46 protein-coding genes and 3 pseudogenes (1 of these 49 running past the window's edge) are annotated in these 57,671 nt (G+C 34.6%); 7 read left to right on the top strand and 42 right to left on the bottom strand.

All coding sequences use genetic code 11. The features are described from left to right. Positions 1-881, top strand: partial view of a molybdopterin oxidoreductase family protein gene (locus C1726_RS22100; protein WP_102275123.1) — the 3' end only. 1,159 nt of this gene lie to the left of the window's left edge; only the last 881 of its 2,040 coding nucleotides appear in the window; the start codon falls outside the window, past its left edge; its stop codon occupies positions 879-881. Between the two features lie 89 nt (positions 882-970). On the opposite strand, the gene C1726_RS22095 is transcribed toward C1726_RS22100, so the two are convergent. The 8 genes from C1726_RS22095 to C1726_RS22060 all read right to left on the bottom strand — a co-directional run bounded on the left by C1726_RS22095 (position 971) and on the right by C1726_RS22060 (position 11,542). Then, positions 971-3,139, bottom strand: a complete 2,169-nt coding sequence (locus tag C1726_RS22095) for a sensor domain-containing protein (protein WP_102275122.1) — start codon at positions 3,137-3,139, stop codon at positions 971-973. Positions 3,140-3,457: 318 nt separating this feature from the next. After that, positions 3,458-4,630 carry a phenylacetate--CoA ligase family protein gene (locus tag C1726_RS22090; RefSeq protein ID WP_102275121.1) on the bottom strand — a complete coding sequence of 391 codons (1,173 nt, stop codon included), beginning with the start codon at positions 4,628-4,630 and terminating at the stop codon, positions 3,458-3,460. Beyond that, the gene (locus C1726_RS22085) at positions 4,630-5,418 is read right to left on the bottom strand and encodes an ABC transporter ATP-binding protein (protein WP_102275120.1); all 789 of its coding nucleotides are present in this window, start codon (positions 5,416-5,418) and stop codon (positions 4,630-4,632) included. The genes C1726_RS22090 and C1726_RS22085 overlap by 1 nt, the downstream gene beginning before the upstream one ends. Before the next feature lie 171 nt (positions 5,419-5,589). Beyond that, positions 5,590-6,765, bottom strand: a complete 1,176-nt coding sequence (locus tag C1726_RS22080; RefSeq protein WP_102275119.1) for an ABC transporter substrate-binding protein — start codon at positions 6,763-6,765, stop codon at positions 5,590-5,592. A gap of 74 nt (positions 6,766-6,839) precedes the next feature. Continuing rightward, entirely contained in the window at positions 6,840-7,901 is a 1,062-nt protein-coding gene (locus tag C1726_RS22075) for a branched-chain amino acid ABC transporter permease (RefSeq protein ID WP_102275118.1), read from the bottom strand. A 4-nt stretch (positions 7,902-7,905) separates the two neighbouring features. Beyond that, positions 7,906-8,790, bottom strand: coding sequence for a branched-chain amino acid ABC transporter permease (locus tag C1726_RS22070; RefSeq protein ID WP_102275117.1), 885 nt, complete (start codon positions 8,788-8,790; stop codon positions 7,906-7,908). Beyond that, positions 8,790-10,706: an AMP-binding protein gene (locus C1726_RS22065; RefSeq protein ID WP_180968268.1), complete on the bottom strand. Its 1,917-nt coding sequence runs from the start codon at positions 10,704-10,706 to the stop codon at positions 8,790-8,792. The genes C1726_RS22070 and C1726_RS22065 overlap by 1 nt, the downstream gene beginning before the upstream one ends. Positions 10,707-10,771: 65 nt before the next feature. Further along, positions 10,772-11,542 (bottom strand): ABC transporter ATP-binding protein, encoded by a 771-nt coding sequence (locus tag C1726_RS22060; RefSeq protein WP_102275116.1) that lies wholly within the window; start codon positions 11,540-11,542, stop codon positions 10,772-10,774. 283 nt (positions 11,543-11,825) lie between these two features. On the opposite strand from C1726_RS22060, the gene C1726_RS22055 reads away from it, so the two are divergent. Continuing rightward, positions 11,826-12,203 (top strand): nucleotide excision repair endonuclease, encoded by a 378-nt coding sequence (locus C1726_RS22055; RefSeq protein WP_102275115.1) that lies wholly within the window; start codon positions 11,826-11,828, stop codon positions 12,201-12,203. Between the two features lie 24 nt (positions 12,204-12,227). Here the strand turns inward: C1726_RS22055 and pssA are convergent, their stop codons facing one another. The 15 genes and pseudogenes from pssA to C1726_RS21985 form a co-directional block, all read right to left on the bottom strand. Continuing rightward, positions 12,228-12,914 carry a CDP-diacylglycerol--serine O-phosphatidyltransferase gene (gene pssA, locus C1726_RS22050; RefSeq protein WP_102275114.1) on the bottom strand — a complete coding sequence of 229 codons (687 nt, stop codon included), beginning with the start codon at positions 12,912-12,914 and terminating at the stop codon, positions 12,228-12,230. A gap of 140 nt (positions 12,915-13,054) precedes the next feature. Beyond that, on the bottom strand, positions 13,055-14,158 hold the full coding sequence (locus tag C1726_RS22045) for a CaiB/BaiF CoA transferase family protein (protein WP_102275113.1): 1,104 nt from the start codon (positions 14,156-14,158) through the stop codon (positions 13,055-13,057). An 18-nt stretch (positions 14,159-14,176) separates the two neighbouring features. Further along, on the bottom strand, positions 14,177-15,745 hold the full coding sequence (locus C1726_RS22040; protein WP_102275112.1) for a fatty acid--CoA ligase: 1,569 nt from the start codon (positions 15,743-15,745) through the stop codon (positions 14,177-14,179). A 291-nt stretch (positions 15,746-16,036) separates the two neighbouring features. Beyond that, complete coding sequence (locus C1726_RS22035) at positions 16,037-17,188, bottom strand: thiolase family protein (protein ID WP_102275111.1); 1,152 nt, start codon at positions 17,186-17,188, stop codon at positions 16,037-16,039. Between the two features lie 14 nt (positions 17,189-17,202). After that, positions 17,203-18,348, bottom strand: a complete 1,146-nt coding sequence (locus C1726_RS22030; protein ID WP_102275110.1) for an acyl-CoA dehydrogenase family protein — start codon at positions 18,346-18,348, stop codon at positions 17,203-17,205. Positions 18,349-18,674: 326 nt separating this feature from the next. Beyond that, a complete protein-coding gene (istA, locus tag C1726_RS22025) occupies positions 18,675-19,406 on the bottom strand; it encodes an IS21 family transposase (protein ID WP_235822822.1) in 732 nt (243 codons plus the stop codon). Continuing rightward, entirely contained in the window at positions 19,354-19,728 is a 375-nt protein-coding gene (locus C1726_RS26675) for a transposase (RefSeq protein ID WP_235822821.1), read from the bottom strand. Before C1726_RS26675 ends, istA begins: the two co-directional genes overlap by 53 nt. A 164-nt stretch (positions 19,729-19,892) precedes the next feature. Beyond that, positions 19,893-20,195, bottom strand: a pseudogene (locus C1726_RS22020) (IS110 family transposase); the annotation flags it as partial. Continuing rightward, positions 20,143-20,352 carry a helix-turn-helix domain-containing protein gene (locus C1726_RS25955; RefSeq protein WP_142385105.1) on the bottom strand — a complete coding sequence of 70 codons (210 nt, stop codon included), beginning with the start codon at positions 20,350-20,352 and terminating at the stop codon, positions 20,143-20,145. The pseudogene C1726_RS22020 and the gene C1726_RS25955, both read right to left, overlap by 53 nt. Before the next feature lie 282 nt (positions 20,353-20,634). Further along, the gene (locus C1726_RS26995) at positions 20,635-21,261 is read right to left on the bottom strand and encodes an ABC-2 transporter permease (RefSeq protein WP_102275108.1); all 627 of its coding nucleotides are present in this window, start codon (positions 21,259-21,261) and stop codon (positions 20,635-20,637) included. Continuing rightward, positions 21,254-22,123 carry an ABC transporter ATP-binding protein gene (locus tag C1726_RS22005; RefSeq protein WP_102275107.1) on the bottom strand — a complete coding sequence of 290 codons (870 nt, stop codon included), beginning with the start codon at positions 22,121-22,123 and terminating at the stop codon, positions 21,254-21,256. The genes C1726_RS26995 and C1726_RS22005 overlap by 8 nt, the downstream gene beginning before the upstream one ends. A 5-nt stretch (positions 22,124-22,128) precedes the next feature. Further along, on the bottom strand, positions 22,129-22,503 hold the full coding sequence (locus C1726_RS22000; protein ID WP_102275106.1) for a GntR family transcriptional regulator: 375 nt from the start codon (positions 22,501-22,503) through the stop codon (positions 22,129-22,131). Positions 22,504-22,712: 209 nt separating this feature from the next. After that, positions 22,713-24,878: a peptidase domain-containing ABC transporter gene (locus C1726_RS21995; protein WP_102275105.1), complete on the bottom strand. Its 2,166-nt coding sequence runs from the start codon at positions 24,876-24,878 to the stop codon at positions 22,713-22,715. 284 nt (positions 24,879-25,162) lie between these two features. Then, positions 25,163-28,282 (bottom strand): type 2 lanthipeptide synthetase LanM family protein, encoded by a 3,120-nt coding sequence (locus C1726_RS21990; RefSeq protein WP_180968267.1) that lies wholly within the window; start codon positions 28,280-28,282, stop codon positions 25,163-25,165. A 134-nt stretch (positions 28,283-28,416) separates the two neighbouring features. Beyond that, positions 28,417-28,635 (bottom strand): mersacidin family lantibiotic, encoded by a 219-nt coding sequence (locus C1726_RS21985; RefSeq protein WP_102275103.1) that lies wholly within the window; start codon positions 28,633-28,635, stop codon positions 28,417-28,419. A gap of 134 nt (positions 28,636-28,769) precedes the next feature. On the opposite strand from C1726_RS21985, the gene C1726_RS21980 reads away from it, so the two are divergent. Beyond that, positions 28,770-30,017, top strand: coding sequence for a helix-turn-helix transcriptional regulator (locus tag C1726_RS21980; protein WP_102275102.1), 1,248 nt, complete (start codon positions 28,770-28,772; stop codon positions 30,015-30,017). A gap of 790 nt (positions 30,018-30,807) precedes the next feature. On the opposite strand, the gene rseP is transcribed toward C1726_RS21980, so the two are convergent. The 13 genes and pseudogenes from rseP to C1726_RS21920 all read right to left on the bottom strand — a co-directional run. Continuing rightward, complete coding sequence (rseP, locus tag C1726_RS21975; RefSeq protein WP_102275101.1) at positions 30,808-32,064, bottom strand: RIP metalloprotease RseP; 1,257 nt, start codon at positions 32,062-32,064, stop codon at positions 30,808-30,810. A 523-nt stretch (positions 32,065-32,587) separates the two neighbouring features. Next, positions 32,588-33,727: a carboxynorspermidine decarboxylase gene (gene nspC / locus C1726_RS21970; protein ID WP_102275100.1), complete on the bottom strand. Its 1,140-nt coding sequence runs from the start codon at positions 33,725-33,727 to the stop codon at positions 32,588-32,590. Between the two features lie 50 nt (positions 33,728-33,777). After that, the gene (locus C1726_RS21965; protein ID WP_102275099.1) at positions 33,778-34,518 is read right to left on the bottom strand and encodes a hypothetical protein; all 741 of its coding nucleotides are present in this window, start codon (positions 34,516-34,518) and stop codon (positions 33,778-33,780) included. Beyond that, positions 34,500-36,821, bottom strand: coding sequence for a radical SAM protein (locus tag C1726_RS21960; protein ID WP_102275098.1), 2,322 nt, complete (start codon positions 36,819-36,821; stop codon positions 34,500-34,502). The genes C1726_RS21965 and C1726_RS21960 overlap by 19 nt, the downstream gene beginning before the upstream one ends. Positions 36,822-37,056: 235 nt before the next feature. Beyond that, the gene (locus C1726_RS21955; protein WP_102275097.1) at positions 37,057-38,376 is read right to left on the bottom strand and encodes a hypothetical protein; all 1,320 of its coding nucleotides are present in this window, start codon (positions 38,374-38,376) and stop codon (positions 37,057-37,059) included. A gap of 12 nt (positions 38,377-38,388) precedes the next feature. Continuing rightward, complete coding sequence (locus tag C1726_RS21950) at positions 38,389-39,621, bottom strand: aminotransferase class I/II-fold pyridoxal phosphate-dependent enzyme (protein ID WP_102275096.1); 1,233 nt, start codon at positions 39,619-39,621, stop codon at positions 38,389-38,391. 125 nt (positions 39,622-39,746) lie between these two features. Continuing rightward, positions 39,747-41,555 (bottom strand): MutS family DNA mismatch repair protein, encoded by a 1,809-nt coding sequence (locus C1726_RS21945; RefSeq protein ID WP_235822881.1) that lies wholly within the window; start codon positions 41,553-41,555, stop codon positions 39,747-39,749. Between the two features lie 926 nt (positions 41,556-42,481). Next, on the bottom strand, positions 42,482-42,616 hold the full coding sequence (locus tag C1726_RS26825) for a hypothetical protein (RefSeq protein WP_268877041.1): 135 nt from the start codon (positions 42,614-42,616) through the stop codon (positions 42,482-42,484). A 1,666-nt stretch (positions 42,617-44,282) separates the two neighbouring features. After that, on the bottom strand, positions 44,283-44,417 hold the full coding sequence (locus C1726_RS26820; protein WP_268877041.1) for a hypothetical protein: 135 nt from the start codon (positions 44,415-44,417) through the stop codon (positions 44,283-44,285). A gap of 306 nt (positions 44,418-44,723) precedes the next feature. Further along, positions 44,724-45,844 (bottom strand): IS3 family transposase gene (locus tag C1726_RS21935; protein ID WP_142385044.1). Its coding sequence is split into 2 segments (ribosomal slippage): positions 44,724-45,595 and positions 45,595-45,844, totalling 1,122 coding nucleotides; the frame shifts between segments, so codons are not numbered across the junction. Between the two features lie 377 nt (positions 45,845-46,221). After that, positions 46,222-46,695, bottom strand: coding sequence for an HAD domain-containing protein (locus C1726_RS21930; RefSeq protein ID WP_102275093.1), 474 nt, complete (start codon positions 46,693-46,695; stop codon positions 46,222-46,224). Positions 46,696-47,026: 331 nt separating this feature from the next. Beyond that, positions 47,027-47,278: a hypothetical protein gene (locus C1726_RS21925; RefSeq protein ID WP_102275092.1), complete on the bottom strand. Its 252-nt coding sequence runs from the start codon at positions 47,276-47,278 to the stop codon at positions 47,027-47,029. Positions 47,279-47,566: 288 nt separating this feature from the next. Continuing rightward, positions 47,567-48,616: pseudogene (locus tag C1726_RS21920) on the bottom strand (IS110 family RNA-guided transposase); the annotation flags it as partial. Positions 48,617-48,869: 253 nt separating this feature from the next. On the opposite strand from C1726_RS21920, the gene C1726_RS21915 reads away from it, so the two are divergent. Together C1726_RS21915 and C1726_RS21910 are read left to right on the top strand one after the other, a co-directional pair. Next, complete coding sequence (locus C1726_RS21915) at positions 48,870-49,760, top strand: aminoglycoside phosphotransferase family protein (RefSeq protein ID WP_102275090.1); 891 nt, start codon at positions 48,870-48,872, stop codon at positions 49,758-49,760. Positions 49,761-49,849: 89 nt separating this feature from the next. After that, a complete protein-coding gene (locus C1726_RS21910) occupies positions 49,850-50,725 on the top strand; it encodes an AraC family transcriptional regulator (protein ID WP_102275089.1) in 876 nt (291 codons plus the stop codon). A gap of 89 nt (positions 50,726-50,814) precedes the next feature. Here C1726_RS21910 and C1726_RS21905 read toward each other — a convergent pair whose 3' ends face one another. Both C1726_RS21905 and C1726_RS21900 read right to left on the bottom strand, forming a co-directional pair. After that, complete coding sequence (locus C1726_RS21905) at positions 50,815-51,792, bottom strand: DUF2268 domain-containing putative Zn-dependent protease (protein WP_102275088.1); 978 nt, start codon at positions 51,790-51,792, stop codon at positions 50,815-50,817. A 56-nt stretch (positions 51,793-51,848) separates the two neighbouring features. Continuing rightward, the gene (locus C1726_RS21900) at positions 51,849-52,469 is read right to left on the bottom strand and encodes an HAD-IA family hydrolase (protein ID WP_180968266.1); all 621 of its coding nucleotides are present in this window, start codon (positions 52,467-52,469) and stop codon (positions 51,849-51,851) included. 262 nt (positions 52,470-52,731) lie between these two features. On the opposite strand from C1726_RS21900, the gene C1726_RS21895 reads away from it, so the two are divergent. Continuing rightward, complete coding sequence (locus tag C1726_RS21895; protein ID WP_102275087.1) at positions 52,732-53,289, top strand: isochorismatase family protein; 558 nt, start codon at positions 52,732-52,734, stop codon at positions 53,287-53,289. Between the two features lie 20 nt (positions 53,290-53,309). Continuing rightward, positions 53,310-53,539, top strand: a pseudogene (locus tag C1726_RS21890) (hypothetical protein). A 154-nt stretch (positions 53,540-53,693) separates the two neighbouring features. On the opposite strand, the gene C1726_RS21885 reads toward C1726_RS21890, so the two are convergent. From C1726_RS21885 to C1726_RS21870, 4 genes are all read right to left on the bottom strand, one after another. Continuing rightward, positions 53,694-54,347 carry an HAD family hydrolase gene (locus C1726_RS21885; RefSeq protein ID WP_102275086.1) on the bottom strand — a complete coding sequence of 218 codons (654 nt, stop codon included), beginning with the start codon at positions 54,345-54,347 and terminating at the stop codon, positions 53,694-53,696. 57 nt (positions 54,348-54,404) lie between these two features. Then, the gene (locus C1726_RS21880; RefSeq protein ID WP_102275085.1) at positions 54,405-55,172 is read right to left on the bottom strand and encodes a 3-hydroxyacyl-CoA dehydrogenase; all 768 of its coding nucleotides are present in this window, start codon (positions 55,170-55,172) and stop codon (positions 54,405-54,407) included. A gap of 677 nt (positions 55,173-55,849) precedes the next feature. Continuing rightward, a complete protein-coding gene (locus C1726_RS21875; RefSeq protein ID WP_102275084.1) occupies positions 55,850-56,992 on the bottom strand; it encodes a DUF4179 domain-containing protein in 1,143 nt (380 codons plus the stop codon). Continuing rightward, complete coding sequence (locus C1726_RS21870; protein ID WP_102275083.1) at positions 56,989-57,555, bottom strand: sigma-70 family RNA polymerase sigma factor; 567 nt, start codon at positions 57,553-57,555, stop codon at positions 56,989-56,991. The genes C1726_RS21875 and C1726_RS21870 overlap by 4 nt, the downstream gene beginning before the upstream one ends. Positions 57,556-57,671: the final 116 nt, after the last annotated feature.

The following is a 57,671-nucleotide window of genomic DNA, read 5'->3' as shown; positions in this document are numbered from 1 at the left end:
CTAACCCTGCTGTTGTAGCACCTGATGGGAATAAGGTTCGAGAAGGCTTAGGACGAGAGGATTTATTTCTTGTTGTTCATGATTTATTCATGACTGAAACAGCCAAATATGCTGATATTTTGCTGCCTTCAACATCTTCTTTTGAGAATACCGACTTTTATGCTTCTTACTGGCATCATTATATGCAAATTCAACAGCCAGTCATTGAGACTTATGGTGAATCCAAATCAAATGTAGAGGTCTTCCGTTTATTAGCAAAAAGTATGGGATTTATAGAGGATGCTTTCAATGAAACGGAAGCTGAAATGATTTCTCATGCGCTTGACAACCCGGCAAATCCTTCCATTGCCGACATCAATTATGAAGCATTATTAGAAAAGCAATACGTGAAGGCAAATGTGAAGCCGTTATTGCCTGGAAGATTTCCGACACCAAGTGGAAAAATTGAGTTATTTTCTGAGAAAATGAAACATGATGGTTATTCACCGTTACCAACATATACACCAATTGTTGAAGATAACAAGTTTCCATTTTTGTTCGTTCCAGCACCTAATCATAACTTTTTAAACTCAACTTTCTCGAATATAGAAAAGCATCAATCGCTCGAAAAAGATCCGCGGATTCATATGAATGTAAAAGATGCAGAGGCAGCTGGAATTGAGGATGGAGAAACTGTACGTGTTTGGAATCAGCGTGGAGAATGTGAATTAAAGGTTTCAATTGGTGACAATGTTCTCCCAGGTGTGATCGTTTCACAAGGACTATGGGCAAATATTCCGGGAACTAAACAGCTTGTCAATTCACTTACACCAGATCGATTGTCAGATATGGGCGGTGGTGCTACTTTCTTTTCCGGACGAGTAGCGGTAAATAAGCTTTAATTTTTAATATTGATATACTATTTTAATAGAATTAAAAAGTGCTTAGTATTCATCCGTAAAAGATTGAAAAACTAAGCACTTTTATTATTTTAATGAATCAACATACGATAGATGGCTTCAAATTCTTCCTTTGGAAGCGGTCTGCTTATATAATACCCTTGAATTTCATCACAGCCAATTTCCTCGAGAATCTCTATTACATCCTTCGTTTCAATCCCTTCTGCAACAACTTTTAAATTCAGTTCATGGGCAAGGAAAGTAATCGCCTTCACTATGGCAACATCCTCCCTATTTTTTGATACCTCGTGGATAAAACTGCGATCAATTTTGAGTGAGTGAATAGGAAATTTTCTTAAGTAGTTTAGAGAAGAGTATCCTTTTCCAAAATCATCAATCGCCACAACAATCCCCATTTTTCTAAGCTTCTCTAAGCATTCAATACATTCATCAATATTATCGATAAAGCTGCTCTCAGTAATCTCTAACTCAAGCAAATGCGGGTCTAAACCTGTTTTTTCTAATACATCCTCGACAACTTGCTGGAAGTTTGGCAAGCGGAAATGTAATGGCGATATATTCACAGCTACTCTTAAAGGAGCAGCAAAGCAAGAATGATTCCACTCCTTGTTTTGCATACAAGCCCTTTCTAATACCCAATTATCAATTTTAATAATCAAACCTGTATCTTCGGCTATTGGGATAAATTTATCTGGGGGGATATTCCCAAACATGGGGCTTTTCCAGCGCAATAATGCCTCCATCCCATTTATTTTTCTTGTATGTAAGTCTAATTTGGGCTGGAAGTATAATTCTAGCTCATTATTATCAATGGCTTTACGAAGATGATTTTCGATTAAGAGTACTTCTTCATTCGCTTGATTCATTTCCTGTTCATAAATACAAAAATGATTACGCCCTTTCAGCTTTGCAGCGTACATAGCTATATCCGCTTTTTTCAATAAAGAATCACAATCTATCCCATGATCTGGATAAAAGCTAATTCCCATGCTGCAAGTAGTAATAATTTCATTTCTATCTAATTGAATGGACTGGTCAAAAATTGTAAGAATCTCTTCTGCAAAAGTTCTTGCTAAATCAGTATTAGTTAGGTTGGGGTAAATAATGATAAATTCATCTCCAGCAAGACGGTAAATTTCTGCATTTGGTCTTAGTCCCTTTTTCAATTTTTTAGCTATTGCCTTGATTAATTGATCCCCTACTGAATGACCTAAAGAATCATTAATTTGTTTAAATCGATCTAAATCAAGAAAGAAAACAGCAATTTTTTCTTTTTTATCATTCGATTCTCTCATTAAGTGATTTATATCATCACAAAACTTTCTTCGATTTGGTAAGCTTGTTAATATGTCATGAAATGCCATAAATTCCACTTCTTCTTGAACTTGATGAAGCTCAGTGATGTCATTTATACAGCCAATAATTTCTACTACCTTACCATCACGATAAAGAGGAGATAAGTAGGTTAATAGCTGCCGATTCTTGTAAGCATAATTATAAGTCATCGGCTGTCCAAGGAAAGCTTGTTCATATTTACTTACTAGCATACTGGCTATTTCCGGCGGATAGACTTCGTCTATTCTTTTGTTGCGCATTTTCTCATTATCTAAGCCTAGCTGATAGGCTAGTTTTCCTTCATTCAGAATGAATACAAAATTCCCATCTGGATCTTTAGCTACTTTGAAAATTAAGTTATTCATCGAGTTAACAACATGAGTAAAATCATTTTGCAATGCTTCAACTAGTTTTTCTTGAGCAAGTTTTCCTTCAGATATATCTGTTCTTATTGCAATATGCATACTAGGCTTGCCATACTGATCCATTAAAGGAACAATCGTCGTTTTTACCCAATAGTATGTTCCGTCCTTTGCCTTATTTTTCACTTCGCCTTCCCATATTTCTCCTTTATTAATCGTTTGCCACATTCTTCTGAAAAATACCTTCTCATGATAGCCAGAATTAAGGATTCGGTGATTTTGACCAATTAGCTCTTCCATGGAGTACTTTGATAGTTCGCAAAACTTTTTGTTTGCATAGATTATTTTTCCGCTCGTATCTGTAACAGCGACGATTGCAGAAGCATCTAATGCATACCGCAAATTTGCATAATCCTCCAAGAAGGAACTGACTTGCTGAATATCCTTTTCCATCTGAAGCAAATTTTTATAATTCGAACGGCTATTTTTAAAAATCTCCTGTAAAGAATCAATCCATGGCTGTACTTGATTCTGATCGAACATATACTCACTCCCTTACCAAAACACAAAACTAACCAACTCATTTTTATACATCATTATGGATACTATTATTATACTAGTTCTTTTTTATCATATATTGTCAATTTGTACAATATTATGTCGAATTTACACTGTACGCATTGTGAGAATAAAAAAAGCGGGATTTTAAACGATTTCGATGTAGATCAGCTGAAATTATGAATAATTTGTAATATTTCCCCCTCAAATTTTCTATCCCAAAATATCTATTAAGCATTACCTGGAACTGAATATTTATTCATCTTTACAATAAAAAAGAGAGCATAGCTGCTCTCCTTTTTTCTATGTGTTTTTCAATTCATAAGACCGCTGATCAATTAATCGTTTTTCATTTCTATTAATGCAGCCTTTATTCACTTTTGCAAGAATAGGCGACACTCTTATAACATCTCGAAGTTTTTCACCTAGGTCAGATTGCAACTCTTCATCGGACTCAATGAATAACTCGAATACATCTTGATTATTTTCTCTTCTAATAATTCCCTGGAAGATGCTATAACCAGCATGATCTAGCACAGAAGCAAGCTGTTTTTCCCTTACGAACATGCCTTTTACTTTCACTCCATCACTAATTCTGCCGAGTACACCTGCTATTCTCTTTCCCTCAAAGCCATCAACCCATCTCGAAAGGTCTCCCGTTCCGAAACGAATAAGCGGATAGCTTTTATCAAAGAGTGTGACAACCACTTCTCCCTCACCGGCTAAAAGTTCCTCACCTGATAAAGGATCACAAATTTGGACTATAGCTGAACTTGTTACCCTTAATCCCGGACCTTGTTTATCTTCAAAAGCTATACAGCCGCAATCTGCTGTTCCATAGCCTTCAAATACGGATATATCTATTCCTTCACATCTTTTCCTCATCTCTGCTGTCAGCATCTCGGCTATGAAAAATGCTCTTTTTAGGTGAATATCTTTTCCAAATGCCCAGCACTTCTCTTCTATTGCATCGAGTAAAATGGAAAAGAAACTTGGCGTACCAACATATCCAGTAACCTTTAAATCCTTCATAACTTGGATTTGGAGTTCCCGATTACCGGTTCCAGCAGGAATAACTGTTGCTCCTAATTCTCTTAGTGCGGAATCAAACATAAATCCAGCAGGTGATAGATGGTAGGAGAATGTGTTTTGGACAATATCGTTTTCATTAAAGCCTGCTTCTTTCAGCGCTTCAGCAAAATGCCAAAAATCTTTTTCGTGTGTTTGTGGATCATAGATAGGTCCTGGGGACATAAAAACTCTTGCCATATCTGATGTACGTATAGTTGTTAAGTGACCAAATGGGGCATTTTCATTTTGTATGTTAGGCAAATGATCCTTTTTTAAGACAGGAATCTTTGACAAGTCCTTTTTTGATTGAATATCTATTGGAGTCAAGCCTGCATTATTCATCCATTTCTTAAAGCCCTCCGCATGATCGTATGCATATTGGATAATAGCTTTAAGCGATTCCATCACAGCCACCTCTTTCTTCTTTTATACGATTTAATATTTTTATAGTTTTTTCTTCCTTTGTCACTCATGCCTAAATAAAACTCTCTCACATCCTGGTTTGCTAATAATCGGTCAACAGATCCGTCCATAACGATTCTGCCATTTTCCATAATATAGCCGTAATCTGCAATGGATAGCGCAACATTTGCGTTTTGTTCCACTACAAGTATCGTTGTTCCTTCCTCCTCATTTATTTTTTTAATGATTGCAAAGATTTCTTTTACAAGTAATGGGGCTAATCCTAGAGATGGCTCATCTAATAGCAATACTTTCGGCTTTGCCATGATACCTCTGCCGATAGCAAGCATTTGCTGCTCCCCACCAGAAAGATATCCTGCCTGTCTGTTTTTCAGCATTTCAAGTTTTGGAAAATAATGATAGACTTTTTGGATATCATCTTTAATATTTTTTCGATCTTTACGTGTGTGCGCACCTGCAATTAAATTTTCCTCTACGGTTAAATGTTCAAATACACGGCGCCCCTCCATACATTGGAAAATTCCTTTTTTGACGATTGTTTCGGCATCACTCACATCTATACGTTCTCCATACAGTTCAATAAAGCCGTCCGTTACTTCACCATTTTCACTTTTTAGTAGGCCAGATATAGCTTTAAGTGTTGTAGTTTTTCCGGCGCCATTGCTACCTAATAGCGCGACTATTTTCCCCTTTGGAACGACCATCGACATTCCTTTTAAAACTAAAATGACTCGGTCGTACATCACTTCTACATTATTGATTGTCAGCATGTATTTCCTCCTTCTATTATTTATTTTTATCTTTTCTCCTGATTACGGGTCACTTTTCGTGTTTTATCGGCCACTTCTTGTCTTTTACGGGCCACTTTTCATGTTTTATCGGTCACTACTTAAATATCCCTAACTTTTAAAAAGGAGCGTCATGTAAACGCCCCTTTATCTTTAGTAACTAATATAGTCAGTAATAATTTCGAATTTTCCGCCCTTCACTTCTGCTAGGCGGATTTTGTTTGTACCTGCATGATTGTCAGCTGTAAATGTAACCGGTGCAGCTAATCCTCCAAGATCTAACTCTTTTAGCTTCTCAATGCCTTTACGGATTCCTTCTCCTGTCGTTGGGTCGTCTGCTATTTTAATTGCCTCAACCATAATTTTTGCTGACACCCAGCCTTGGATGAATTTTTGGTTTTTATCCTCTAATTTCTCTCCTTTGCCTTCCAGATACTTTTTGATTTCTTCCATTCCTGGAAGATCTTCATAAGGAAATGCATGGGTAACAACACCAATAAATCCTTCTGCAGCATCCCCTGCAAGCGGAATTAAGCCTTCTCCTGTCGCCCAGTTTAAACCAATGAATTGCGTATCAATCCCAAGCTTTTTCGCATCTTTTAAAATGGTTGCTGTTGCCCCCCATGTTTGCTGGATGATTGCATAATCAGGGTTTTTCTTTTCCATATTTAAAAGCTGAGAAGTTGCATCTAATGCCTGCACATCAATAATTTGCTCATCAACAACTTCCATTTCTAATTCCTTTGCAAAGCTTTTCGCATCTTCAATAGGAGACTTTCCAAAGGCTGTATCATTATATAAGAAAGCAATTTTAGGTGTACCTCCGCTATGGTTTTCCTTTATCCAAGTCAACGCGGATCTAGCCTGATCTGAATAGGATGCTGCCGTTAAAAAGTTATATGGACTCTCTTTAATATCTTTAAGGTTTTCAGAATATGAGCCCGAGAAATATGGAAGTTTGTCAGCAGCGACTTGCTGCCTTAGTGCCTCAGTATCGCCTGTTCCCCACCCTAGAATGCCTGAAACCTTATCTTTTGATTTTAATTTTTGATACATTTTTTGAGCTTCTGGAATTTTGTATGCATAGTCGTCACCAATTAACTCAAGCTTGTAGCCATTGATCTCTTCATCTTTGATAAAATCAAAATAGGCTTCAGCTCCTTCAGCATAAGGTGTCCCTACATCCCCCGTTCCACCAGTAAGGTCGAAGATTCCACCGATTTTGATAGTTCCTTTGCCGCTGCCTGAACTTTTTTCTTCACCTGAACATGCAGCAAGTACTCCTGCTACTAAAACGAATACAAGAAAACTCGACCAAATCTTTTTCATTCTTCTCCCCCTCATAATGTAAAAAATTCTTTCATAAGTGAAAGTTCTATAGAATTACTTTCATTATTACTAAATTAATAGGAAAACGGCCATAACTTAAAATAGTCTTTTATATTCTTCCATATTTTCGCTAGCCCCTCTGGTTCGTAAATTAGAAATAGAATAATAACTAACCCAAATACAACTTCTTTCATCCCATTTAGCACATTTGATAAATCAGGGAATACGCCGCTTAGTAATTCTACTCCTGTACGAAGGAAAACAGGCAGCAATGTAATAAAAACAGCTCCATAGATTGAGCCAAAAACACTGCCAAGTCCACCAACCAGAATGATAGCCAGATATTCAATAGAGACGGTTATACTATACAATTCTGGGCTTACTACCATCGTATAATGTCCAAGCAAGGCACCCGCCACCCCTACAAAGAAAGAACTGACAATAAAGGCGAGAACTTTATATTTAAATAAATCGATCCCCATAACCTCTGCGGCAATATCTCTATCTCTTACTGCAATGAACGCTCTTCCGACTCGAGACCGGAAAAGATTCAAGGTAAAAATCGTGGTAATGACAAGAACCACAAACATTAAATAGTAATAGCTTGTTTCACTATTAAAAACGAAGCTTCCAATTTCCGGTCTAGAAAGTACCATTCCCGCAGTACCTCCAGTCAATGAGTCCCATCTGGAAATGACAAACAGAATGATTACTTGGGCTGCGAGCGTCGCAATTGCTAAATACAGCCCTTTCAGCCTTAAAGATGGCAAGCCAAAAAGGCCGCCAACAATTGCGGTAATAATACCAGCTGTTGGCATCGCAATCCAAAAGCTTAAACCTAGTTTTGCCGTTAAAATGGCCGATGTATAACCGCCTACCCCTAAAAAGGCGCCTACTCCAATCGATATTTGTCCTGTAAAACCAGTTAAAATATTCAGTCCTATAGCACCAATCGCGGCGATTCCACATAAGGTGGCAAGACCCACAATGTAATCGGAAGCAATTAATGGAAAGATGGCTAGTAATGCGACCATAATCATGACGCGCACCCTTACACGGGAGATTTTCCATATAGCCATATCTTGTTTATAGTTCACATGGAATTCTCCACACCCCATTACAAAAGGATTCTTCATCCGATTACACCCTCTCGATTTCTTTTTTTCCAAATAGCCCATACGGCTTGAACATGAGAATAAATACTAGAATAATAAATGGCATGACTTCTTTTAATCCGCCGCCAACTAATGGATCTAAGTAACCGCCAGTCATCGTTTCGATTACACCAATAATTAAACCGCCGATAATCGCTCCGGGAATACTATCAAGTCCGCCAAGAATGGCAACTGGCAATACTTTCAGCCCAATAGCTGACAGAGAGGCATTCACTCCATTAATATTGCCTAGGAGGATTCCCCCTACAGCAGATACGATAGCAGCAATCGCCCATGAAACCGCGAAAATAGTTTTCACACTAATCCCCATTGACATTGCAGCCTGCTGATCATCTGCGGTAGCTCTCATGGCAATCCCAAGCTTTGAATATTTGAAAAAGAAGGTGAAAATAACGAGCATGATAACAACGATGACAAGCGACCAAATATATACAGGTGAAATGACTACTTCTCCTAACCGAACGGGTGCCTCTGGGAAAATCTGCGGAAAAACTCTTGTTTCATGTCCCCAGATGATATGAACAAGTCCAGCTAATGCACTTGATAAGCCAATCGTTGCCATGATCATAGAGATAACCGGTTCTCCAATAAATGGACGAAGAACAATTCGCTCTATGACAAATCCAAGAATGGCACTGAACATAAGTGCTATAAATAGTGCAGCAATAAATGGAATATTGTAAGCAGTTATTAAGGTGAGACAAACATAGGTCCCAATTAATAAAAATTCTCCTTGTGCAAAATTGATGGCATCGCTAGATTTATAGATTAATACAAATCCGAGTGCTACTAGGGCATATACGCTGCCAACAACGATCCCCGTAACGAGCATTTGCAAAAAAAAGGCCATTATGCAGCTCCCTCTCCTTCATCCATAAAGATCACCTGAAGTGTTGTATGAATGGTTTGTTCCTTTCCATCACGATACTTAATCTTCCCTTCAACCTTTATCCGTTCTTCTTGCGTGTACATCCCTTCAATAAGCGTCTCATATTTTTTTCCAACAAATTGTCTTCTTACCTTCTTAGTTCTTGTCAGCTCTTCATCATCTGCATCAAGCTCTTTATAAAGAAGAACAAATTTTCTTACCCTAGCTTTCTCTGGCAATGTTTGATTAATATCATTCACTTGTTTCTGTATTAACGCCAGCACTTCTGGCTTCGAGGACAGATCTGTATAGGTTGTATAACTAATTTGATTTTTCTCCGCCCATCTGCCGACATTTTCCATGTCTATATTTATCATGGCTACAACATATGGACGATCCTTGCCAATAGCCACAGCCTCTTGGATATACGAACTAAATTTCAATTTATTTTCGATAAAGTTCGGTGAAAACATTTCACCTGTATTCAAGCGAATGACATCCTTTATCCGGTCGATAACATAGAGATGCCCTTCTTCATCCAATCTGCCAGCATCTCCAGTATGAAGCCACCCAGATTGTATTGTTTCCTTTGTTGATTTTTCATTTTTATAATAGCCTTTGCAAATACTTGAGCTCTTGATCAGAATTTCTCCATCATCTGAAATTTTCACTTCTGTTCCGGGGATTGGTATGCCGACGCTGTCCAATTTAATATCCCCATCCCGATGAACAATCGAAATACCTGATACTTCTGTCTGTCCATAAATACTCTTCACATTGACACCGATGCTATGGAAAAATTCAAAAACATCCGGTCCAAGAGGAGCACCGCCAGTATAAGCACGCTTCATGCCTAGCAAGCCTAAGTGATCCCTTATCGCACTAAACATGAAATAATCGGCTATTTTGTACTGCAGCTTTGTTGTAAATGGAATTTCTTTATTTTCAAAATGGGCTCTTGCCACCTTTTCACCGATTGGCTTGCACCAATTGTAAATCTTTCTTTTTAGCCAGCCGGCATCTTGAATTTTCACTTGAAATCTTGAAACCATATCTTCATAAATTCTAGGTGGGCTGAACATAACTTGAGGTCCTATTTCACGCAGATTCTCTAATACAGTAGAAGGTTCTTCTGGGAAGTTTATCGTCATGCCATTATATAGGCCCATTCCCATTGTCATCATTTGTTCGCCTATCCAAGCAAGGGGCAAAAAGGATACATACTCATCCTTATCTGTTAGCGGGTCAATAGTTGAAAGGTTTTTTGCCATATCAAGCAGGTTCTTATATGTAAGCATGGTTGCTTTCGGATTGCCTGTTGTACCAGATGTATAAGAGAAAATCGCGACATCATGCTCACTTCCTTTTTTTACTTCTGATTGGAAAAAAGCAGGTTCTTCTTCTTCAAATGTTCTTCCAAGTGCTTGGACATCCTCAAAACTCATTAAAGCATCATCCTGGTAATTCCTCATTCCACGGGGATCATAATAAATAATTTTTGTTACGTTCGGAATTTCTTCCTTAATTTCAAAAATCTTATCAACCTGTTCTTGATCTTCAACAACAACAATTGTTGCATCACAGTGATCCAAAATAAAGCTCACTTCATTTGGCAGCGATTCTTGATAAATTCCGACTGAAATTCCTCCTAAGGCTTGTGCTGCCAGTTCACTCATAACCCACTCAGGCCGATTATCGCCGACTATTGCTAGTTTATCGCCCCTTTTTAAGCCAAGCTTAGCAAATCCCAGACTTAGGCTTTTTACTTGATCTAAATATTCTTGATACGTAATCTCATTCCAAATCCCATAATCTTTTTCTCTTAAAGCAACTTTCGAACCAGCTCTTGCCGTCCTCTCAAGTAATAATTGAGGAAATGTCATATTCAAGCTTGACATAGAATGGCTGCCTCCTCTTTAAGTACCTAATATCCGCTGCCTTTTCTCATGTACCGAGAAATTGCTTAGCCAACATTCTCTTCTCCAAGATACGCGTCAATCACCTTTTGGTTATTTTGAATTTCATATGGAGTGCCATAGCCAATTAATTTTCCAAAATCAAGAACTGCAATATGATCAGAAAGATCCATGACAACACCCATATCATGTTCAATTAGAATGATCGTTGTTTCCATTTCCTCATGAATGTCGATAATATAGCGAGCCATATCCTCCTTTTCTTCACTGTTCATTCCAGCCATTGGTTCATCCAATAATAGAATCTCCGGCTCTAATGCTAATGCACGTCCGACCTCGACCCGCTTTTGCAATCCATAGGCCAGTCGCCCAACAGGTGTGTCACGGATATGCTCAATTTCTAAAAAATCAATTACTTCTTCTACTTTTTGGCGATGCAGCACTTCTTCCTTTTGAGCTTTCCCCCAATACAATCCACCAGAGAGAATTCCAGTTGTCATACGGACATGCCTGCCCAGCATCAAATTATCTAATACAGATAAATGAGGAAATAATTCGATATTTTGAAAGGCTCTAGCAATTCCAAGTGCTGCACGTTTATGGGGCTTGAAGTGGGTAATTTCTTCTCCGTTAAAGCACACTGAACCTGAGGAAGGCTTGTACAGCCCGCTAATGCAATTCAGCATACTCGTTTTCCCGGCACCATTAGGACCAATTAAAGAAAAAATCTCCCCTTTCTGTACCTCATAAGAAACCTTGTCAAGCGCCACAACTCCTCCAAACCTTAATGTTACATCATTAATTTCTAAAATTCCCACCTGACTTTCATCCCCCAATCTCTTACAAAAACCGCTTACATTTTTAAAAATTTAGAATATTTAAATATATTCTCTGCTGTCCATATTATTCCTTCAATTAATGAAATTTTTTCATCGGCAAATAGTGACTATTTATGCATGTATACTAATTTATATGAGATAAATATTAGAAAATGCAGTGATGGACTTAATGAATGGTTCATTAGAAATATTTATTCATAGCGTATGTAGATTTTTACTGTTAGAGTATGATACCATCTATTAAGATTAGGAAGTGATAATGATGATAAAAATTGAAATGCCCTCTCCAGAAATAGTAATAACAAAAAAACGGAATCCATCCGGAGAGACAAGTGGTTCAGAGATTAGCAGTGTATATGGTTTTACAGACTATCATCGTATACCAAGGGACAAAGGCGGACTGATTCTGTTCTTTAATAAAGATGAGGAGCTCCTATTTGTTGGGAAAGCAAGGAAATTAAGACCGAGAGTAAAGAAGCATTTTGAGGATACTGTTTCTCCATTGAAAAAGTATAGAGACGATATTTATAAAATAGCTGTATGTTTAGTCGAGGATCCGATGGAAAGAGAAATATACGAAACATATATTATTAATACTCTTAAAGCAAAATATAATATTGATAAAGTATTCTATCGATAAAAAAGGAGGATATGCCTCCTTTTTTTATTTATCTTTTTTTCCTTTTACAAAACGATAGGCGAGGTAAGCGATATATAACGGGGTAGCAATATAGATTAAGTAAGGAAATTGACCGTGGGTTCCTTTGACTATAATAAATAGCACGCAGCCAAGAAAAATGGTCACGATTGTTCCGTATTTTGGGAGAGGCACTTCTTTTAAGCTTGGTATACGGATTTTACTTACCATTAAAAAGCACATACCTGTAAAAACAACTGTAGTAATAATTTGTGGAATAATATGTCCAAATAATGTAAGAATAGCTAATATTCCGCCTGCTGCCGTAATTGGGACTCCTACAAAATAATTCATGGATGTTTTACTTGAGCTAATGTTAAATCTAGCTAGCCTATAAGCACCGAACAATGGAAATAATCCTGCAACGACAAACCCTAACATGCCAAATTGATAAAAATATGTATAATAGACTAAAAATGATGGCGCTACTCCAAATGTAACTATGTCCGCAAGAGAGTCCAGCTCTTTTCCCAATGTGCTGTCTGCATGCAGCATACGCGCAAGTCTTCCGTCCATGCTATCGAGCATCATCCCAATTAAAATTAATATCGCTGCATTTTTAAATTCTCCATTTGCAGCAAAACCAATAGACAAAAAACCACAATATAAATTTCCTAATGTCACCATATTAGGAATTGCTTTAGTTAATCGCACGAGGTTGTATCACTCCTTTTTATTTCCTTTATTTTATGTAGGGAACTATTATTTCACGCAAAGGAATACCGACCATTAGAATTATAACATTTTATTCCTTTTGTTAAATGCTTAAATATAAAATAATTAAAAAGCACCGGTTATTCCGATGCTTTACGAATTAATTCTGCAGCAATTTCCTGCATATTTTCACCTAATGCAGGTGATGACGCCCCATTTTGTTTTTGATCCCCATGCATTTTTACAGAAAGGCTTCCAAAGTTATCCTTGTATACTATTTCTTTTTCCTGAAAAGGCGGAAATGAATATAATTCATTGGGTTCTAAAACTGGAGCTAAACAACAGTCAACCTTCTCTCCGAATTCTAACCATTCTGCTAAATTTTTGCTTTGAAATAATTCCCTTACCTGAGTATAAATGGGGTTATTTGTTTCTGCCTTAGAAAAATGAGCCTTTATCCACTCATCTCTGCCAAGTGCATGACAAAAATTCAACCAAAATTTTGGTTCAAGTGCACCTAATGTAACATAACGATTATCTTTCGTTTCGTAAATTGCATAGGATATAAGGTTCCCATTTAATTCCCCAATTCCAGTTTTATCGCCCGTTTCTTGCTGAATGAGAAGATGATTTCCCATAATAGAAGCAACTGTCTCTGCAATGGATATATTGTGATAGCTCCCCCTCACTGTCAGTGGCTTAGAGACAATCCCCGCTAATATTCGTTCACTCGCAGCCATTCCACCAATATAATCTGCGATTTGAATGGATGGGTGAACTGGTTTCCCGTTTTCATCTTTTAATTGAGAAAGCACACCGCTAACGCCCATATAATTTAAATCATGGCTGCCAAGATGGGAGAAGCTGCCATACTCCCCATAACCAGTCAAGGAGCAGTAAACAATATCTTCTTTATGGTTGATCACTGATTTATAATCAAGTCCAAGCTTTCTCATAACGCCTGGGCGGAAGCTTTCGAGTAAGGCATCTGCTGTTTTGATTAACTGCAGTGCCTGTTCTTTTCCCGCTTCTTCCTTTAAGTTAAGAGTAATACTTTTCTTTTTGCGGTTATTTGCTAAGAAAACAATACCCGTATCATTTTTTTTGATTCCGAGACGTCTTGCTGGATCTCCATCTATTGCTTCTACTTTTATGACTTCTGCGCCTAGCTCAGCTAATCTCATCGTCGCAAAAGGACCTGGAAGATAATTTGAAAAGTCGATAATTCTTACTCCTTCTAACATTTAAACATCCTTCCACTGTTAGAGCTGACCATTTGAAAATAATTCTTCCAGCCGTTTGCGCAGCATAAATTTTTGGATCTTCCCGCTTGCATTTCTCGGTAAGGCATCACAGAAAATATATTGCCGCGGCCGTTTATAATTCGCCAGCTCTTCACTATTTCTACAAACTTCATCAAGCATTTCTTCTGTAAGATCTGGAGCTTTTCTGACGATAAATGCGGTCACTGTTTCACCCCAACGGTCATCTGGCTGCCCAATAACAGCAACATCTAGCACGCCGCTATGCGTATATAACACGTCCTCCACTTCACGAGGATAAATATTCTCCCCGCCACTGATAATCATGTCATCCACACGATCCTTAACAAATAAATACCCTTCATCATCAAGATAGCCAATATCACCAGAATGGTACCAGCCTTTATATAAAGAATTGGCAGAGGCATCTTCATTATTATAATATCCGCTCATCATACATGGTCCTTGAACAATAATTTCTCCTGTTTCACCTGCAGGAACTGTATCATCTGGATCTGAAGGTCCATTCTCGTTCGGACGCACAATTCTTATTTCGTGATTCAGGCATGCCTGCCCAGCTGATCCTGCTTTTCTAATTTGATCATCATCGAATAAAAAGGTAATAGCAGGACCCATCTCAGTCATGCCATATGCCTGAACAAGGGATATCCCTAGTTTTTCTTTACATGCATATACAAGCGTAGGCGCCATGGGAGCTGCTCCATAAAGTCCTAATTTTAAGCTGTCCAGCTTATATTCTTCGAGTTTCTCCTGCAGAAGCATATTCCACATTGTTGGTGCGGCGAAAAACTTGGTGATTTTTTCTTCCGTAATTAATTCAAGTACTTGTTTTGGATCAAAATGTTGGAGAATAGTGTTTTTCGCACCTACATGGACACGAGGCAGGAAGGCACAATGAAGTTCAGCACAGTGGAACATTGGTGCGGTTACGAGACCATTATCATTGCTGTCTAGTTTTGTTGCACTAATGACAATCAAACTTTGTTCGGTAATTTCCCGGTGACGGTGAAGAACACCCTTTGGTCTTCCAGTTGTTCCGCTCGTATACATTATGGCGTATACATCATTTTCATCAATAGCCGCTTTCACTTTTGATCTAGGTGCAGAAGCCACCTTGACTTTATAGCTTGCTGCATAGGAAGGTGCGTCTTCATCAATATACCAGAAGACTGTCTGTGGAAAACGATTAGCAATTGGATCTATACCAGATTCAAGCATTTTTTCAAAAATAACGACCTTCGGATTTGCATCTGATAAGATAAATGCCACTTCTTCAGACATTAACCGAAAATTGATTGGATTGAAGATTGCCCCTATTTTCGCACAGGCGAAAAAGGCAGTAGCCAGTTCTTCTGTATTAAATAAATAGGTAGAAACAATATCCCCTTTTCGAACTCCTTCCTGTAAGAGAGCATTGGCTAGCTTATCTATTTCCAGACTCCATTCTTTATAGGTGATTCGCAAATTTTTTCTGACATCAAAGAGAGCTTCCTTGTTCGGGTATTTGCCAACCGTTAAATCGAATATTTTTCCAATCGTTGTCGTCATTTTAGCTTTCCTCCTTTTTAATAATGCCTATTCGTTATTGCAGATTTGGTTTTGATTGATGAAGGGCACGATTAATTCCTATTCGTTACCGTCTATTTGCTTTTAGTTTGATAACCGGCACGATTATCTCTTATTCGTTACCACAAATTCACTTTTGCCCTGCTGGTGGGTACCAATTCTCTTATACTTCACTTATAAAAGAATATCTTCGGAAAGACAAAAAAGTTTACGTAATATTATGATTGTGAGGGCTGCCACTTCTTTTAGATGCAGTACCTCTCCCCATTAAAATTAATCTAATCGCTCAATGATTGTCGCATTGGCCATCCCATGGCCTTCGCACATTGTTTGCAGTCCGTATCTTCCGCCTGTTCTTTCAAGTTCATGCATCATAGTCACCATTAATCGGGCTCCACTTCCACCAAGAGGATGACCAAGAGCAATCGCTCCGCCATTCGGATTCAGCTTAGCTGGATCTGCTCCCGTCTCTTTCAGCCAAGCAAGCGGGACAGGCGCAAAGGCTTCATTGACTTCGAAAATATCAATCTCATCTATTGTCATACCTGCTTTCTTTAACACTTTTTCCGTTGCGGGGATGGGTCCAGTAAGCATCAACGTCGGATCTGAGCCGACAACAGAACGGGCGAGGATACGGAATCTTGGCTTCAGTCCTAATTCCTCAGCTTTCTCGCGGGACATAATTAATAATGCAGCTGCACCATCACTAATTTGACTGGCATTCCCTGCATGAATCACCCCATCTTCCTTAAATACTGTCTTTAGCGTACCAAGCTTTTCAACAGTCGTCTCCTTGCGCGGACCGGCATCTTCTATAACATTGAACCTCTCCCCTTCTGTCAGTGTCACTTCAATTGGAATGATTTCACTTTCAAAATGTCCGTTCGCCTGCGCTCTCAAAGCTTTCTGATGACTTTCATATGAAAATTGATCCAATTCTTGCCGAGAAAATCCATATTTTTCAGCAATTCTCTCTGCGGACAATCCTTGATGAATAATCTCATACTGGCTTGTTAATATTTCGCTAAAAGGAACTCCTTGATAGCTTGATCCAATCGGCACTCTTGACATGCTCTCTACTCCGCCTGCAATGACAACATCCATGTCCCCAGCGATAATTGCCTGTGCAGCAAAATGAACTGCCTGCTGGCTTGATCCGCATTGACGGTCAATCGTCGTACCTGGAACTTCAATAGGCAAACCAGCAATAAGGGCAGCCACCCTTGCAATATCCCCGCTCTGTTCACCAATTTGTGATACACAGCCCAAAATGACATCATCAATGATAGCTGGATCAATCCCTGATTTCTCTACTAACGCCTTTATGCAATACCCAGCTAGATCATCTGCCCGAATATCCTTTAAAAAACCATTTCTTCTCCCTACCGGTGTTCTGATTCCTTCTACAATGACAGCTTCACGCATCTTTCTCTTCCTCTCTATAAACCGATATTTTTTGCAATTATTACCTTCATAATTTCATTTGTTCCTGCATAAATACTGGCTACGGGTATATCACGATATCTCCTTGCAATCTCGTATTCTTCCATATAGCCGTATCCGCCATGAAGCTGCATGCATTCTCCAGCTATTTTCCTTGCATTCTCCGTTAACTTCCACTTTGCCATCGATACTTTTGTAACAACATCTTTTCCCAGCATATGTTCTGTGATTAGCTGATCAAGAAATGCTCTTCCCATTTCAGCATCGGTCGCCATTTCTGCAATTTTAAATTGTGTATTTTGAAAACGGCTGATTGATTTTCCAAACGCCTCTCTCGACTTCACATATTCTATCGTCATTCTTAGCATTTCCTCGGCAGCGACCTGTGCAGCGATGGCTACAACTAGGCGTTCCTGCTGTAATTTCTCCATTAAATAAAGAAAACCTTTTCCTTCTTCCCCAATTAAATTCTCCTTTGGTACAATACAGTCCTCAAAAACAAGCTCGGCTGTATCCTGGCAATGGAGACCGACTTTGTTCAGCTTTCTACCCCTCGCAAAGCCAGGTGCATCACGTTCTATCGCTAGCAGACTAATGCCTTTATGAGCTGGCACTGCATCTGGATTTGTTTTACAGGCGACAATAATTAAATCAGAATGGATCCCATTTGTGATGAATGTCTTTTGCCCATTGACAACATAATGATCTCCCTCTAATCGCGCAGTTGTTTTGATTCCAGCTAAATCAGAGCCTGTACCTGGTTCAGTCATCGCAATCGCTGTGATGATTTCTCCTGCTGCACAACGAGGCAGCCATTTTTGCTTTTGTTCTTCAGTTCCGTATGCTGTTATATAGGGAACAACAATATCATTGTGGAGACCTATTCCAACCAAACCTGACCCAACACGCTCTAACTCTTCATTAATAACAACAGCAAAGCCCCAATCAGCCTCGCTGCCGCCATACTGTTCATCAATTGTCGGACAAAGATATCCCTGGTCGCCCATTTTTATCCAGAAATCCCGGGGAATGATACGGTCCTCTTCCCACTGCTCATAATATGGATACGCTTCCTTTTCTAAAAACTTCCGCAGTGATTTACGAAAGATTTCATGTCCTTCCTTTATATATGCAGCTGTCATATAGATCTCCTTTCAATGCTAGCATTACTGTTAGGCACTTTCTTCTATTGTACCTGATTTATGGTTTTTTGAACATTCAGAATTCATTATCTAGAAAGATATTTTCCTGTTAGCGACCAAATTTTCTGGGAAAATTCTAATTCAGTAGCCAATAAGCCTTATTGGCTACCGTTGTCTTTGAAAATTTTGAAATTCGGTAACCTATGATCCCTGTTGCTACCGTCTATTTTGAAATATTGAGTTTACGGGAGTCAATAACCCAAAAAGGGATCCTCAATAATGCAACACCCTTCCTTAGTTCCATTCTGCTAAAAGTTTTCTAATCTTTATTCAAAACAATCTATTAGGATATAACCAGTTACGATTGTTCCAATTTGAAAAAGTGAGCTGGAATTGAAGTCAATACCTAGATTAAAGAGAAGTGTTTGGGGAAGTGGTTGAAGGTGAGATTTCTCTTCTTCCTCAAACACCTTTTTACGCGAGCCAGGACGTTTCTGAAAATCAATCGTATTGATTTCTTCCAGCTTTTCATGGATTCTTTGATTTAAATCCTCTATGTGAAAACATTGATAGTTTCTTAACGAGGCGATGATTTGTCGTGAAATGTACCCAACAGTACCTTCGACACTAGCCTTATCCCTGGGTTTTCGAATCTGGCTCGGCACGATGACTATACGGTAGTAATCTGCCATTTCTCGATAGGCTTCATTAAGGAGTGGTTCGACTCGGAATGGTTTAATAACCCCCGTTTTTAGATTATCTGGAACCAAGGTTTCAGGAACACCACCAAAATATTCAAATGCATGGATATGGGCCATAAGCCAATTTGGTGACTTCATATCTAAAAAAGCCTCCACATAACTTAACTGGCTGTATGGCAAAGCCGCAATGAAAACATATGCCGGAATCTTTTCACCAGTAAAACGATCAATTATATGCAGTATGGATCCAGCCCAATCCACTTCCATGATTTCCCCCGGTTTTCTGCGAATTGGCATCGTTAATTTATATTTTTTCGGCGTACTTCCCATAATTTTCGCAAAAAGTCCTATAGGCATAGGAGACTTTACCACCCTCACGAGCCTCCACCGCATACTCATGATGTAATAAAGCCAAGGTGACATTCTTTTTTTGCAGCTCCTTATGCACCTTCTCCCACTCAACCGGGAAGTACCCCTTTTCGCTAGCCTGTTTCTCTGGAAAAAGAAATTCCTCCAACCATCGATTGGTCATGGTATCATTCAAGCTTTCAATCCCAAGCTTCTTGGCACGCCGAATGACCTCGGCAACTGTATTCCTAGAGTCACCAGCACTAGAACTAATTGTCCTTTGACTGATCTCATCAAAATACAGTTCAAGGATTTTACGACAATTAACCACAAAAAAACCTCCTGTATAATATTGTCATGCATTTTTGCATGCATCTTTTATTATAAAAGAGGTTATTTGATTTATAGTGCCGGCTCTAACACCGCAGATGGTGGCTCACTCTTCCGCACTGACTGGCTCAAAACTCCGCACATGTGGCTCACTTCATATGCAATAATCAATTTACTACGGAATGTTGAACCAGCACGAAGTTCGGCTTCCATTCCTTTGAGGATTCGCGGATAACTAAAGCTTCCATCCTTTACAAGACGAGCGATTACCAGCGCATCTTTACGGTCATGTTTGGTTGGCAGATTGTCATCCAACTCTTTTGACCGTTTGACATGCATGGGATTCGTCATGACTAAGGGAATGCCTCATTCTTCTAGGAAGTAGGCTAAATTTAGCCAGTAATGGCCAGTAGGTTCAATCCCTACAATGACTTCTGTTTTTTCGTTTTCTTTCATGGCTGCCAGAACACGTTATGGAGATATCAGTAAACGTACCCCTTTCTATGCGGGTAAGTGTGCTAGGCTTAATATTAAAAATTTTTCCAATTTCACAGAGAAGTAAATTTCTTTCCTTTCTTATTTTTCTTAGTTTTTTACCTACTTCATTTTTAGGTGTTAGCTTCATTATTTTTTCCTCCTTAAAAACAAAAAAAGCACGCACACATAGAGAATTAACTCTAAGTGCGGTGCTTCCTTCACTTAAATTTGTATTGTATGGATTTACACTTATCTTAGCATATTTTTTATTTTCTTGGTACTCATAATTAGCTAAGTTTAACAATATCTAGATGAAAGTTTAATTTCTCTAGAACGGTATTATAGGAATTTCCCCAAAAGAGATGAAGCCTATCCTCAAGAACCGTTAGATCCCTCTGAAAAAGTCTATTGATTTATAAGGGATTACATGCTAGAATTCTTTATTTTCATAAACTTTGATAGAAATTAGCCAGGAGATAAAATAACAAACGACCACAATAAATGTAAAAAGCGAATATAAATTAATAATTGAAAGAGAAAGTAAAAAGTTATATATTCCATCTAGGTTCTCTGCGAATAAAGCAGATATTTTATTTGCAAATACCATAATAATTACAAATAGGACTGAAAATGCAATTAGGAGGTATTGTTGACTAAACTTATAGAAAAATGGCAAGTAAAATGATGTGAAAGTCATAATCAGAAGGTAGCTAATAAGAATATTTTTTATACTGAGGATTTCCGTAGGTGTTTTAGTCACTACCTGGAGAATAATATTTAAAGTAATCACAAGAATAGTTACAAATGTAGTGAATATAAGAGTTCCAATGTACTTTGAACTTATTATTTGTTTCCTTGAATAAGGCAATGAGTTTAAAAGTATGTTTGTCTTACCTCTTTCATCGTAGTAATGAGAATTTATAACAAACATGCAGCTAACAATAATAATAACAAATGAAATATGTAAGTCTGTAAAGAAATAAAAAAATATTAAACCGAAGTATAACAATAATAAATACTTTTGAATATAAAAATCTTTTATAATCAAATTAAACATGGAAATTACCTGCTTTCTTGGTAAAATACATTATATCTTCTAGTGAAGGTTTTTCAAACAGAACATGACTTCCAAATAGCTCTTTTGCCTTTGAAATATTTTTCGTTAATGCCTCGAACCCTGATTCAGTTTTACGAATAGAAATAAATTCTTTTTCGGTTTGCTTATCCAGTAGATTAGTATTTCCTTTCACAATTGCATATTCTTCAGAAATAGAATGGAACTCTTTACTAAATATAAGTTCTCCATTATGAAGAAATGTAATATAATCAGCAATTCGGTCAAGGTCAGTGGTTATATGTGATGAGAAAAAAATAGTTTTCTTTTCATCCTGCATAATATCATAAAGAATATCAAGAATATCTCTTCTGAAAATTGGATCTAACCCTGAAGTTGGCTCATCCATAATAATTAATTCAGCATGGTGGGATAACGCAAATGCTAGTGATGTTTTCATTTTCATCCCTTTTGAGTAGTTCTTGATTTTTTTATTTTGTGGAAGTTCAAATAGGTCAATATAATGTTTATAAATTTTTTCATCCCATTGTTTATAAGCAGGTGCAATAATTTTTTTTAATTCCTTCAGTGTAAGGGATTCATAAAAAATTCCCTCATCAAAAACAAATCCAATTTTTTCTTTTATTTTTCTATCATCTTTAGAAGAATCCATTCCAAGTACTGATATTGCCCCACTGTTTTTTTTCACCAAGTTTAAAATCATTTTAATCGTTGTAGATTTCCCTGCTCCGTTAGCACCTATAAATCCAGTCACATATCCTTTTTTGACATTCATTGATAGGTTTTTTATTTGAAAATCTTTATATTTTTTATTTACATTATGAAATTCTATTGCATTCTCCATTAATTCTATTCCTCCTCAAATAGCAAGTTAATCATTTCTTTTAATTCTTGGGATGAAACTCCAATCAATTTACAACTTTCTATTGTTTCAATCAATTTTTCTTCAATATCCTTCAACTTTAATTCTTTTATTATTTCTGTATTTTGTTCAGAAACATATGAACCTTTTCCAACAACCGTATAAATAAAACCCTCCTTCTCTAATACCTCATAAGCACGTTTCGTTGTAATAACGCTTACTTGTATATTCTTAGCAAGTTGTCTAATTGAAGGAAGTAAAGTTCCTTCAGATAAATCACCGTTTAAAATTAACGATTTGATCTGATTACTAATTTGTTCATAAATTGGTTCTTTTAGATAATTTGAAATTATTATTTGCATAAAATCTCCTTATAGTGTGTATGTAATATATATACACCGGACACACTATGTACATTGTAAACAGTGTTGGTTTCTAAGTCAAGATATTTACAGAAAATTACTAATACAACACTAATCACTTGCTACATAAAAGAAGAAAGAAAAGTAAAAAGGCGATTATTCAATCGCCCCTATTTCTCTTTACATGGTTTGCAATTTATAATATTAACTTAATTATACTGATGTACTAACAATTCTGATGCAAGAGTGTTGTTATTTTGATTTGCATTAAACAACTTAAAGTAGTGACCTTCCAAATCTATTAATTCTTTATGGGATCCTTCCTCTACAATCCTTCCATTATCTAATACTATAATCCGGTCAGCTTTTTTTATTGTACTCAAACGATGAGCTATAATTATCTTTGTACAATCTAAACTTAAAATACTCTCATATATATTGAATTCCGAGATATTGTCTAATGCACTTGTAGCTTCATCTAAAATTAATATCTTAGGGTTCTTTAGTAAGGCCCTTGCCAGTGATATTCTTTGTCGTTGTCCACCAGAAAAATTCATCCCTGTTTCTGAAACTATTGTATTAAAACCTAAAGGATTAGATAAAATATCATTTAAAATATCAGCTCTTTGACATGCTAAGATTATCTGTTCGTCTGTAACCGTCTCATTTTGTAGATTTATATTTTCTATAATAGATTTATTAAACAATTGTGTTTCTTGCAGCACCCCACCTATTTGTTTTCTAAGATATTTTAAATCAAGATTATTTATATCAACATCATCATACAAAATATGTCCTTGTGATGGCTTATAAAGTCCAAGAAGTAGTTTAGCGATTGTGCTCTTTCCTGAACCAGAGTTACCTACTATCGCTAAAGTTTCACCAGGCTTTACTTTAAGATTAATGTTATTTAATATATTTTCAGAATATGGATCATAACTAAAACAAAGATTCTTTAACTCAATTTCACCTTTTAATAACAATTTAGAATTCTGTTTATCTGTAAACTCTGATTTACTATTAATTACATCATATATACGTTGAAGATATGATTTTAGAGATATAATCTCCGTATAACCTAAACCAATTGAAGAGATAGGAGTTATAAATGATAAAGCAAGCGTATTAAAAGCAATTAGTGTTCCAAGACTAATAGAGTGCCCAATGACTTGGGAACTCCCAATCCATAGAATTAGAATTGGAATTGCAAATTGAATAGCAGATGGAATAATGTTTAAAGTATTATTCCAAATACTTCGTTTTTCAGAACTATTTAATTGATTTTCAAAGTTTTTTTTCCATTCGTTAAAAAATACATTTTCTAGCCCCATAACTTTTATATCAGATATCCCATGAATAGATTCTGTTAATACTTGTTGTACTTTAGATTGGTTAGTAACATCTTTATTAGTAATCGCATGAGTAATTCCAGTGCACATAATTAGTAATAAAAATAAAGATAATCCAATTCCAATCACTAGAATACCAAGAAAAGAAGACATTTTAATCATTAGGTAGGCGTAGATAAACAATAAAATCCCATCAATAATAAAAGAAATTAATTTTGTTGATAGGATTTGTCGGATCATAACGTTAGAATTTGCCCTAAATAAAAGTTCCCCATTGGATCTGTTCTCAAAATAATTGTATGGTAAATTAAGTAGATGACCTAAGAAATGAGTCATCATTTTTTCATCAATGGCTGTTTGCAACTTTGCTATAAAGAGACCTCTTGTAAAGCTAAAAATAATGTAGCAAATAAGCATTATAATAATTGAGATTCCTAACGTATTAAGATACACTTCACCTTTAGGTGAGAGAATATTATCTGTTATCAATTTAGTTAACAGCGGCAATATTATTCCTAATCCTTGTAGCAGCAAGGAAAAGCCTAGAATTAATAGAAGCAATTTTGGCTGCTTGATTACAAATGAGAGTAAAAAGGAAAAATGTCGGGAACCTTTCCTTTTTATAAAATTTTGAGAGGGAAGAAGAGATAATACTACTCCAGAAAATCGTTCTTTCATATCAGCAAGGGTCAATTTAATTCTCCCTATGGCCGGGTCTACAATATAAAAAACATTCTTTTTAACTTTTTCTAAAACTACAAAATGCTTTTTATCAATAAATAATATTAATGGGTTCTTTATTTCTTTAAGAGCTTCAACAGTGGCTTTATAACCTATTACTTCCATGTTTTTCCGTTTAGCAATATCAGCCAAATTTGCGAAGGTGAATCCCCCTTTTGGAACACCGAATTCCTCTCTCAATTCTAATAATGAAACTTGGTGACCGTAATAGGAGAAAATCATCGAAAGACAAGCTAGTCCGCATTCGCTATGTTCCATTTGTTCAATGAAAGGAATTTTTCTCATTTATTACTCCCTCTAGTCTATATGTATTTTTACCTATTCGAAGGTATGTTTATTTGTTCTCTTTAGGGATGTAAATTAATAATAAATTTCATCCTCCATTTTTCAAGAAATATCTACTACGCAACTTTACTATCGAACTAAGTTGGTAGTAGATATTAAATTGTTGAACATTTAATATGGAGAATTTTAGAAAATAAATTGTGTACTGAACTATGACGAAACCTAATACTTACTTTATTAATAAAATTAATACCATATGGCCTTTATATAAAAAATGGAAAATATTAATATAAAACAGATGGAACTAAATCTGGCTCTGCCATTCTCAACATTTCATAACCTACCCCTGCTAAACCGGTAAATAACCCTATCCCAATGAATCCTTCAGTATGCCTAATGTGAAATTGTCCATTGGTTCTTTTTTCTTGTAACATCTGATGTAATATCTTTAATGCATGTTCTTTTGCTTCTTTTCTATCAAATAAAATTGCCAAGGTAAGGAAAAATTCTATATCGCCCATGTTTCCATGGCAAAGGCTGTCTTCTAATTTAAATCCAGACATTAACAGGTTGTTTACCGCTATCTCAATTTCCTCTTTTATATACTTATCAGAATAATAATTTGAAATCAGCGCTCTGCTAATACCAATCCCCGTACTTCCATGGCACCATTGATGTAAGTAACTTCTGCGATTAACTTCTTTCCAGGCTTCTTCTCCGGAATCAAAGTAGCTTCGATCTAATTCCAATAGCAGAATTGCTTTATTATAATATGAAACTTTAGGGATAAGATGATTTAGTTTGAATAGTATTAAACTTAAACCACTTGCACCATGGGCCATACCTCCGATAATACTTTCGGGGCTTATTTTGTCTAGTTTTTCAATTAATTTATCACTAATCTTTTCAATTAACCTTAATAATTTTTTATTATCTTTTTTATAATAATTTTCGTATAAATAAAGTAGGCTATTAATTACACCTGCATCTCCGTTTAAATAATCAAAAAGAACACTATCTTCATATTTTTCTTCTAGAATATTTAAGTATTTATTAATCAGTTGGGTAATTTCTTCATCATTATTATTTGGAATCCTACATAAAGTTTGTAAAATGGAAAGATTTCCATAATGAGAAGATATTACTCCCATATCGGGCATGGAATTAAATGTTTTTAATATCTTTTGATAAGCTTTTTTGTATTTCTCGAGTTTTGTTACATTAAAAAGATTGTTATAAAATAATATCATTCCACCTATACCATCATAAAAGTCTGTTGGTAAAGTATCTATGCTATATATATTACTTCTGTTAATTACAACATCTAACCAAGTAAGAGTTTTTTTATCATTTGAAACAAATGCAATGTCTAATAAGTAATCACCAATTTTACAAGCCTCTGTTATTAATTCATCAGAATTAAGTCCTGTAAAACTTGTTTGATTATATGTGTCGTAGGGCTTAGTGTTTTTAGCGTTTGAATAGTCATAATCCCCTAGTGATACTTTTATCCAAGAGAGTTGTTGTTCTATCTTTTGTATTGTTAATGATTCAATTCTTTCAACAACTAAATTATAAGAGGATTCTTCAAAAAAATTTGGAATTACATTTCCAGAAGAATCAATTAGATTCTTTGAATCTGGTTCAGTAAAAAATATAGGAATATCTCCTTCTAACATATCTTTTACCTCATGGCTAATTACATGTTTATTTGGAAATGTATATGACCATAAGTTTTCTAGTAATTTTTCCCTATCTAATGCATCTCTTAGATAATCCGGGTGTGTTCCCTCGTGTAACATCATCGCATATCTATTTGTTGCCCTTAAAATTACTCTTATCCTATGATTTTTAAAACTAGGAAGTAAGGATTTATTATTTAAAATTTCTTCCTTGTGATCAATAAAAAACTTACATGCATTTTTAAACCCTTTATAAATAACATCTTTAAAATCTTTATATGACACTGCTTCTCCATTTAATAGAGGAAGATTTTCTTTATTTGATAAAAAAAACTCTGCATAATCAAACTTCATATCATCAGTGTAATTATTATGTGGTTGTAATACCTTATACGGCACTTTTTGCTCCTTGCCATTTAAAGCGCTCATATCAATACCAACATTATCGTTTATATCGCTATATATTTTGTTGGGTAGTAATCCTAACCACATAACCGAGTTCAAAAATTCATTTTTTGCTTTTGCAGTAGCTAAATCTTGGAAGTTCATAGGTGGGACATGCTGTAAGATTGTTTCTAAATCTATTACGCAAGGATATTCCCCGCTTGCAATTAAATTTTCAAAATGAAAGTCTCCTCCTCGAAGACAGTACATAATTCCGATTAATTGTCCAAATCTTTCGTAAAAGTCCCTAATCTGAGAAAAATGTGTGCAATTTTGCTTAATAACCGATTGTTCCCATGTATACGTATCTCTACAAAGAGATTTATATATTTTCATGTCTAAGATTTCATTCTTTGTATTAATCCAATTGATTAAATTGTTATATGAAACAGCTATTAGTAAATTTTTGGGTTTATAAAATAACATCTTGTTATTGTCAAGTTTAAAACTAACTACTGTATGTCCTTTTTGATGTGTGTCTCCCATTCCAGGATTTATCTCAAGAACTCTTGCATTATCTAAATCCATTTCACATAAAAGATACGAATAATCTTCAATAAAATGATTAACAGCCTCGGTTATGTTATTTACAAAATAAAGACTTTTTGTAGCTAATAATCTTGTTAAAACTATATATTCTTCGTAAAACTCAACTAAATTTTTCTTATTAACAAATTGGTGATTAATGAAAGAGTTAAATCTATCTTCTGGTGTGTCCCCTTTTAACTTTCCTTCTAATTTTGCAATATGTAACTCTAATACAGCACTTCGACTTAATAGATTTATTAGTTCAGTACCTACAGTCTCAATTAATTTATGGATTATTTCCACCTTGTTAATGAAAAAGTCAGGATGCTTAGAATCAAACAAACTTGTTAATTTTTGATTACACCATAAAATAAAAGGTTTAACAGATGGTCCCCAGTTTTGAACAGCCAAATTATTATCTTGATCACTATCTAATAAATCAAAGGATTCTTCCAATACATTAAACCAATCACTATTTTCAACAAATTTAATGAGAAGATTTTTATCCTTTTCTATAAGATCACCTATTAGATAATCAAACTCTCTTTCTGTATACTTTTCATATCCTAATTTGATTTTAAAAGTTTCATCTGAAACAATATTTTTTCTTTTTCTCCATTTTTCTATATTTATCAACAAGTCATTATTTTTTAATTCTTTATTTCCATTCAATATTATTGATCTTTCATTTATCCATAAAGCTTTAATTGCTCGTGCAGAATCTATTTTTATCTTGTTATCAACTTTCATATCAAGATCTCCTTTAAAAAAACATATTTTTAAAAATACATGCAAAAAAATAGGGAGATAGGTAGCAACAAATCTTTTTAAATAGAACACTCGCCGCTTTAGAGTTAAAGCGACGAGCATAAGTTTGATTGAAATTACTTATTGCAGAACAACATTGATACTAAGATTCCGCCACCAAAGCCGCATGGGATACTAGAAGGAGTAGTGTTAGGTTGAATATCTCCAGCACCCTGAATGTTTACCATTTCTTCAATTGAAAGTTCTTCAAATGCTTTTCCTGAAGGATGTCCAACTCCCATTTTTGAACGAAGTTCAGGATTTTTCCATGCTTGTACTAATTGTTGTCTTGACATAAAATCATCTCCCTTTTTTTTATTTGTCTTGCAATTTTAATATAATGTTTTTTTTAAGAAAATTCTATATAATGGAAATAGAACAATACAACTAGAATATTGGATAAAAATAAATAAATAGGAGGGGGAATCTATTGCATATTGGCAAAAGAATAAAATATTTAAGGCTAAAAAATGATCTCACTCTGGAATATTTAGGAAAAGGAGTAGTTTCGAATACCCATTTAAGCAACTTGGAGGCTGGACGATACACACCTTCAGACGATATACTAAAATTGTTAAGTAAAAAGCTGGATGTAGAGGAAGATTATTTCCTGCTAAGAAATAAATACGACGACTACCTTGGAAAACTAATAACAAAATTTGAGCTTTCACTTCTCTATAATTCAAATGTAAATGACATTATATCTGAGATTGAAGGGAGAGAGTTTATCCTACATATTGTGCAAGAACTTCAATATTTTATACTTAAAACTTGTTATCTCTTAAAAAGTGGGAAGATTGAGGAGATACAAAGATATGAAAAATTAATAGGTATATACCTTGATGGGCTAGAAGAAGATCAACTTCCAGATAAAATTGTAAAAGTATATTTTTATTATTTAGGTTTAAAAGCTTTTAATTTATGTGATTTAAACACTAGTTATTACTATTTCAAAAAATTAGTTAGCATACATTCAGACACTGTATATATTGCCCCTTATAAATATAACTTAGCACTAATCAGTAAAAAAAAATTTAATTACTTTGAGGCTATAAATTTCGCTAAAGAATCTCTTGAAGTTTATATTGATGAACAGTCATGGGAGGAAATGGGCAATACCTATAATTTTATTGGTGTTATATATTGGGAGCAGAAAAACTTAGTTGAAGCTTTAATTTATCTAAAAAAGGCAGAGAAAATTTGTGAAATTAATAACAATAAAAATCTAGAAGCGAGAGTTTTTCATAATTTGGGCCTAGTTTATAAAAGTCAAGGCGAATTTAAGGATGCCGATATATACTTCAATAAATCTATTGAGATAAAAAAAAGTATTAAATTAAATCCACTGATTTCTTATAGAGCATTGATTGATCTTCACTTAAAAGATAATAATATCAATTTGGCAACAGTTGAATTAGATAATGCCAAATTATTTATCAAAGATGACACAGATTATTACCTTATACAAGCCCTCCATTCCGAACTTTTAGAACATAAAGAGAAATTGAATGAATCTATAGTAGTATTACTTGAGTGTATAACATTTTTCGAGAAACAAAAGGATAGTTATCATTTAAAACGTTTATACAGAAGATTAGGAGATAAATATTTCTTATATAAAAAATATAAGCATGCTGCTAGTTATTATAAAAAACATATACTATTAATGGAGAAGTGATAACATGAAAAGAAAATTAATGGTACTTATGATAATAATTTTTTCACTAGCTTCTTTAAACGGTGTAACATATGCTGTAAGTGATGAAGGCGATGTCGCGGGAATTAATTCTGTAAAAGTAATGAGGAAATAGATTCTTAGAAAACCTAAGTAAGTGTTTAGTAACAACAATATTGGTCCATTCATATAGTTTTGAAAACAAGAAACCATAAGAAAGTATAGAATAGAAAATACTTCTTATCATTTCCTCCTTTTTGATAGAGGTAATTATTTTATGCTTGCTTCTTAGTTATGTTAGTAATCAGGAAAAAGCAACAATCATTAATATTCTTATAACTGTTGAATAGTGCATTACATTGTAGTAATTTTGTTGTTTCTCGAAAATTATTAATTTAAATCTTGTTGAGAGGTTTTACTCACGTGGACCAGCCGCATTGAGTGAAAACCTCTTTTCCCTTTAATAATATTAATTGCTTACAGTTGTAATTTAATGTCACGCTCCTAATACTAAATCCTTATGAAATTTTATAGTAATTACTTAGGGTAGTACCAACGAAGCTATCACAACCCACAATAAAGAAATATCAAAACGCAGATACTATACGTTAGGGATTTTTTAAAAGGCAAAAGCCTGATTTTTCTACATTATGCAGAAAAGTCAGGCCTTTATATACTAAGTATACCTAGGAAGTCTATTGAGTTGGTAGCAAGTTTGAATGGAAATTTACCCAAAAAGAAGTAAGTCTTTCTTATTGGGGTACAGCAAAAATTCCGAAATGTTGGGTGTACCCTAAAAGAAGAATGTCTTAATATCATTCCAAGTAACAACTAACATTAGTAGCATTAATAAAGAAAACCCAATAAAATGAATTACACTTTCTTTTTGTTGGTCCATTGGCTTTCCTCTTAATGCTTCAACAGCAAAGAACATTAATCTTCCACCATCTAATGCTGGAAGTGGAAGCAAGTTCATAATACCTAAATTGATACTTAAAATGGCAGTCCAATTCATTAAAGACATTATTCCTGACTTTGCTACTTCATCTGTTATTGTATAAATTCCTACTGGACCCGATAAACTGTCAATGGATAATTTTCCAGTAATCAATTGGCCTACCCCAACTAATATTTGCTTTGAAAATTGATATGTTTGTGTAAAACCAAATGATAATGCACTTATAATAGCCTTTTCAGTAGGTTGATATACACCAATTTTCCCGACATCACCAGCTTCTGTTTTTTGCATATCCGGTGTCACAGTAACTTCTTTGTTCTTACCATCACGCACAATTTCCATGGAAAGCTCTCGATTAGGATTTTTTTGAACGATTCCTACAACTTCTTTCCATGTACTTACAGGTTTGTTATCAATTGAAACAATTTTGTCGCCATGTCTCAAACCTGATTCATATGCAGCACCATTTAATGCAATTTTCCCAACTTCAGCTTTATTAACTGGTATTCCTTGAATCATTCCAATACAAATCAGCAAAACAGCTGCCAGAATGAAGTTCATTAACGGACCTGCGAAAATTGTCATCGTACGTTTTCCAAGTGATTTAGAGACGAACTGACGATTAAAAGGTGCAATTTGAAACTCTTGCCCGTGTTCTACGTACATTGCTTTCTCATACACTGAAAAAGTTTGAATTACTTCACTATTATCTTCGTAACCTTGAATGATTAGTCGATGATCAAGATCGGCATTTTCGATTTCAATAACTTTTAAATCTTGATACTTCTCCAAGTGATTTGTGAAAATTTTTGTAACATCATTATTTGCATTGAGCTCTAAACCAACTCGTACCCCTGGTTTTAACTTAATCATTTCTTCATCTTTTCCAGCCATTCGAACATAACCACCGAGTGGGAGTAATCGAATAGTGTATACCGTTTCATTTTTCATAAATGAAACTACTTTTGGACCAAAGCCAATTGCAAATTCACGACACAATATTCCTGCATGCTTCGCAAAATATAAATGTCCTAGTTCATGGAAAAATACTAATACACCAAAAATAATAATAAACGTAATGACAATATCCATCGAAAATGACCACCCTATAACTACTGGAACTAGACAATATAACGTTTCTACCTCCAATAATTTTATACTTTATTAATTTGATCATGACTGAATGAATTTTATAATTATCAGCACTTCGGACTATGGTTTCTTGAAAATTTAAAAACAGAGTACTAGCCACTTTGAATATATGAGTAAGTAACAATATAAACTCTAAGACTGGCGGAAGACTCCTTGAATGAAAGGAGTTTAATGTCAATATTATTCCATATATCTTTCTCAGTATATCCAAGTTTTAATAAATTATAAAAGGATTTGATATCTCCCTTATTATCAGTTTAACAACCGTATTAAAAAATGATACCGGGTAAGTACTTAAATATAAATTATCTCTTAACCATGTTTTGATTACCAAGTAATCCAGGCAATAAGATTAAATTCAACCTTTTGTATCCAAAAATTTGAAAACCAATCCTGAATCAAATTTAGATGCTGAATATTGTCAATGATTTTTGTAGCTACCCAAAATTCATTATATTTACATTTAAGATAGTCTATTTTTATAATCGTTATATCCGAATTTCCTTACAAGCCTATAGCCCTCCTTGTTGTTCCAAATACCAATGGATGGCTGGGTAACACCATTGAACATATTGTCCCTAACCATAGTATAGTGTGCAATGTTATTAAATATAACCACATCCCCAACCTTCAAAACATCATCAAAAGACCACTCACCCATATAATCACCTGTTAAACAGCTATTGCCTCCAAGGCGGTATGTGGGTTTGCCTTTTTGAGGCTCAGTTGCTCCTATAACAGACGGTTTTATATTCATTAAATGAAAATCAAGCAAATGGGCAGAAAAAGAAATATCAAGAATCGCTGTATTGATATTATCTGTGGTGACAATATCTAGTACACGGGATACCAAATAGCCAGTATTCCAAACAAAGGCAGTGCATGGTTCCATGATTATTTCTAGTCCCGTTTTCTCTTTAAACATGGTTATAACTTCCACTAGGTGGTCAATATCATACTCAGGAGAGGTCAATAAATGACCACCTCCCACATTAATCCATTTTATTTTTTTTATTAAACTGGCAAATTTATTCTGAATCAATTCCAACATGTTCTCTAAATCGTAGGAAGAAGATTCACAAAGAGTATGAAAATGCAAACCATCTATCCCCTCAATTGTAGTTCCGTTTAGATGACCAACTGTAACTCCAAATCTTGACCCTTGTATACAAGAATTGTAAATATTATATTGAAGAGGTGAGCTTTCAGGATTAATTCGAATCGCTACTTGAACGTTAGGAGTATTTTCTTTTATTCTAGGAAGAAATTTGTTCAACTGCGTGAGACTATTGAAAGTAATATGACTACTCAAACTGAGAACTTTGTCGAATTCTTCTGCTGAATATGCAGGTATATAAGTATTAGCGTTTGAACCGAGTTGCTCAACAATCAATTTTGCTTCGTTCAATGAACTTGCAGCTGCTTTAAATCCATATTCGCGTAAGATATGGAAAGCTCCCCACATAGCAAACCCTTTGAGGGAAATAATTATTTCTCCTCCAATTCTTTTTTTTATTGTGTCAATCATTTCCAGATTTCTCCTAAAAGTATCTTCATCAAAAACATAGCTTGGTGTTGGGATAGATTCAAATTTTATTGACATAAACCTCACCCCTCCTCTGTTTGATATAGAATTAACGAGTATTTTTTATTTTAGTTTATTGATGAAGTGACATCATTAACAAATTTTATAGCCTCATCTTTTGTATTCAATATTATTTGATATGTTGACATCATGGAGTTACTTTCCTCCTTGTCCCTAACCTTAACAAACCCTGTTTTTTTTAACAGGTATTCTCCCGAATCAGAATAAGCCATAGAACAGATTTTTATCGGAAAAACCACCTTACTTGATGTAAACCATTTTTTTATCGTTCTTCTGAACAGATCGTATACAATACCACTATGACGATAGGTGTCTATGATTTGAATGGTTGAAAAGTACCATGTTGAACAAAGTCCATTATTCTTGATGTTGGGAATGTCACCCAACCGCACATTCTCTTCAGTAATAGTGCCCTCTGCAAGTTTTTTATATATCCTTCTTTTTACTGGCCATATACTAAAGATACCGATAATTTCATTTTGACAGATTAGTATATTGATGCCGTCAGGATATCTCCTCCATAATGCTAGATACTTCTCAAACTCCATTGTGATGTCCTGATAGGATTCTCTGTCCATTTCTACAATTTTTCTTAATTCCTTTTGATTCTCTACAGCTTTTAAAATAAACTCTGGATGATGGACTGGAATTTGATCAGCTGCTTCTAAAAGCATATTTATTAAGTGTCTACGTTTTCCCCTATGACTCAAGACAAGGTAAATAGATAGTAAAGATAAAATCATTAAAAACAATAGGACTAGAATCCATTTTATAGCACTTTCATCCATCTATTTATTTTCCCCTCCACAGGTTCATGTACATAATTAAATCTTCTGGCCATATAATTCGCACCACTCTGTGTCCCCATTTCAGTAATCACATGGGTAAAGCCCCTATCCTTCAAACGCTCATGTACCAGCTCCATGATTTTGTCACCAACCTTTATCCGGTTAATGTGGGAGATGTCAGGGGAGGTGAAAAACCAACCTAAATCACAAATGAATTCTCCTTGCTTTCTGTTTTTTGGTATACAGAAAAGACCGCCAATTATTTTTCCATCGTCAGATTTTGCTAAAATATGCTCATAGACACGTCCTAATTTTCCAGTAGCACCCAACAATGAGTGTTCTGCCGGACGAGAAACTGTAAAACTATCTATAAACTCACTATTTTCAAAAGCGGTCTGAAATGCCATTTCTATTTCTGACCAATGATTTACAACAGATTCGTTATCCACAAATGTAATATTGAATTGCTCGTAACATTCAGCTACTTTTCCTTTATCCAATTGATAATCAAAAAATGGACTACCTGTTTGAAAATGCTCTTTGAATAAAAGTTCCAGGCAACTATCGGTAATAGATTCCCAAAGATTTAAATATTTCTTATTTGGCGACAAAATATTTGATATTTCCAGTATAGTATTGTTAATACTTTCAAAATATTTTTCCCTTTCCAAAGCGGTTTGATTGGATACGGAAAATTCAATATCATCCATACAACATCTATCCTCAGAAACATCGGTTATCTTAATATTATAGAATTCCGGCTCTTTCCAAACCTTAGAAAATGGTGTTAAAAAAAATACATTGAAGGAAATAAAACATGGAATTCTTTTTAATGGTTTATATTCATCTTTAAAGAAATTCAGTGTAATTTCATGATCATCTATAGTTTCACCTGGGAAACCGAATAATAGGCAAAAATGCAGACCAATGCCAATTTCTGATGCCATTTGAATAATTCTTCTTACCTGATTAACATAGTCTACAGGATCTTTAGTTTTATTCATTAAATTCAATACTGTAGGACTCGGGCTTTCTAAACCCATCCACAATTCTCGGCACCCTGAGTCATACATTAACTGCAGAGTTTCCTTATCCAACCCCTTGTCAATACGCGTTCGAAGAGACCATATAAATTCATAAGGGCTTTCTCCAAAGCTTTCTGCAATTTCTCTAGCCTGATCAGGAGTAGCTGCTTCATCCAACAAGAATATATGATTAACCTCATATTTTTCATAATAAGTATTTATTCTTAGCAAAAATTCATCTTTTGTGAGAGATACATTACGCCCTTTAAACGCATTGATTGAGCAATAATTGCACTTATACCAGTAACATCGGTTGGAATATCTCTCAATGATGACCCGGTGTGGAGAAAAATAACGATTAAATTCTATATCCTCATAATCTGGAAGAACCGATTGTTTTGTATACTGTTCATACAATGGCTTTTCGTTTATAATGTTGTCTGTTGATTGACAATTTACAGCTAGACTTTGAATGGTGTTAATTTCTTTACCATTTAATATGTGATTAACCAATGACAAAAGGGCATGATCATTTCTAACCATAAAAATACTGTCAAAGCCTAAGAATGAAAGATGGTTGTTTTTTAAACTATGCTTGATCCGAGCAAAAACCAATTGGTCAAATCCAAATCCAGAGAAACAAATATGGCTGTTAGGATATAGTCTTTTTAGTACTTTTGTCAGAGTGGCCAAATGTGGGAACTGCACGGCATATAATGCTTCAATCAAAATTACTGGTGGTGCAGAATCTTTCAATTTAGCAGAAAGTATATTTTCGAAAATTCTAATAAAAGGATTACTCTGGTTATCGGACGAAAAATTATCCATTCCGCTGAATGAAAAATGCAGTTCATTATCAAAAGAATAAGTGGTTTTCAGATTGTCCACTAGAATTCCATAAGAATAATAGAAAAGATATTTAAATTCTCTAATACGTTCATTAGCCCATGCCAATGCGTAGGTATCGTAAAAAATCTCCTTGTTCCGATAATAGCTTTTGATTGTATCGATAGAACTCAATAAATAATTTTTTTTGTAATTGAATTCTTCAAAGTTCATATTTGGCACATTTAGCTCATCACAGTATTTCGAATAACCTGAATTATAAGTGAGTTCCTTAATGAAACCAGGACTCAATAAATAATCCCATACTTCTATATTCATATCTAACTGTGTGCTATTAATTCCATTTTTTTTCAGAAATGCTGTAATAAATGGTGTGTTTATTGGTGGTTGCGTGGGAAAATATTCAAACGAGCTTAGTACTAAACACTCCATGTTCTACCTCCTCACATATTAGTAGTAAATGCTCTTTTAGTAGAGTTTCCAACTGAATCGAAGACACTAAAATTCACTCTGCGGGTCTAAGGCTGCCATCAGGGAGGATGGAGGCCCAAAACTGATGAGATTGTCACTCTATTATTTAAAGTTATTTCCATTTCCCTATTTCTTTGTATTAAATAAATTACTATTATGCTAAGATAAGCTTCTAACTTTAAATTAATTTTTAATATCAATATGGCGGATTTATATTTACAAACGCAACACCCATATTTCCATCGGTCAATCTGCCTAAAGTTGGTGATTCTGTATCTTTTTCCACCCTAATTAGAAAATTAATAATATTGGACCCGAAAAAATACGGACTGATGACAAAACGTCTAGGTACTTTATATAAATCATTCAGTACTGGGTTGTAATATCGAAAGTCATAATAATCAGAATTAATAAATTGCTGTGCAACCCACATTTCACTGTTAGAACTTACAATATGTTCTATGTAATTAACCCATTCACGTTTATTTGTATTAAAACCTGTTATAACATCCTTTGCATAAAACGAATTGCTTTTTTTCAAAACAAACTGTTCCTGCTTCAAAGTCAATAAATCGATGAGATCATAAGCTTCATTTTTGAATATAACCTTTTTATTTTTACTTGTAATAAAAGTCCAAGGTATATAATCACAGACTATTTTTCTTTCAGCTTCTGAAAAACTAGAATTAGGCGAATTTGCTGCTTCGTAGAGATATGCTAGGGCAACTTTACAATCAACAACGACATCTTTAATATCAGAAAGAACTATAGTTTTTGAATTTCGTATTCTTACCAAAAGTTCCTCAAGATGTCTGGTTTTACTTGGCATATCTTTCAAAGTGGAATACATATACAATAGGTGAAACTCGTTTTCCCCATCAGTAACAACACCGTTATTGTCCCAAAGGGTTTCATGAATCCTTATAAAACATTGAATGTCAGAATTTTGATTAATCCAGTTTGCTGTTTCTTGCGCAATATCTTTATCGTATCGATTCATATCAGCATATATCATAATTGCCATTTTTGGCGATGTATCACTAACTGGTATATACTTCCTAAAAATCTCTTTTACAAATTTTACAAACCCCTTCTTCCCATCCATTAACATATATTCTGTATTATTTTCTTCCTGCATTTGTAATATTTGATTCTGTAAATAGTCTATTTCATAAAAGCCTTCAATCGCAGAAGAATCATAATTAAGCTCAATGATCTTGGGTTGACCGTTTTCAAAAATCATATCTGGCCTTGCAATAAAAGGTAAATTAAGCGATTCATTATATAACTTAGAAATTTCTCGGTGAGAGTGTGGAAGATCTTTTCGTTTTTCTATATTGGCAATGGAAATTCGTCTAGCCATTTTTAATATCTTTGCAATATCCTCCTGCCATTTTTTTAATTTAGTACCCTGCATTTCAAAAAAATTAAGTGCAATATCATCATCTAGAAAGTATGTTCCTAGACAGTCCAGACTTGTTCTGAATTTCTTATATCGTGTTTTTATATTGTTCATTCGTTATCTCCCTCAATACGCATTGCATATATTTAAAGCTCGAGCAACCTTTTCAAACTTTTCCAACGAGAAATGGATTTGCTCTTCACTTAAAGCTGAAGATGCATTTAATCGTAACCGAGATTTAGAAAGAGGGACTGCCGGGAAAATGATTGGATTTACATAGATACCTTCTTTATGAAGTAATTCCGCAAATTGAAAAGTCAAAGAACGATCGCCTATCAATATTGGTATAATAGGAGAATTGGATTTCATTGTATTTAAACCAATTTTTCTTAAACCATCACGAAGCAAATGCTCATTTCTATGCAAATTTTCCATGATACTAGGTGAATCCTCAAGAATTTCAATCCCCTTCAAAAGGCCTGCCACAATGGGTGCAGGCAGGGATGCTGAAAAAATGTAAGGATTGGATCCATATCGAAATAAATTCATCAGTTCTTTTGAGCCGGCTATATAACCACCTAAACCCGGAAGACCCTTACTTAAACTTCCTGTAATCACATCAGGCAATTTAGACAATTTAAAATGTGATGCTGTCCCTCTGCCACAATTCCCAATCGATGCAATGGAGTGAGCGTCATCTACGATCACAATGGCGTTGTATTTTTCAGCCAATGTCATAATTTGATCCAGATAGCAAATATCTCCATCCATACTGAAAACCCCATCAGTTACAATGAATTTTCTCTTATAAATGGGCTCTTTTTTCAACAGACTTTCCAATTGATCCATATTAGAATGAATAAATTTAATTATTTTTGCTTGTGAAAGTTTAATTCCATCCACTATCGACTGATGATTCAATTCGTCTGAAAAAATGATATCCTCTTCATCGCATAATGTTGTTATGGCTGCTATATTAGCAACTAATCCACTACTAAAAGTTACAGCATCTTCTGTTCCAATAAAGGAGGCAAGTTTTCTTTCAAACTGGCAATGTATGTTGAGTGTCCCATTAAGTAATCGAACCCCGCTAGTAGAAGTTCCATATGTTTTTAATGCTTTTTCTGCTTCTGCAATAATATCCGGATGACCATTTAGACCTGAGTAATTGTAAGAACCCAAATGAATCAGGTGGTCATAATTATCTTCTGTACCAAGTGAAGCTTTCACAGAATCTTTTGGCATTCCAGTTGTTTTTCTCGGTAGTAACTTAACATTTCCAGTGGATGATAACCAGTGATACATCATCCTTAATCTGGCTCTTGTATGAGTGGAACTTTCAATAATAGAATTCTTCATATAAAATCTCCTCTCAAAAACAAAATGTAAATTTATAATTTTATAAAAACTCAATTAAGATTGATAGCACATTTTTAACTTTCTACCTTAGCAACAATAATAGAAATTTATTTAGGTTCTATCACTTAAAACTCATCAATACCAATCATCTTAATCAAGTAAAGAGCATTAGTAGTTTTAGACACTCCTGGGTATAATTTATAATCAAATCTTATTTGATTATTTGAATATCTTTCTGAAAAGTGGCAATTCTCTACATCTATATCTTTATCAATCTCTAACTCACCCAATTCAAGGTCGTGTGTCGAGACAAGTCCCACGGCATTCATTTTACTAAGTTTTCTTATTACCGCGGTTGCTCCAATATGCCTGTCTTTAGAGTTTGTCCCTCTAAAAATTTCATCTAATAAGAAAAGGATGGAGTTGCTCCTACTAGCTGCTTGAATAATGTCTTTTATTCTTAATAGTTCAGCATAAAATGAGGAGATTTTTTTTTCTAAATTATCATTTACTCTCATAGATGTATAAATGTCCATTATGGAACACTTAAAATCAGTTGCACAAACGGGGGCCCCTGTATATGCCAAAACCAAATTCAAACCAACAGTCCTTAATAACGTACTTTTTCCAGACATATTTGACCCTGTGATCAACAAAACATGTCCACTGCCTTTTAGGGTTAGATCATTACAGACACGGTCATTTGAAAATAAAAGTGGGTGTCCCATATTTTTTGCAGAAAGATTTTGTTTTAAAATTGTCAACTGTGGGTTGCACCAATTAGGATTATCGTATTGTATTGTCGATAAACTAGATATTTCCTCTAACTTGCCTATTACAATAAACCAATTACGTACGCTAGAGCCTGATTTCTCCTTCCACTTTTCTAGTGCAATCATGCAGTGGTAATCTAATAAGAAAATTACATTGAATAAAAAATAAATCAATGGACTATATTTGAAACTCATCATATCAACAATAAAAGATAATTCATTAATTTGCTTTGAAGCATAATTACCATTCGAGTCAATTAGACTCGATTTAAGCTCTGATAGATACTTGGATTCGAAATTCTCACTTTCGATTTTATTTAATAATTTTTGGTAAGTAAGAATTGTATCATGATGCAGGTCTATCACCTTATTAGTATTCTTATAGAATCTTATTCCAATAATAAATAAAATTAACTGAGTGAGTAATAATATCCCTGTAATATAGAGAAAACCACTGTCAATTAGAAATAGTAAGATGAGCGATACCACTGTAGCTAACGATAAGAATCGTATACCCCATACCAACCATATATTTCTGAACATCTGAGTTTCATTTTCTGCCCATTTACATAACGGCTCAGGATTGTTCTTTCCATTTTTACTGGAACTACCTTCTGCAAGAAAATGTTGTCTCCAATCAAGCTTATCTGCAAGTTCTTTAATAGCAACTTGTCTCTCCCTAATTTTTAAAATGTCCTTCTCCGGCTCAGTCAAGGAATTTTTCAAGAATTTTCTTCCTAGAAATGTAAAGGTATTATTAATCCACTGAAATACCGATGCCTGTCCAAATATATCTAAATCAACACTATACTGATGCTTTAGATCAATGTATTCCTCTCCAGTATCAGTGAATTCAACCCATTTTCCATTAATCCTGTCAATTGCTTGCCGGTTGATACTTACAAGGGAAAAAGCCAATTCTTTTCTTTTTCTCGCTTTTTCATGTTGAATAATAAAAATGACCAATGCAATTAAAGAGAAAGCTGAAGACAAGCCTCCGAAAATACGATATTCAAAGTAAAAAAATATTCCACCAAAAATAATCCCAAAAAATGCAACTAGCCGCAAATTGCTTAAGATGTTACATTGCCGATTTGCCTTTTTATATTGTACGAAATATTTCTTTTCACGTATTTGATATTCATGTTCCGCATTATACATATTCAAAAGGATATCCCCTCCACTCGAGAATTTGTTGTGAAAAGTTATATTTTCCGTATGCCATTGATAAATGTTTAAGTGTTTCACATAGTTATGCCTGTTTGCCAATGTATTCCCTTACAATAACTGCTCTTATCGATCTAGAAGTTTCAGTGAAGTTAATTGTTTTTGATGGAAATTATTTGCGCAACATTATACAGTAAAAACACAAAATAATTAGACCTCTACTTTTGTAAATATTTACATTTTTAGCATTAATCAGAAAAAATAATACCATAAAATCAATTGTGGTATAACAGGAATAATAGGTATAATATGTCATTTTTGTGAAATGTTGTTTTTTATAATGACTTTTCAACAACTTTACATGAACCTATTGGTAATACAAAATAATGGTTTACTAAGAAAATTTGATACAAGAAATTTCTCTTAGTGCTAATAACTTATGGGGGTCCTGCCGACAGAACGCATATATTATACGCTTAGCAAATTGCAACCTAAAAAAGTCGAATTCCTGTAACTCTAAGGAACCGACTTTTTAAAACTTAACGAAAACTTCTAATCAGGTTGATTTATACTTTCTTAATAATTCTTTCGAATTGTGCCCATTCAGTTAGCAAGTTGTTCACCCTTATTTATTGTTTTTTGTCCTCCTCTAATTAGTCCTGGACCCATAAAAAAGGGTAAAAATGGCTTTATCCTTTTTCAAAAGATTTATTAAAAATTTTATCTATTCACGGTAAGTTGCATAAATTACACTATCTATTTTATCTTTCAATTCGTCTTTCTTATTTTCGTCTAATTGTTCAAATAAATATTTCAATAACTCTCTTTATTCTAAAATTATTTCAATAAGTTCACGATTGTTGAATTTTTAAATCCAACCTTCGTTGTAAGATACTCTTTTTCATATCCTACAAATTCCATTAATAGGTTTCTATAAGCTTTATTTTTTTTATTTCTGCCTTTGCATAACTATTACCTTCTCGGTAGCCCAATTTAAATGTTGCTTTTCTCTCTTCATCTGCTTTAAATCTAGCTCTTTGTTCTTCAAAATTCATTGAATCATCCCCCGGTTGGCATGTATTTTTAGTATGATATTGTCTCTTAGGTGGTAATTTGTTATAGTCTATTGAGTTGAAAATTTGAGGTGTAATTATGACACATAACTATGAGAATCTAGATTTATCAAAGACGTATGACTATAATGAACTACCAGATAAAAAAGCCGGACGCTGCGATAATTGTAATAACAGTCACTTTAAGTCTACTGTGAGTGAAGGTAAATTTCTACGTGAATGTAGCAAATGTGGAATGAAAAAACAAATTTAATTAGATTGAATAACTTTNTCAAGGAATTTTTCAAGAATTTTCTTCCTAGAAATGTAAAGGTATTATTAATCCACTGAAATACCGATGCCTGTCCAAATATATCTAAATCAACACTATACTGATGCTTTAGATCAATGTATTCCTCTCCAGTATCAGTGAATTCAACCCATTTTCCATTAATCCTGTCAATTGCTTGCCGGTTGATACTTACAAGGGAAAAAGCCAATTCTTTTCTTTTTCTCGCTTTTTCATGTTGAATAATAAAAATGACCAATGCAATTAAAGAGAAAGCTGAAGACAAGCCTCCGAAAATACGATATTCAAAGTAAAAAAATATTCCACCAAAAATAATCCCAAAAAATGCAACTAGCCGCAAATTGCTTAAGATGTTACATTGCCGATTTGCCTTTTTATATTGTACGAAATATTTCTTTTCACGTATTTGATATTCATGTTCCGCATTATACATATTCAAAAGGATATCCCCTCCACTCGAGAATTTGTTGTGAAAAGTTATATTTTCCGTATGCCATTGATAAATGTTTAAGTGTTTCACATAGTTATGCCTGTTTGCCAATGTATTCCCTTACAATAACTGCTCTTATCGATCTAGAAGTTTCAGTGAAGTTAATTGTTTTTGATGGAAATTATTTGCGCAACATTATACAGTAAAAACACAAAATAATTAGACCTCTACTTTTGTAAATATTTACATTTTTAGCATTAATCAGAAAAAATAATACCATAAAATCAATTGTGGTATAACAGGAATAATAGGTATAATATGTCATTTTTGTGAAATGTTGTTTTTTATAATGACTTTTCAACAACTTTACATGAACCTATTGGTAATACAAAATAATGGTTTACTAAGAAAATTTGATACAAGAAATTTCTCTTAGTGCTAATAACTTATGGGGGTCCTGCCGACAGAACGCATATATTATACGCTTAGCAAATTGCAACCTAAAAAAGTCGAATTCCTGTAACTCTAAGGAACCGACTTTTTAAAACTTAACGAAAACTTCTAATCAGGTTGATTTATACTTTCTTAATAATTCTTTCGAATTGTGCCCATTCAGTTAGCAAGTTGTTCACCCTTATTTATTGTTTTTTGTCCTCCTCTAATTAGTCCTGGACCCATAAAAAAGGGTAAAAATGGCTTTATCCTTTTTCAAAAGATTTATTAAAAATTTTATCTATTCACGGTAAGTTGCATAAATTACACTATCTATTTTATCTTTCAATTCGTCTTTCTTATTTTCGTCTAATTGTTCAAATAAATATTTCAATAACTCTCTTTATTCTAAAATTATTTCAATAAGTTCACGATTGTTGAATTTTTAAATCCAACCTTCGTTGTAAGATACTCTTTTTCATATCCTACAAATTCCATTAATAGGTTTCTATAAGCTTTATTTTTTTTATTTCTGCCTTTGCATAACTATTACCTTCTCGGTAGCCCAATTTAAATGTTGCTTTTCTCTCTTCATCTGCTTTAAATCTAGCTCTTTGTTCTTCAAAATTCATTGAATCATCCCCCGGTTGGCATGTATTTTTAGTATGATATTGTCTCTTAGGTGGTAATTTGTTATAGTCTATTGAGTTGAAAATTTGAGGTGTAATTATGACACATAACTATGAGAATCTAGATTTATCAAAGACGTATGACTATAATGAACTACCAGATAAAAAAGCCGGACGCTGCGATAATTGTAATAACAGTCACTTTAAGTCTACTGTGAGTGAAGGTAAATTTCTACGTGAATGTAGCAAATGTGGAATGAAAAAACAAATTTAATTAGATTGAATAACTTTTGGTATGTCAACACTAAACTAGACAATTTTTTTAAGGTGTCTATGTTTGTACTCAATTGGGCTTTCATATCCAAGGGTTCCATGAATTCGTAAGTTATTAAACCAGTGAACATAGTCCTGTAATTCCCTTGTTAATTCTTCTAAGCTACTAAAATGTCTGCCCTTCACAAACTCTGTTTTGATGATTTTAAATGTTGCTTCAGCTACTGCATTATCATACGGGCAGCCCTTCATACTTAAGGATCGTTGGATATTAAAAGTCTTTAAAGCATCATCAATCAAATTGTTTTTAAACTCATTTCCACGATCCGTATGAAAAAGCTGTATCTTATTAAGATCGACTTTGATAGAAGCTAACGCACGATAAACGAGTAATGCATCTTTATTTGGCCCTGTACTAAAACCGACGATTTCCCGATTAAAGAGATCGACAAAGACACATACGTAGTTCCATTTTTGATTGACTCTTACGTACGTTAAATCGCTAACGATTGTAGTCATTTCTTGTTCCTGTGCGAATGCACGATTTAGTTCATTTGTTTGTTCTGATTCATTACAGGATTTTGTATGTGGTTTAAATTGAGCGATTGTGTATGAAGAAACGAGACCCTGCTCCTGCATGATGCGCCCAATTCTTCGCCTGGAAACAATATGACCGCGCTTTTTTAATTCTACTTTGATTTTACGTGTTCCATAGTTCTGACGGCTTGCGTGAAAAATATCGATTACATCAGAGGTAACGGGATCCTCCGATACTCTTTCTTTTGCTTCATAATAATAAGTACTTCTAGGGATTTGCAGGACTTTGCACATTGCTGATATCGAGTATTTGTGTTGATTATTCTTAATTACATTTACTTTCGTCCTAGTATCAGCGCGGCTTGCTTTAAAATGTCATTTTCCATTTCTAGTTGCTTGTTTCTTTTTCGGAGTTCCATCAATTCTTTTTGTTCATCTGTTAAATTATCTTTCTCCTTAAAAGAACCTGATTTTTGACTCTGACTCACCCACTTGTCTAAAGATGAAGGAGTAAGATCATATTCACGAATAATCTCTTTTCTTGGTTTTCCATTTTGGTACAGCTGCACGATCTGTTGCTTGAAATCTTCAGTAAATGTTCGGCGTTCTCTTTTAGTCATGTAGATTCTCCTCAAATGTGTTATTTGTAGTCTACTTGACCTTAAAAATTCTGTCCAACTAAGTGTAGCCTATCCATTTTCTTCCTTGCAGTTTCTACAATTTTTATGGGAAAGGAACATTTCCTTCATCAAGAAAATGTTCCTTTTTAAGGACTATCACTAATTACTCATCATTCATGATCTTATACAATTCGTTTCATTATTGCGGTCTTGTTTTTTGTCAATCGTACTTTGTGGCTCCTCTTTTGTGAGAGGAATGTTTCATAAGCATTCTCTGTTGAAGAAATTAAGTAATCTATCTACACTTGCTGCTATACCACTTGTATTTGGGGTTCTATTATCAGTAAAAACTATATTTTAAAACATTGCACATTGATTCACCTTTTATAAAATTGATAATGGAAATCCATCCCTCTATAGCTATCTTCATGAGGTTTTATATCTAAATTCAATAATAAGTTTATCGCTTCATCTGCCTTTTCTTTTGTTAATCCATAATTAAAGGGACTCGTGCGGACTAATCTATGAGTTAGTTCACCCATATCATTATCATCATCAATAATTACAAAGGACTCGACAGTTCTTTTGAATCTACTTAGAAACTGTTCAATTTCTTTTCCTCTTTTAACACTTTTCATATTCTCACTTTTTAGTTCTGGAGTACGTCCAATAATTCTATGGGCCACACCATATTGGTTAAAAGCAAATGCATACGCTTCTTTTTCTACCTTGATACCATGATGATGACCGATTTCGTGCATAATAACTAAGGCTAAATTATATTCATCTATTAGTTTACCGCTTTCTATAAAGATAAATGGGTAATCCTTATTTTCGAGATTGATTTGCATAGGTTATCAAATATACAGCTCCATATAAAAACTAAAGAGTGTAATAGTTGAAATTGTTATGAAGATAAAAGTCTTATCATTTATGTAATTTAGGGTATTCGGATTTTATGGTGAAATTAGGTTTAGTTTCCAATTTTAAATTAGTTTTTGACCACAATAAGGGCAAAATGAAATTTCTACAGAATCAACATTTTAGTATCATATTCATCAACAGGTGATTATTTTTAATCCTGGTCTAATGGTATTTATACTATAGACAGAAGAAGTTTTTAACTATAAAAAAATATTTGCTAAAAACTTCTAAAAGGTCCTGCAATAAACATTTTCTTTTTTATAAACGGGGATCGTCTTTTTTTAAAAGAATAAACCTGTCAGTGCTAACAGCTAAAGCAGCTCCTACTCCATAAAAAATCGAATTCCATGTCAAAACTGAAATATTATATTCCTTAGTGATTTCATTAATAAGAATTCGGATTTTTCTTAAATTCATATTTTTATCAGATAGATTAAGTATATGAATATGTTGATTCTCAATATCCATATGAATGCCGACTTGATGGTGAAAATTAGGAGGAATTTTCATAATTCCTCCCTCTATAAATGTTGATTTATCAACGGTTTGACCCGTTGGTGGGGTGCCAAAAAAATATTTTTCGACACGCTTCCAAACAATATTTTCATATTATGTGAAACTACTCCAATATATAGGTACGCTACGCGGTCACTACTGGATAATAGTGGAAAGTAGTGATAGGATATTATGCGATGCACAATGGATCTCTGCGTAGTTTATGATGACGTACCCTCCCATGTCTCTGGGCAACAGTGTGCCTACATTCCTTCGTTCGGTCTAGTCATAAGGCAGAGGCTAGCGAAGCTTTCTTCTTCCCCGTTTGGAAATACGTTTTTGACCTCTGTGCTGACCAGAGGAATTTTCATGTAACGTTAATCCCGCGAGCTTAATGAGTTGGCGTGGATCATCATAATGTGAAAAACTTCCGATTTCAGCTAAAAGATCGACAATCGTCGTATCTCCAAGCCCTTGAACTGTTGAGAGCCATTCGTACTCCACAGAAGTTTGTGCAAGCTCAACTAAATGCAGAGTAATACTTTCGTTTTCTTGTTCTAACTGGTGGTAACGGCGAACGAGTGTGGTGATTTCAAAACGGGCCATCTCACGTCCTTCTGTTACTCCTATGGAGTTAGCTGCGACTTCGATTAAACGTGTAGCTTTCGGCTTTTGAGGAGATTTCATCCCCTCTACTTTTCGGTACATTACTAGCACCTCATCAGGCTGCTTCTGATGAAGATCACTCGGGAAAGGAGTACATTCAAGTACAGCCAGTGCCATTTTTCCGAATTTGGGAAATACCTGCGTAAACTCAGGAAAATAACGATCTAACCATCGAATCATCATGTTTTTGACAGCCCCTAATTCCTCTGTCAATTTGCCTCGAAATGTAGATCCCACTCGAAGTTCAGCTTCCACCTCTTTTAGAATACGTGGATAACTGAATCGTCCGTCTTTTACTAATCTGGCAATAACCAGTGCATCCTTACGGTCATGTTTCGTTGGCAGATTGTCGTCTAGCTCCTTTGAACGCTTGACGTGCATCGGATTTGTCATGACAAGTGGAATGCCTCTTTCATCAAGAAAATAGGCTAAATTAAGCCAATAATGACCTGTAGGTTCAATTCCTACGATGACTTCTGTTTTCTCCTGTTCTTTCATCGCTGTCAGAACACGTTGGTAGAATTGCTCAAAGCCATCTAGAGATTGAGAAATAGAAAATGACTTTTGGAGTACCCGTCCTCGATCATCCACAAAACAAGCGAAATGTGTACGCTTGGCAATGTCAATTCCAACGACCAGAGTTTTTTCAGTGACTTGATTTATTTTCTGATTTTGTTTAAAATCCATTATGGAGTCCTCCTTGGTTAACAAATTAGGGGTCATTTCGCCGCGATTTGACACCCCGCATCATACCAAGAGGGCTCTTTTTGTTCAAGTCCCCGAAAATCCTTCTAACAGGAATGCTCCTTTATATTATATATATTCGTTCAATCCTTACTGATTAATAAGAAAAGATAATCATAGAAGGTAAGATATATTACATGTTTCTTCCTTTGAAAATTGATTAATAGTAAACTTAATATACGAGGAGGTATTCCATATGCTGCCAACTGAAAACTTAACGATTATAAAAAAAACATATCCCCATTTAGAAATAAATGAAGTACGAATAAATAATAATGGCTGGGATAATGACATTCTAATCATAAACGATGAAATAGTCTTTAGGTTCCCAAAATCAGAACACCTAATAACAAGGGTGATTGATGAAATGAAAATACTGGATCATTTAGCCGTGATAGAACCTATTATCAAAATACCAAAATATGAGCCGGTATTTAACGATAATAAATTAATTGGTGTTACATATGCCTTTCTTAAAGGCAAGTCTTTAAGTGAATATACTGATTGTCAATTAAATGAGGAACCTGAAAACGCTAAGCTAATGGCTGATTTTCTAACTAAACTCCATAGCATTGATATTTCAGTTATGAATGATACAAATTTAACAGCAATTCACACACTTCATTATTGGGAAAATCTATATTCTTTAGTTAAACAGGATGTCTTCCCTTTTTTAAATACGTATCAGCAAAGCGAGATTAGCGAAGTATTTATTTCATTTATAAATAACTACTCCACTCTTTCCTATAAAAAAACACTAATCCATGGAGATTTAACACCCTCAAACATTATTATTAATAAAACAATCAACCAAATTGAGGGCATTATTGACTTCACTGACGCTCAACTTGGTGATCCAGCATTCGATTTTGCTGGATTATATTGGACATTTGGACCCGACTTTACAAAAGAGGTTTTATCATCGTATACATCCTCAGAGAGTTTTGATTCTATTTTTTATCGAGTAAGCTCTTTTTACGGCTTGCAGCCTGTCTTTCATGAGTTATTATATGCAGTGAAAAATAAGCAAAAGATAAATTGGGAATCTGCCTTAGACAGGTTTTCTCAACTCAAATCTTTCATATAGACTCTATACACCCCCTGCAAAATTGTACACGAAAAGTCGGATGAAACTTTTTATCCCCTGTTATTCTAATGATGAAGGAGGTCATAACGATGGATTTGCTTAAACACATGAATGAGGCACTCAAGTATATAGAAAATAATCTTACAAATGAAATAGACTTTCAAGAAGTCGCTCGGGTTGCATTATGCTCAGAATATCATTTTAAAAGAATGTTTTCCTTCCTATCTGGCATTACACTTGCTGAATATATTCGTCATAGGCGCCTTACCCTTGCAGCATTTGAGCTAAAAGAAAGCAATGTAAAAGTCATTGACCTTGCAGTGAAATACGGGTATAGCTCACCTGATTCATTTACAAGAGCTTTCCAGCAGATGCACGGGGTTACACCATCAGAAGCAAGACATTCCGTCCATTCACTTAAAGCTTTTCCTCCAATGACCTTCCATTTATCAATTAAAGGGGGAAATGAAATGAACTATCGTATTGTTGAGAAAGCGGCATTTCACATTGTTGGTCTAAAGAAAAGAGTACCTATCATTTTTAATGGAGTGAATCCGGAAATTGCCTCTATGTGGGAAAGTCTAAATAGTGACACGATCACTAAACTTAAAAATCTGTCTAATGTTGAACCGATCGGACTTCTTAGTGCATCTACGAACTTTTCAGAAGGTAGAATGGAAGAAAAAGGCGAGCTTGATCACTATATTGGAGTTGCTACAACGAAGGAATGTCCTACTAGCTTAACACTGCTTGAAGTCTCTGCGTCCACTTGGGCAGTTTTTGAAGCAGTTGGTCCATTTCCAGATACATTGCAAAATGTGTGGGGACGAATTTATTCCGAATGGTTTCCTTCCTCTCATTATGAACAAGTCGAAGGTCCAGAAATCTTATGGAATAAGGATAAGGATGTAACCTCACCAGCTTTTGTCAGCGAAATTTGGATCCCGATAAAGAAAAAGAAATAAAGTCTCTTTGATTTTGGACCTACTAAGCACTCTAAAACCTGAATAATATCCATTATAAGGACATTATTCAGGTTTTCTTGTTTTATACTTCACTCATATTTTTCTGCGTATTTCCCTTTTTGGAATATGTCCTTTCCACTCATAGCTGTCCATTCTTCAATTGTTGCATTTGGGTTTAAATCTAAGTATGATTTAACCATTTTGTATCCTTCACTATATCCGTATAAAGGTGGAAGCTCCATTCCGCCACTAATAATTTCAAATGATCGATTAATATCATATTTATCAAAGTCAGGCTCAATTTTCGACCAATAATCCTTATTGTAATCCATATTTATTGGAGTAAAGGAGATTTCTGGATAAACTAATTTTTCAAACATGACTGCCTTTCCTTCAAAAATAACATTATCTAATACAGAGAAGGGTAAAGCTTTTCTTAAATACTTTTCTGTCCAAACACTGTGGTGGTATTCATGAGCAATTCCTGCCTGTATTTTCCCTTCAGTATAATACATATCATATAAAACGATTATTTTCCCAACACCCACATTTATCATTGCATAATTCGAATTTGCAGCAGGAAATACACATACTGTTGTTTCCTTTTCAGAAGGCAAATAAGATGCGGATTTTTCTAATGCTTCTTTGATTATTTTATTTGTATCTTCTTTATCAAGCTTTTTGATTATTTTTTTCAATTCAGTATAACGGGTTGGTGCCTCATTAAGGAGTGAATCAGCCATATGAATATATTCTGCTTCTTGAAAACAATCATTGTAAATCGGATCAAGTACCTCTTTTTTATATGTGTCAATCTGAGAAGCATCTGGATTTTTTTCCATGGTATCTATGTAATTAGAAAACAGCTTATACACATTAACTATTTTATCCGTTTGACCTGTTTGCGAATTCTTAAATGATTCAAACAGTTCTTCTGAAATCTGCTGTTCTTTCGTTTCATTTTGCTCATCAATCGAGGCAGTCTCCTTTTGTTCACAAGAAGCCAATATAGCAATGGATAGCAATATTATACTTATATTGAATGAAATTTTTAAAAGATAATTCACAACATTATCCCCCTATTTTGCGAGCTTTATCTTATAATGGAAAATCTCAAAATAAATTAAATTAACTGTAAAATTTCTCCGGGCAATGATGCCTTGAAATCTGGTTCTACTGATTGGACGACTTCAATAGAATCATAGCCCCATGTAACCCAAATAATCTTTATTCCAGCTTTTTTACAAGCAATAATATCTCTTTGCTCATCCCCAACGTAAATAACATCCGCTGTATCAAGCTGATTCTGTTTTAAAAATTTTGAGAGAAGCTTGTCCTTTCCGAATATATGGCTAGAACAGAGAATATCTGTAACATTTTCCATGCTGTTTCGTCTCAGGAACAGCTTAATATTCTCCTCAGAATTAGAGGAAATGATCGCTGTTTTAACCCCCTTTTTATTCAGCTCGTCCAAAACATCCTTCATGCCATCAAACAACTTCAAATCATTGATCGATTGACGGTACAGTTTATAAAGTTGAGGGATAAAAATAGGTATTTTATACATTGGGAAATCCAGCATTTTACAGAGTTCTCTTATCGTCAATTTTTTCATATTTTCTAATTCAGCTAACTCTATTTTTTTAAAATGATATTTTTCAGCGATTTTGTTCCAGGCCGAAACAAATACGACTCTGGAATCAGCAATAGTCCCGTCAAAATCAAAAATGACATACTTCAACATTGGATTACTCCTCTTCTTTAAATATATTTTAAAGCAACTTAGCCATATAGTATTCATCACGCTAGTAAGCGCAAGCACCTAAAACTTATTAAACTAAAGAAAGAAAATATTGATTTAACTATTTCCTGATTGTTTCCATTTTACTATATAATTACATTTTTTGTTGTAATAATCACAAAGAAGCTTTTCCTAAAAAAGGATTTTTTCCCTTTCATGACGAAAAAATTGGGGAACAAACTAAAAGTGAAAAGAGGTCATTCTATTGAAACAAGCACTGCTTATCATTGATGCCCAGCAGGAATTAATTGATGGGAATGAAAAAGAGGAAAGTGTTTTTAACAAAGAGAAACTATTAAATAATATTAATACTGCCATTGAAAAAGCGGTAGAATCAGACGTATTCCTTATTTTTATTAGAGATACAGATGTAGCTAATGGGGAAGGTGCGGGATTTCAAATTCATCAAGAAATTAAGGTGCCTCCAGCTGCCAAAGTATTTGATAAGCAGGCGACAAATTCTTTTTATGGCACACCATTACTGAGTTTCCTAAAGGATAGTCAGATTGAACATCTTGTAATAATGGGATGTAAAACAGAACATTGCATTGACACTGCTGTCAGGACGGCAACAGTTAATCATTTTGATGTCACATTAGTAGGGGATGGGCATTCGACAACCAATTCTGCCATTCTATCTGCTGAACAAATCATTAACCATCATAATAAAATTCTACATGGCCATTACAATGTTGATCATTTTTCTATGGTCAGAAACACTCAAGAGGATTTGTTTAAACCAATTCATAATGAGTACCGTTGATTGAACTTGCGGAGATCTGAGTGGACAATATTGATAGAAGAAATCGATTAGACGAAGCTCCATTAGCTGCCGAGTCACAAAAAATAATAAAGTGTTTATTGAAAACTGTGAAAAACAAGTGAAGATATTAAGCAGAAAAGAAGGTGAAAGATGCATGGAGATAATTAAACATGCACGGGATGAAAAGACTGTACAATTAATATTAGCAAAGATCACAGGTAATTTTAAAAGAGGAAATGAGCGCTCTTAAATAACATAGGGAACAATTGCAGGAATCGAGAGAGAGTAGGAATATGTTGCTCCTACTCTCTTAAAAACGATAGAGATATTCGATTTGCTTTCAATTTTCCCTATTATGATACCTTATATATTGATATATAATACGAAAATGGAAAAACATCTATTCAAAGAAGAATCTCCTTTTTTACTAGAACTCCCTTAAATTTTGAGACGTTATAAAAAGTAAGATTAGGCTGAAATGTGAAATTGGAAGATTGGTAATTTGGCAGCCACTGCACACCGATGGTAAAAACTTTTGCTTGTTTCCCAGCCTGAATATCTGCGTCGCTATCCCCCAGGAAAATAGCTTCGCCAGCTAGCATTCCAAGCTGTTGTAATGCCTTATTAATTCCTTCTGGATGGGGTTTCGGCTTGCTCACATCATCACCAGTAATAATAACATCAAACATTTTTTCCATATTTAGATACTTCAATGAAATATTTAAGCTTCTTCTTGCTTTCCCTGTTACAATCCCTAATTTGTAGCCCTCTTTTTTTAGATACAGAAGTAAATCGTTTATTTCTTCACTTTTGAAATTATTTTCACTATGTTTTTCATCATATTTTTCATAATAATGTTCAATAGCCTGTTGATAATTTAGATTTTTGAGATTTTCAGTAATAATCTCCGTCTCAGATGGTCCAAACATCGATTTGATTTCATCAGTTGTATATTCAATGTTATCAAACTCCTTAAAAACTGCTTGAAAGGCATAAAAACAAACAGGTAGAGTATCTGCAATTGTTCCATCAAAATCAAAGATTACAGCTTTTAGCATGTAAACACCCCAAGTAAATTATTGTTTACAACAATATATTGCTACTGCACTTTCTAATTACTTTGGCTGCATCCGAATCCCGCCATCCAAACGGATGGTTTCCCCATTCAGCATCGGATTAGTAATTATACTCTCCGTAAGCAAGGCATATTCTTCTGGTAAGCCTAATCTTGATGGGAATGGCACCATTTTTCCTAACGAAATTCTAGCTTCTACTGGCAGGGAATCGAACATAGGGGTATGAAAAAGCCCTGGTGCAATCGTCATTACTCGAATACCATATCCCGCTAGCTCCCTCGCAATTGGTAATGTCATGCTGACAACGCCACCCTTCGATGCACTGTATGCCGCTTGACCGATTTGCCCTTCAAATGCTGCTACGGAAGCTGTATTAATGATGACTCCTCTTTCGCCATTTTCATTCGTATCATTTTGTATCATCCGCTCCGCTGCAAGCCGAATTACATTAAATGTTCCAATCAAATTTATGGAGATCACTTTCGTAAACATCTCTAGCTCATGAACGCCTTTACGTCCTAGTAGCTTAGCTGCATTTCCAATGCCTGCACAATTTATTACTGTGTTGATACCCTCAAACTGCTCATAGCCATAGTCAATCGCTTCCTTTACTTCCGTTTCATTTGTTACATTTGTAATTTTGTAAAGAACATGATCACCCAGCTCATCCTTTATCTTTTTTGCACGCTCTTCTGATATATCAAGAATTAATGCTTTGCCGCCATTTTTTACAATATGTCTAACCGTTGCTTCCCCTAGACCGGAAGCTCCGCCAGTCACAATCGCCCGACAATCTTTTATAATCACTTGATAACCCCCATTGTAATTGTTTGTATATTGTCTTCTATTTCCTATATGTATTCTCCTGCAATAGGTTTAGAATTTTCAAACTCCTGCTTAAAACAGTCCTTCATTACATCTATGAAGGACTTCACTCTCCTTTTTCATTCATGTTGGGACTTCATTCACCAGATGAAGCACCTTTTTCTTTTTTTCACTCGAGATAGGTTCTTCATTACCACTATGAAGGACTTTCACTCTCCTTTTTCATTCATGTTGGGACTTCATTCACCAGATGAAGCACCTTTTTCTTTTTTTCGCTCGAGAAAGGTTCTTCATTATCACTATGAAGGACTTTCACTCTCCTTTTTCATTCATGTTGGGACTTCATTTACTTGATGAAGCACCTTTTTCCTTTTTTCGCTCGAGAAAAGTTCTTCATTACCACTATGAAGGACTTTCACTCTCCTTTTTCATTCATGTTGGGACTTCATTTACTTGATGAAGCACCTTTTTCCTTTTTTCGCTCGAGAAAAGTTCTTCATTACCACTATGAAGGACTTTCACTCTCCATTTTCATTCATGTAGGGACTTCATTCACCAGATGAAGCTCCTTTTTCCTTTTTTCGCTCGAGCAAGATTATTTTAATAAAAACAATAAAACAGCAGGAAACCCCTTTCTCCCCGCTGTTTTTTTCCGTATTTTAATTTGACCTGTTATTTTTCAGTTCCCCCCCAGATGAGAAATCATTAATATCAATAACAATATCCTCTAATACAAATTCTTCTTTTCCTTTGCCTGGCTTTTCAGGGATTGGAATTTCCTTTGTCCCATCTTTTGAGATTTCGACTGAGCCAAAATTCTTTGGTGTATGCTCTCTTAAAGAAATATAAGGCGTTATAAATAACTTTGATGCATTCTCATCTAGTTTTTCAATTGTCTTACTCCAACTCATATTGTAGCCGTCACCTGAACCGCCATTTCCTTCACCCGCATAACTGTTTCCTAGATCATCTTTTATTTCTATTTCAACATCTACGGAATGCCATTTGTTTCTAACTTCTTGGGAAATGATTTGATCGTAATAAACGATAAATGACATCGGTGAGTAGGCTAGCTTTTCGATATTCACCTTTACTCCATTTTTTTCTGAACTTCCCTTACTAATTACTTCTTTCCTTTCCGTTGCTTCAACAGCTATAGCAAAATTCCAGCTGCCCTTAATTTCTTTGAAATTCTGATCTGGCAAAGTGATGCTGTCAATTTCCCACTTAATTTTAGCTATATCCTCTTGGTCTCGATCAATATTACTTGCAGTTACAATGCCTACATAATGATAATCATCTATTTTTGAAATATGTGCACTTCCTGATTGGCTGCTAACTCCTTTTATATCCAAGTGATCTTCTAAGATTGGATGTGTACCTAAGTCATGCTCACTTTCGATTGAGTATGTTAATGAAACGGTTTTACCATCAAAAATTGCATCATTGAGTGTCACGTTTATGCCTTTACTTTCATCTGTCATATTGATCTCTGTTGAATATTCTTTGTACTCATCATAAAGACCTGTACGACCATTATCCAAGAATCTAAAAATATCTCCTATTACTGGGATACTCCCAGCATATGCTGGCAACGTTAATCCAATGGTGGTCACTGACAAGCCGCATAGAATGACTGCTGCAGCTACATTCTTTTTCCATCCCATTCTCTTTTTCTTTTGGCGGATTGATTTTTTCAATGCCTTTTTCACTCTCGCGTTTTCCAGTTCATCCACTTCGATTTCTTCAAATTCAGTTTCATTAATGTCTATATCATTTAATAGTTCATAAATATCCTTCATACGAGACTCCCTCCAAGATTAAGTTTTTCTGCTTTTATATGCAGTTTCTTTTTCCCCCGATAAATTCGATTGCTTATTGAAGATTCGGTCAATCCTAGTTTTTTTGATATTTCCTCGGTTTTCAAGCCTAAGAAGAATTTCATTATGAATATCTCCCTGTCAACAGGTTCTAATTGATTAATTAACTGGATTAATTCTGTTTTATCTTCCAAGATTACAAGTTCATCCTCTGCTGATTTCTCAGCAGTCTCCTCAACGATATCACTAGAAAATTCCTTTCTATTGCTCGTTCTTCGGTAGTAATCAATTGCTTTAAACTTAGCAATTGCACAGATCCATTTTCTAAAATCATTGGCATCCCCTTGAAATTTCTTCGAATGGTTCCATATTGATAGAAAAATATCGTTAACACATTCTTCCATGATTCCTTCATTTTGAAGCGGGGATAGGACCTTATAGGCAATCCCCTTCATTAATGGCAAATATTTATCAACGATAAATTCTAACGCATCTTCCTTTTGACGCTGTAACCGCTGGATATAATTATTTTCATTACATTTCATGTCTATTCCCCTTATACTTTTGTAAAAGCTTTTACATCCTATACAACGTGATGAAAAAGTTTTTTTCTCGCTGTTTCAGTAAATAATTTTTTTTAACTATTAATACGGCTCGAAAA

The organism is Cytobacillus massiliigabonensis (assembly GCF_900199725.1).
GTDB classification, from domain to species: domain Bacteria; phylum Bacillota; class Bacilli; order Bacillales; family Cytobacillaceae; genus Cytobacillus; species Cytobacillus massiliigabonensis.
This window is presented reverse-complemented; position numbering and strand designations above follow the sequence as displayed.

Coding starts and splice junctions, on each gene's coding strand:
- nspC (WP_102275100.1), bottom strand. CDS start 33,727: ATGTCAATAAAATTTGAATCTATCCCAACACCAAGCTATGTTTTTGAT.
- C1726_RS21960 (WP_102275098.1), bottom strand. CDS start 36,821: ATGGAGTGTTTAGTACTAAGCTCGTTTGAATATTTTCCCACGCAACCA.
- C1726_RS21910 (WP_102275089.1), top strand. CDS start 49,850: ATGGATTTGCTTAAACACATGAATGAGGCACTCAAGTATATAGAAAAT.
- C1726_RS25955 (WP_142385105.1), bottom strand. CDS start 20,352: ATGAAGCTAACACCTAAAAATGAAGTAGGTAAAAAACTAAGAAAAATA.
- C1726_RS21885 (WP_102275086.1), bottom strand. CDS start 54,347: ATGCTAAAAGCTGTAATCTTTGATTTTGATGGAACAATTGCAGATACT.
- C1726_RS22090 (WP_102275121.1), bottom strand. CDS start 4,630: ATGGAATCGCTTAAAGCTATTATCCAATATGCATACGATCATGCGGAG.
- C1726_RS22070 (WP_102275117.1), bottom strand. CDS start 8,790: ATGGCCTTTTTTTTGCAAATGCTCGTTACGGGGATCGTTGTTGGCAGC.
- C1726_RS22030 (WP_102275110.1), bottom strand. CDS start 18,348: ATGACAGCTGCATATATAAAGGAAGGACATGAAATCTTTCGTAAATCA.
- C1726_RS26825 (WP_268877041.1), bottom strand. CDS start 42,616: ATGAATTTTGAAGAACAAAGAGCTAGATTTAAAGCAGATGAAGAGAGA.
- C1726_RS22055 (WP_102275115.1), top strand. CDS start 11,826: ATGATAAAAATTGAAATGCCCTCTCCAGAAATAGTAATAACAAAAAAA.
- C1726_RS21985 (WP_102275103.1), bottom strand. CDS start 28,635: ATGTCAAGACAACAATTAGTACAAGCATGGAAAAATCCTGAACTTCGT.
- rseP (WP_102275101.1), bottom strand. CDS start 32,064: ATGGATATTGTCATTACGTTTATTATTATTTTTGGTGTATTAGTATTT.
- C1726_RS22045 (WP_102275113.1), bottom strand. CDS start 14,158: ATGTTAGAAGGAGTAAGAATTATCGACTTTTCAAATTATCTTCCAGGT.
- C1726_RS22080 (WP_102275119.1), bottom strand. CDS start 6,765: ATGAAAAAGATTTGGTCGAGTTTTCTTGTATTCGTTTTAGTAGCAGGA.
- C1726_RS21950 (WP_102275096.1), bottom strand. CDS start 39,621: ATGAAGAATTCTATTATTGAAAGTTCCACTCATACAAGAGCCAGATTA.
- C1726_RS22095 (WP_102275122.1), bottom strand. CDS start 3,139: ATGTTCGATCAGAATCAAGTACAGCCATGGATTGATTCTTTACAGGAG.
- C1726_RS26995 (WP_102275108.1), bottom strand. CDS start 21,261: ATGTTTAATTTGATTATAAAAGATTTTTATATTCAAAAGTATTTATTA.
- C1726_RS22085 (WP_102275120.1), bottom strand. CDS start 5,418: ATGCTGACAATCAATAATGTAGAAGTGATGTACGACCGAGTCATTTTA.
- C1726_RS21870 (WP_102275083.1), bottom strand. CDS start 57,555: ATGAAATGTAATGAAAATAATTATATCCAGCGGTTACAGCGTCAAAAG.
- C1726_RS21925 (WP_102275092.1), bottom strand. CDS start 47,278: ATGAAAATTCCTCCTAATTTTCACCATCAAGTCGGCATTCATATGGAT.
- C1726_RS22065 (WP_180968268.1), bottom strand. CDS start 10,706: ATGTCAAGCTTGAATATGACATTTCCTCAATTATTACTTGAGAGGACG.
- C1726_RS26820 (WP_268877041.1), bottom strand. CDS start 44,417: ATGAATTTTGAAGAACAAAGAGCTAGATTTAAAGCAGATGAAGAGAGA.
- C1726_RS21875 (WP_102275084.1), bottom strand. CDS start 56,992: ATGAAGGATATTTATGAACTATTAAATGATATAGACATTAATGAAACT.
- C1726_RS21995 (WP_102275105.1), bottom strand. CDS start 24,878: ATGAGAAAAATTCCTTTCATTGAACAAATGGAACATAGCGAATGCGGA.
- C1726_RS21945 (WP_235822881.1), bottom strand. CDS start 41,555: ATGTATAATGCGGAACATGAATATCAAATACGTGAAAAGAAATATTTC.
- C1726_RS22005 (WP_102275107.1), bottom strand. CDS start 22,123: ATGGAGAATGCAATAGAATTTCATAATGTAAATAAAAAATATAAAGAT.
- C1726_RS22040 (WP_102275112.1), bottom strand. CDS start 15,745: ATGACGACAACGATTGGAAAAATATTCGATTTAACGGTTGGCAAATAC.
- C1726_RS21930 (WP_102275093.1), bottom strand. CDS start 46,695: ATGCAAATCAATCTCGAAAATAAGGATTACCCATTTATCTTTATAGAA.
- C1726_RS21915 (WP_102275090.1), top strand. CDS start 48,870: ATGCTGCCAACTGAAAACTTAACGATTATAAAAAAAACATATCCCCAT.
- C1726_RS21965 (WP_102275099.1), bottom strand. CDS start 34,518: ATGGATGAAAGTGCTATAAAATGGATTCTAGTCCTATTGTTTTTAATG.
- istA (WP_235822822.1), bottom strand. CDS start 19,406: ATGCCTATAGGACTTTTTGCGAAAATTATGGGAAGTACGCCGAAAAAA.
- C1726_RS21990 (WP_180968267.1), bottom strand. CDS start 28,282: ATGAAAGTTGATAACAAGATAAAAATAGATTCTGCACGAGCAATTAAA.
- C1726_RS22000 (WP_102275106.1), bottom strand. CDS start 22,503: ATGCAAATAATAATTTCAAATTATCTAAAAGAACCAATTTATGAACAA.
- C1726_RS22035 (WP_102275111.1), bottom strand. CDS start 17,188: ATGCGTGAAGCTGTCATTGTAGAAGGAATCAGAACACCGGTAGGGAGA.
- C1726_RS21955 (WP_102275097.1), bottom strand. CDS start 38,376: ATGAACAATATAAAAACACGATATAAGAAATTCAGAACAAGTCTGGAC.
- C1726_RS21900 (WP_180968266.1), bottom strand. CDS start 52,469: ATGTTGAAGTATGTCATTTTTGATTTTGACGGGACTATTGCTGATTCC.
- C1726_RS22075 (WP_102275118.1), bottom strand. CDS start 7,901: ATGAAGAATCCTTTTGTAATGGGGTGTGGAGAATTCCATGTGAACTAT.